The organism is Anatilimnocola floriformis (genome assembly GCF_024256385.1).
Classification (GTDB): Bacteria; Planctomycetota; Planctomycetia; order Pirellulales; family Pirellulaceae; genus Anatilimnocola; species Anatilimnocola floriformis.
Genome location: NZ_JAMLFW010000002.1, coordinates 228829 through 286499 on the forward strand (window position 1 = coordinate 228829; position 57671 = coordinate 286499).

General features: G+C 59.4%; 52 protein-coding genes (2 of these 52 only partly in view). 22 read left to right on the plus strand and 30 right to left on the minus strand.

Features of this window, described 5'->3' with window-relative positions; genetic code table 11:
• The 3 genes from M9Q49_RS25615 to M9Q49_RS25625 all read left to right on the plus strand — a co-directional run.
• Positions 1-1291, plus strand: the 3' portion of a protein-coding gene (locus tag M9Q49_RS25615; protein WP_254512138.1) for an aspartate kinase. Its footprint begins 488 nt before the window's first position; 1291 of the gene's 1779 nt are visible here — the last part of the coding sequence; its start codon lies off the left edge, out of view; it ends in the stop codon at positions 1289-1291.
• A 172-nt stretch (positions 1292-1463) separates the two neighbouring features.
• The gene (locus tag M9Q49_RS25620) at positions 1464-2342 is read left to right on the plus strand and encodes a DUF1559 family PulG-like putative transporter (protein ID WP_254512139.1); all 879 of its coding nucleotides are present in this window, start codon (positions 1464-1466) and stop codon (positions 2340-2342) included.
• Between the two features lie 14 nt (positions 2343-2356).
• Complete coding sequence (locus M9Q49_RS25625) at positions 2357-2761, plus strand: hypothetical protein (RefSeq protein WP_254512140.1); 405 nt, start codon at positions 2357-2359, stop codon at positions 2759-2761.
• An 84-nt stretch (positions 2762-2845) separates the two neighbouring features.
• Here M9Q49_RS25625 and rpsR read toward each other — a convergent pair whose 3' ends face one another.
• The 3 genes from rpsR to M9Q49_RS25640 all read right to left on the minus strand — a co-directional run bounded on the left by rpsR (position 2846) and on the right by M9Q49_RS25640 (position 10379).
• Positions 2846-3175 (minus strand): 30S ribosomal protein S18, encoded by a 330-nt coding sequence (rpsR, locus tag M9Q49_RS36305; protein ID WP_449224121.1) that lies wholly within the window; start codon positions 3173-3175, stop codon positions 2846-2848.
• Positions 3176-3519: 344 nt separating this feature from the next.
• Positions 3520-4215, minus strand: a complete 696-nt coding sequence (locus tag M9Q49_RS25635) for a transglutaminase-like domain-containing protein (RefSeq protein WP_254512141.1) — start codon at positions 4213-4215, stop codon at positions 3520-3522.
• Positions 4216-6158: 1943 nt separating this feature from the next.
• A complete protein-coding gene (locus M9Q49_RS25640; RefSeq protein WP_254512142.1) occupies positions 6159-10379 on the minus strand; it encodes a hypothetical protein in 4221 nt (1406 codons plus the stop codon).
• Between the two features lie 329 nt (positions 10380-10708).
• Here M9Q49_RS25640 and M9Q49_RS25645 point away from each other — a divergent pair, with 329 nt between their 5' ends.
• Positions 10709-11650: an LCCL domain-containing protein gene (locus M9Q49_RS25645; RefSeq protein WP_254512143.1), complete on the plus strand. Its 942-nt coding sequence runs from the start codon at positions 10709-10711 to the stop codon at positions 11648-11650.
• 73 nt (positions 11651-11723) lie between these two features.
• On the opposite strand, the gene M9Q49_RS25650 is transcribed toward M9Q49_RS25645, so the two are convergent.
• The gene (locus tag M9Q49_RS25650) at positions 11724-11909 is read right to left on the minus strand and encodes a hypothetical protein (protein WP_254512144.1); all 186 of its coding nucleotides are present in this window, start codon (positions 11907-11909) and stop codon (positions 11724-11726) included.
• 250 nt (positions 11910-12159) lie between these two features.
• Here M9Q49_RS25650 and csrA point away from each other — a divergent pair, with 250 nt between their 5' ends.
• Positions 12160-12357: a carbon storage regulator CsrA gene (gene csrA, locus M9Q49_RS25655; protein ID WP_254512145.1), complete on the plus strand. Its 198-nt coding sequence runs from the start codon at positions 12160-12162 to the stop codon at positions 12355-12357.
• A gap of 15 nt (positions 12358-12372) precedes the next feature.
• On the opposite strand, the gene hemE is transcribed toward csrA, so the two are convergent.
• Entirely contained in the window at positions 12373-14292 is a 1920-nt protein-coding gene (gene hemE, locus M9Q49_RS25660) for a uroporphyrinogen decarboxylase (RefSeq protein ID WP_254512146.1), read from the minus strand.
• Between the two features lie 304 nt (positions 14293-14596).
• Here hemE and M9Q49_RS25665 point away from each other — a divergent pair, with 304 nt between their 5' ends.
• From M9Q49_RS25665 to M9Q49_RS25675, 3 genes are all read left to right on the plus strand, one after another.
• Complete coding sequence (locus tag M9Q49_RS25665; protein WP_254512147.1) at positions 14597-15739, plus strand: Gfo/Idh/MocA family protein; 1143 nt, start codon at positions 14597-14599, stop codon at positions 15737-15739.
• Between the two features lie 68 nt (positions 15740-15807).
• Entirely contained in the window at positions 15808-17058 is a 1251-nt protein-coding gene (locus M9Q49_RS25670; RefSeq protein WP_254512148.1) for an RNA polymerase sigma factor, read from the plus strand.
• 83 nt (positions 17059-17141) lie between these two features.
• Complete coding sequence (locus M9Q49_RS25675; protein ID WP_254512149.1) at positions 17142-17498, plus strand: YciI family protein; 357 nt, start codon at positions 17142-17144, stop codon at positions 17496-17498.
• 9 nt (positions 17499-17507) lie between these two features.
• Here M9Q49_RS25675 and M9Q49_RS25680 read toward each other — a convergent pair whose 3' ends face one another.
• Positions 17508-18119, minus strand: coding sequence for a YqgE/AlgH family protein (locus M9Q49_RS25680; RefSeq protein ID WP_254512150.1), 612 nt, complete (start codon positions 18117-18119; stop codon positions 17508-17510).
• A 254-nt stretch (positions 18120-18373) separates the two neighbouring features.
• On the opposite strand from M9Q49_RS25680, the gene M9Q49_RS25685 reads away from it, so the two are divergent.
• A complete protein-coding gene (locus tag M9Q49_RS25685; protein WP_254512151.1) occupies positions 18374-19324 on the plus strand; it encodes a DUF1559 domain-containing protein in 951 nt (316 codons plus the stop codon).
• Between the two features lie 83 nt (positions 19325-19407).
• On the plus strand, positions 19408-19821 hold the full coding sequence (locus M9Q49_RS25690; protein WP_254512152.1) for a hypothetical protein: 414 nt from the start codon (positions 19408-19410) through the stop codon (positions 19819-19821).
• Between the two features lie 18 nt (positions 19822-19839).
• Here M9Q49_RS25690 and M9Q49_RS25695 read toward each other — a convergent pair whose 3' ends face one another.
• From M9Q49_RS25695 to M9Q49_RS25705, 3 genes are read right to left on the minus strand one after another with little or no spacing between them, the layout of a single operon-like run.
• The gene (locus M9Q49_RS25695; RefSeq protein WP_254512153.1) at positions 19840-20193 is read right to left on the minus strand and encodes a hypothetical protein; all 354 of its coding nucleotides are present in this window, start codon (positions 20191-20193) and stop codon (positions 19840-19842) included.
• Between the two features lie 20 nt (positions 20194-20213).
• Positions 20214-20726: a MogA/MoaB family molybdenum cofactor biosynthesis protein gene (locus tag M9Q49_RS25700; protein ID WP_254512154.1), complete on the minus strand. Its 513-nt coding sequence runs from the start codon at positions 20724-20726 to the stop codon at positions 20214-20216.
• Between the two features lie 39 nt (positions 20727-20765).
• A complete protein-coding gene (locus tag M9Q49_RS25705; protein WP_254512155.1) occupies positions 20766-22118 on the minus strand; it encodes a PQQ-binding-like beta-propeller repeat protein in 1353 nt (450 codons plus the stop codon).
• 938 nt (positions 22119-23056) lie between these two features.
• Here M9Q49_RS25705 and M9Q49_RS25710 point away from each other — a divergent pair.
• The 7 genes from M9Q49_RS25710 (at position 23057) to M9Q49_RS25740 (ending at position 37102) form a co-directional block, all read left to right on the plus strand.
• Positions 23057-24067 carry a substrate-binding domain-containing protein gene (locus tag M9Q49_RS25710; protein ID WP_254512156.1) on the plus strand — a complete coding sequence of 337 codons (1011 nt, stop codon included), beginning with the start codon at positions 23057-23059 and terminating at the stop codon, positions 24065-24067.
• The gene (locus tag M9Q49_RS25715) at positions 24068-25378 is read left to right on the plus strand and encodes an ABC transporter permease (RefSeq protein WP_254512157.1); all 1311 of its coding nucleotides are present in this window, start codon (positions 24068-24070) and stop codon (positions 25376-25378) included.
• 164 nt (positions 25379-25542) lie between these two features.
• Positions 25543-27480 (plus strand): signal peptidase I, encoded by a 1938-nt coding sequence (gene lepB, locus M9Q49_RS25720; protein ID WP_254512158.1) that lies wholly within the window; start codon positions 25543-25545, stop codon positions 27478-27480.
• A gap of 32 nt (positions 27481-27512) precedes the next feature.
• Positions 27513-28346: an LPS export ABC transporter ATP-binding protein gene (gene lptB, locus M9Q49_RS25725; protein ID WP_254512159.1), complete on the plus strand. Its 834-nt coding sequence runs from the start codon at positions 27513-27515 to the stop codon at positions 28344-28346.
• A 169-nt stretch (positions 28347-28515) separates the two neighbouring features.
• Positions 28516-33846, plus strand: coding sequence for a PVC-type heme-binding CxxCH protein (locus M9Q49_RS25730; protein WP_254512160.1), 5331 nt, complete (start codon positions 28516-28518; stop codon positions 33844-33846).
• Positions 33847-34003: 157 nt separating this feature from the next.
• Positions 34004-35668: a DUF1549 domain-containing protein gene (locus tag M9Q49_RS25735; protein ID WP_254512161.1), complete on the plus strand. Its 1665-nt coding sequence runs from the start codon at positions 34004-34006 to the stop codon at positions 35666-35668.
• Positions 35669-35812: 144 nt separating this feature from the next.
• A complete protein-coding gene (locus M9Q49_RS25740; RefSeq protein WP_254512162.1) occupies positions 35813-37102 on the plus strand; it encodes a DUF1501 domain-containing protein in 1290 nt (429 codons plus the stop codon).
• A 23-nt stretch (positions 37103-37125) separates the two neighbouring features.
• Here M9Q49_RS25740 and M9Q49_RS25745 read toward each other — a convergent pair whose 3' ends face one another.
• From M9Q49_RS25745 to M9Q49_RS25805, 13 genes are all read right to left on the minus strand, one after another.
• The gene (locus M9Q49_RS25745) at positions 37126-37632 is read right to left on the minus strand and encodes a hypothetical protein (RefSeq protein WP_254512163.1); all 507 of its coding nucleotides are present in this window, start codon (positions 37630-37632) and stop codon (positions 37126-37128) included.
• Between the two features lie 41 nt (positions 37633-37673).
• Positions 37674-38006, minus strand: coding sequence for a DUF5615 family PIN-like protein (locus M9Q49_RS25750; RefSeq protein ID WP_254513624.1), 333 nt, complete (start codon positions 38004-38006; stop codon positions 37674-37676).
• A gap of 9 nt (positions 38007-38015) precedes the next feature.
• Complete coding sequence (locus M9Q49_RS25755; protein ID WP_254512164.1) at positions 38016-38348, minus strand: DUF433 domain-containing protein; 333 nt, start codon at positions 38346-38348, stop codon at positions 38016-38018.
• 17 nt (positions 38349-38365) lie between these two features.
• The gene (locus M9Q49_RS25760; RefSeq protein WP_254512165.1) at positions 38366-38923 is read right to left on the minus strand and encodes a flavoprotein; all 558 of its coding nucleotides are present in this window, start codon (positions 38921-38923) and stop codon (positions 38366-38368) included.
• A gap of 7 nt (positions 38924-38930) precedes the next feature.
• Positions 38931-39191 (minus strand): DNA-directed RNA polymerase subunit omega, encoded by a 261-nt coding sequence (locus M9Q49_RS25765; RefSeq protein WP_254512166.1) that lies wholly within the window; start codon positions 39189-39191, stop codon positions 38931-38933.
• Complete coding sequence (gene gmk / locus M9Q49_RS25770; protein WP_261365359.1) at positions 39184-39807, minus strand: guanylate kinase; 624 nt, start codon at positions 39805-39807, stop codon at positions 39184-39186. Before gmk ends, M9Q49_RS25765 begins: the two co-directional genes overlap by 8 nt.
• A gap of 14 nt (positions 39808-39821) precedes the next feature.
• On the minus strand, positions 39822-40706 hold the full coding sequence (locus tag M9Q49_RS25775; protein ID WP_254512168.1) for a YicC/YloC family endoribonuclease: 885 nt from the start codon (positions 40704-40706) through the stop codon (positions 39822-39824).
• 125 nt (positions 40707-40831) lie between these two features.
• Positions 40832-41410 (minus strand): preprotein translocase subunit SecG, encoded by a 579-nt coding sequence (gene secG, locus M9Q49_RS25780; protein ID WP_254512169.1) that lies wholly within the window; start codon positions 41408-41410, stop codon positions 40832-40834.
• Between the two features lie 23 nt (positions 41411-41433).
• Positions 41434-42189, minus strand: coding sequence for a triose-phosphate isomerase (tpiA, locus tag M9Q49_RS25785; protein WP_254512170.1), 756 nt, complete (start codon positions 42187-42189; stop codon positions 41434-41436).
• Positions 42190-42201: 12 nt separating this feature from the next.
• Positions 42202-43236, minus strand: a complete 1035-nt coding sequence (gene aroF / locus M9Q49_RS25790) for a 3-deoxy-7-phosphoheptulonate synthase (RefSeq protein ID WP_254512171.1) — start codon at positions 43234-43236, stop codon at positions 42202-42204.
• Between the two features lie 158 nt (positions 43237-43394).
• The gene (gene rpsU / locus M9Q49_RS25795; RefSeq protein ID WP_254512172.1) at positions 43395-43592 is read right to left on the minus strand and encodes a 30S ribosomal protein S21; all 198 of its coding nucleotides are present in this window, start codon (positions 43590-43592) and stop codon (positions 43395-43397) included.
• 214 nt (positions 43593-43806) lie between these two features.
• Positions 43807-44406, minus strand: a complete 600-nt coding sequence (locus M9Q49_RS25800) for a DUF6580 family putative transport protein (protein ID WP_254512173.1) — start codon at positions 44404-44406, stop codon at positions 43807-43809.
• Positions 44407-44489: 83 nt separating this feature from the next.
• Positions 44490-44873: a DUF4430 domain-containing protein gene (locus M9Q49_RS25805; RefSeq protein WP_254512174.1), complete on the minus strand. Its 384-nt coding sequence runs from the start codon at positions 44871-44873 to the stop codon at positions 44490-44492.
• Between the two features lie 75 nt (positions 44874-44948).
• Here M9Q49_RS25805 and M9Q49_RS25810 point away from each other — a divergent pair, with 75 nt between their 5' ends.
• From M9Q49_RS25810 to M9Q49_RS25820, 3 genes are all read left to right on the plus strand, one after another.
• Complete coding sequence (locus M9Q49_RS25810) at positions 44949-47069, plus strand: 3-hydroxyacyl-CoA dehydrogenase NAD-binding domain-containing protein (protein WP_254512175.1); 2121 nt, start codon at positions 44949-44951, stop codon at positions 47067-47069.
• Between the two features lie 89 nt (positions 47070-47158).
• Positions 47159-48313, plus strand: coding sequence for a thiolase family protein (locus M9Q49_RS25815; protein WP_254512176.1), 1155 nt, complete (start codon positions 47159-47161; stop codon positions 48311-48313).
• Between the two features lie 62 nt (positions 48314-48375).
• Positions 48376-48891: a YhcH/YjgK/YiaL family protein gene (locus M9Q49_RS25820; protein ID WP_254512177.1), complete on the plus strand. Its 516-nt coding sequence runs from the start codon at positions 48376-48378 to the stop codon at positions 48889-48891.
• Positions 48892-48906: 15 nt separating this feature from the next.
• Here the strand turns inward: M9Q49_RS25820 and M9Q49_RS25825 are convergent, their stop codons facing one another.
• From M9Q49_RS25825 to hisF, 8 genes are all read right to left on the minus strand, one after another.
• Entirely contained in the window at positions 48907-49293 is a 387-nt protein-coding gene (locus M9Q49_RS25825; RefSeq protein ID WP_254512178.1) for a hypothetical protein, read from the minus strand.
• A 196-nt stretch (positions 49294-49489) separates the two neighbouring features.
• A complete protein-coding gene (locus M9Q49_RS25830) occupies positions 49490-49885 on the minus strand; it encodes a hypothetical protein (protein ID WP_254512179.1) in 396 nt (131 codons plus the stop codon).
• Positions 49886-49929: 44 nt separating this feature from the next.
• The gene (locus M9Q49_RS25835; RefSeq protein ID WP_254512180.1) at positions 49930-50922 is read right to left on the minus strand and encodes a DUF1559 domain-containing protein; all 993 of its coding nucleotides are present in this window, start codon (positions 50920-50922) and stop codon (positions 49930-49932) included.
• Positions 50923-51267: 345 nt separating this feature from the next.
• Positions 51268-51963: a hypothetical protein gene (locus M9Q49_RS25840; protein ID WP_254512181.1), complete on the minus strand. Its 696-nt coding sequence runs from the start codon at positions 51961-51963 to the stop codon at positions 51268-51270.
• 40 nt (positions 51964-52003) lie between these two features.
• The gene (locus M9Q49_RS25845; protein ID WP_254512182.1) at positions 52004-52636 is read right to left on the minus strand and encodes a hypothetical protein; all 633 of its coding nucleotides are present in this window, start codon (positions 52634-52636) and stop codon (positions 52004-52006) included.
• 91 nt (positions 52637-52727) lie between these two features.
• Positions 52728-54551 (minus strand): ATPase, T2SS/T4P/T4SS family, encoded by a 1824-nt coding sequence (locus M9Q49_RS25850; protein ID WP_254512183.1) that lies wholly within the window; start codon positions 54549-54551, stop codon positions 52728-52730.
• Positions 54551-55741, minus strand: a complete 1191-nt coding sequence (locus M9Q49_RS25855; protein WP_390844980.1) for a type IV pilus twitching motility protein PilT — start codon at positions 55739-55741, stop codon at positions 54551-54553. The genes M9Q49_RS25850 and M9Q49_RS25855 overlap by 1 nt, the downstream gene beginning before the upstream one ends.
• Before the next feature lie 64 nt (positions 55742-55805).
• The gene (gene hisF / locus M9Q49_RS25860) at positions 55806-56651 is read right to left on the minus strand and encodes an imidazole glycerol phosphate synthase subunit HisF (RefSeq protein WP_254512184.1); all 846 of its coding nucleotides are present in this window, start codon (positions 56649-56651) and stop codon (positions 55806-55808) included.
• A 362-nt stretch (positions 56652-57013) separates the two neighbouring features.
• Here hisF and M9Q49_RS25865 point away from each other — a divergent pair, with 362 nt between their 5' ends.
• Together M9Q49_RS25865 and M9Q49_RS25870 are read left to right on the plus strand one after the other, a co-directional pair.
• Entirely contained in the window at positions 57014-57466 is a 453-nt protein-coding gene (locus M9Q49_RS25865; RefSeq protein WP_254512185.1) for a hypothetical protein, read from the plus strand.
• Between the two features lie 56 nt (positions 57467-57522).
• A protein-coding gene (locus tag M9Q49_RS25870) for an SIS domain-containing protein (RefSeq protein WP_254512186.1) crosses the window boundary here: on the plus strand, positions 57523-57671 show its 5' portion. Its footprint extends 475 nt past the window's final position; only the first 149 of its 624 coding nucleotides appear in the window; its start codon is at positions 57523-57525; its stop codon lies beyond the right edge, outside the window.

Sequence of the window (57671 nt, forward strand, 5' to 3'; positions counted from 1 at the left end):
GCTTCGCGCCGATGCCTGCGAAATTTATACGGATGTCGACGGCATCTATACGACCGACCCGCGCGTCATTCCCGAAGCTCGTCGCGTGAGCCGCATCAGCTACGACGAAATGCTCGAGCTCGCCAGCCTCGGCGCCGGCGTGATGCACAGCCGCAGCATCGAGTTCGGCAAGAAGTTCGACACGCCGATTCACGTTCGCAGCAGCTTCACCGATATCCCTGGCACCATGATTGTCGCTGAGCCCGAACGGCCCGACATGCCGGTGAGCGGCGCTGCGATCACCAAGGATGAAGCTCTCATCACCGTGCAAGCTGTGCCGGACAAGCCGGGCACCAGCCTGGAGATTTTTGCCCGCATCGCGGCTCGCAATATCTCGGTCGACATGATCGTGCAGAACGTGGGCGAGAGCGGCAAAGCCGATCTGTCGTTCACCGTGCCGCGCAACGAACTCGACACCGCCCTCGAAGCCGTTCGTGATGCAGCCAAGCTCGTCGGCGCTGGCACGGTTTCGGCCAACGACAGCGTGGCCAAGGTTTCCGTCGTCGGCCTCGGCATGGCGCGGCAAACGGGCGTGGCCGAAAAGATGTTCCGCGCTCTCGCCGCGGCTGGCATCAACATCGGCATGATCACGACCAGCGAAATCAAGATCTCGGTCCTCGTGCCTCGCGATCAATCGCAAAAAGCCCTCAACGTTGTGCACACGGCGTTCGAGCTCGACAAGCCGCCAGCCAAGCCGATCGAAGCTTGGAAGCCCAAAGCCCACGGCACCGATGCAGCCGCCGTGGTGGCTCGCCTGCAAGGGCTCAACATGGAAGATCTGACGATCGACGATGTTTCGCTCGACGCCAGCCAGGCCCGCGTCACGATCAGCGGCGTGCCCGATTCGCCCGGCATCGCAGCCAAGGTCTTCGAGCAAGTGGCCGGGGCCGGCATCTTTGTCGACATGATCGTGCAGAGCTACCCGACCACCGAATCGCTCGCCACGCTCAGCTTCACCGTGCCGCAGGATCAGCTCGATCACAGCGTGACGGTGGCCAAGAAGATCGCCAGCGATCTCTCTTGCCGCGGCGTGACCAGCAGCCCGAAGATCGCCAAGCTGTCGGTCAGCGGCGTGGGTCTGCGAACGCACACCGGCGTGGCCATCCGCATGTTCCGCGCTCTGTCGGAAGCGGGGATCAACCTCGACCTGATCAATACCAGCGAAGTCCGCGTCAACGTCATCGTCGACGGCAACCAGGGCGAGAAGGGGATGAAGCAACTGCAAGCCGCCTTCGCCGACGTGCTGCGTTAATTCGCGGCACTGCGGGAATCAAGAAACTCAAGGGCTGAAGGCCCGCTCTCCAGAGCAAAGCCTTCAGCCCTTTTTTCGTTTCTCAATTCGATGGCAATGCGGATTTCAGCCGCCTATCTTATAAGCCTGTCGTTGCCGGCGATCTTCTCTCCAGATTGCGAAGGGCGGTTTCATGCGATGGTGCTTACGTCGAGGTTTTACTCTCGTCGAGTTACTCGTGGTGATTGCCATCATCGGCGTCCTCGTCGCGCTTTTGTTGCCAGCTGTGCAGGCGGCGCGTGAAGCAGCACGGCGGATGCGTTGTCAGAACAATCTCAAGCAGCTCGCGCTTGCGGCTCATAATTTTCACGATGTGCGGCTGCACTTTCCGGCGACATACATCTTGAAGACCGGAGGCGCGGGCAACTGGGGCGCGAACGTCCATTTGATGAATTACTACGAGCAGCGGCAGATGTACGACGCGCTCAACCCGGGCGATTTCACCGGCTTCATTCCGCCGGTCAACACGCTCACGCAAACGCCGTTTCCCATGTTGCTCTGCCCGACCGATCCAACGGGCAAGCTTAATACCAATGCCAACAAGTACGCCAAGAGCAACTATCCGCTCAGCTGCCAGATATTCGATTCCAACCGCAACGACGGCCTGTGGGTGCCTGTTAAGCTGAGCACGATCACCGACGGCACTTCCAACACATTCATCTGCGGCGAACGCGATATGAAGAACAACCTCGCCGCGTGTTACATCGGCCGGGTGGAAGGGATCACCGATGCGATGACGTATGGTCGCGGCGATCTGCCGCTCAATACCAAGTACGCCGGCGGCAGCGATGCCAACTGCACGCGGCACGCTTGGACCAGTTTGCATGCCGGCGGCGGTGGGAATTTTGCGATGTGCGACGGCGCGGTGAAGTTCATTTCGGAGAACATCGAGTCGCACAAAGGCTACACGGGGAGCTGTGCTCACGCGCTGACCGAGCCCGCCAATCCGGCCAACTTTCTGTATCAAAATCTCTACCGCATCGACGACGGCAACGTCGCTCAGCTTCCTTAGGATCTAGGACTCACATGCGATTTCTGCGTACGATCCTCTTGTTGAGTGTGTTCGCTGCCGGCGCTGGTTGCTCGAGCAACGTCCGTCAGGCAGTCACTGGCAACGTGACGCTCGCCGGCGAACCGGTGAACGGCGGCAGTATTCTCTTTCTGCCGCTGGCGGAAGGAGGCAGCAAAGGGGCCGAGGACATCGTCGAAGGCAAGTACGCGGTTCCCAGCCAGCGCGGCTTGTTGCCGGGGAAATATCGCGTGGAGATCCGCTGGTCGAAGCCGACCGGCAAGCAGGTTCCCTCGGGGGATCCGGGGATGATGATGGACGAGCGAACCGAAGTCGTCCCGGCGAAGTTCAACAGTGCCTCGACGCTGACGGCCGAGATCACCAGCGACGGCAAAAAGCAGGACTTCCTGCTGACGAAGTAGGCATAAAAAAGCCCTGCAGTGCGCAGGGCTTCCTCTGTTCAATGATCATGCCTTGCCCATCAATGGCAATGGCAGGCAGCAGGTCTACTCGCCGACGTAGGGCAGCAACGCCATGAAGCGGGCCCGCTTGATGGCCATAGCGACCGCATGCTGGCTGAGGGCGGTGCAGCCGGTCTTGCGGCGGCTGACGATCTTGCCGTGGCGGTTGACCATTTTCTTGAGGAGCTCGATGTCCTTGTAATCGACGAACATCGGGCGGGGGCGTTCGCCGTCGACCCAAATTGGATCGCGCTTCTTGATCTTCACGCGGGCCTTCGGACGCTTCTTATTACGCATCCCGGCCTTGCCGCCCGGACCGCCAAAGCGGCCGCCGCCACGTTCACCACCTCGATCACCGCCGCTGTACATCGACATAAATCAAACTCGCCAGCGAAGTTACGCTTCTGCCGGCACACTCTGTGGCGCACCCGGCAATGGATTCTGAAAAATTGGGAATCCGTGATTTTACGGGCTTTGGCCCGGCTTGCAAGGCATGTTTCGCGGTTTTTCAAACTCCCGGCAGGGCAAGGCCGGTAATCTGGGAGGGCGAGGCTCCCGCCGAGCCGTGACCTGCCGCAGCCGCCGCGTTGGCTCGGTTGCCTTTCTGCCGCCCGTGGCCCGCGACGAACTGCTCGGCTGGTTGTTGTCGCTGCCTCCCTGCCGCAAACTCCCACCGAAGTTCGCGGTCGTTTTACGACGTGCTCACAAACCAGCGGTCACTATGCCCCAGCCAATACTTGCTGCAATTCCGTCATCGCGGCATAGTCGAGCTGACGACCTTCGGCGGCAAAGAGCGCTTGCAGGTTGGTGATCAGCCGCGAGATCCAGATCGTGTGCGAAGCCGGTTCGAAATAGCGCTCGTCGTACGTCAGTTTGCGACCGACGACTTGCTCGATCCGGCGAAACGCCTCGGCCGGCGACAGGGCCTGGCCGCTATAGAAGGGATCGATGATCTGCCACCCTTCGTCGGTATGCACGCGGGTCAAAAAGTGCCCCGGCGTGTTCAGCCCTTCGATCTGCAGCCCGACTTGCTCGCCCACGGCTTTGTAGAGGAGCGAGAGGACGATCGGCAGACCAACGCGACTACGAAGTACGACGGGTAGGTAGCTGTTGAGGGCGAAGTGATAGTTGTCGATGTTGCCGACAAACTTCGCATCTTCAAACAGCACGTCGTGCAAGTGAGCGAGGCGGGCGGCAGGTTGCCCGCTTCGGCACTGCGCCAGCACGCGCAATGCTAAGTTTTGAATTTCTCCTTCGACGTGTTCGGGCAATACGTCGTCGAACGCATGCATCGAAACGGCGATCGCGGCCCGTACCAGGCCGGGGGTTGTGTGCAATTCGGGCAGCGCCTCGCTGAAACAGCGATACGCCTCAGGCGCGCAGTGTTGCGCTTCTACTCCTGTCTGGTGAGGCATCGGGTTCTCTCTCTGGCAATGGGAGGTTCGAACGTCGGCCGGTCGGCAGGGATGATCGCTTATGCTGCCCATGCACAGTTGAGAAGCTGCGCGCGGACAAGCGGCTGCTGATGCGAATACCGGAACTATTCACACCGGCAGGTCTTAATGGACCGAGGCGGTTAAAACCGCTAATGAAAATTTCGCACTGCCGAGAGAATTCTTGAAATACCAATCAACTCGCAGCCGTTACTTTTCCCATTGGCGTAAACGCGTCACGAGAGCTTGTACCTGCGGGCGGTTCTTTTCGAAGAACGCTAGTCCGGCGAGGATGGCGATGCCCATTCCAATACCGAACGCCCACCAGGGCCAAACCTGGTCGATCGCGCGCGACGCGTGCCAAACCATGCTGACCATCGCAAGCAAGGTAAAGACTGCGCCTAGGTAGAGAAACGCACGAACTTGTAAAAGTACTCCCGTCAGCGCGCCAAAAAGAGAAAGAAGTGTAAGGATGATTGGCGGCCACAAACTCGTCTCAGCGCGATGCAAGAAGATCTCGAACGTCGAGCTCACATAGATAACGACCAGCGATGCATAACGAATCGCCGATAAGACCTCGCTCTTCAATCGATGGCGATTGATTTGTGCTGCAATCAGCACTGAAACAGCGGGAGGAATCAACCAGAATTGGGGATTCTCCCAGGGACGCCATTCATTTTGATCGAGCAGCGCCCACAGCGCGCCGTTGCCAGCAACCGTTGCGGCGATCGCGGCTGCCCATGATTTGCGCGCGATCGCGAGCACCAGATACATCAGGCCCGCGAGGAATAATAACAGCGTGTAGTCGTAATCATGTTGACTGTGAACCACCCAAAGCCCCAGGATTGGCAGCACTGGCATAAAGGCGCCAGATTTTTGAAATGGTTCTGCCAGCACTGGCAACCGCAATCGCCATAAGAGCTCACCAAGTCCCACACCACTGAAGGCGATGACCATGATGATGTAAGGCCAGTAGGGTTTCAAAACGCCATCGAACCAACCGGGCTGACACAGATAGATATGTGCGAATAACAACCCCGCGACTCCTTGCGCGGCGTACACATACCAGGTGCGATTGATTTGATCGCTGCTTGCGCCCGGCGCGAGGGCCAGCGAAATCAAGCCGACGATAAAGACCACTAGCAATACCGCGACGGCGGCAACTTGCACGGGATCGACTCCCGCGCCGATGCCTGGCTGGAAGAGTGAGACTTCGAGCGCGAGCAGCGAAATCAACGTAGCGATGGCGAGGGCCGACGAAACGTAGCCCGCGCGCTGCGCCGCTCGTAACCAATCTGCTCCTCGGAAAACAAACCGCGGTAACACCAAGCCGTAGCCGAGCGTCGTCACGCCGAGCACCATGAGCAGGCGGAAGGCGCGGGTCATCCAATCGTGCAGTTCCCAACCGGGATTCAAATCGGACCAACCGAGATAAACGCAGCTCAAACCAGCGAGCAGTAGCGCCGTGAATTGGAAAGACTCCCGCCGATTCTTTTGCGCCAGGCACGCCACCGCATAGGCCAGCAGCGCCGGCGCGAACGCGATCGCCACGCGATGTTCACGCAGCGGCAAGTTCCAAAGGCCGAAGAGTTCGAGAACCACAACGCTCAGACCGAGGAACATCGTCCACGACGGCAACCAGCTTTCGATCCGAGTCAGGCCGCCGATCGTATCATCGACGCCCATCCGTTCGCCCCAGCGGGCCAGGTTCGCGCCGAAGCTCCACAAGTGGCCGGCGAGCGCGAGAATTCCCACGGTCGCCAGTGCATGCAAACAGAGCATCGGCAACGGCGACTCGTGCAGCGGTGTGAGTGCGAGCGCACAAGCGATCCAAGCCCACATAAAGAGGACGAAGAAGACGAACTTCGCGCGGCGATCCCAGATCGAAAGCACGATGACTCCGCCAAGCAACAACCACACGCCGATCAGGCAGAACAGGCCGAGATCGTATTCCGGCAGGCCCGAGCGATACCATTCGGAACCAGCAAACAGCAAATGCACCACGCTGGTGAAGGCGAGCAACAAACCAACGAGCACAATGGCCAAGTGGCCAGTGAGTGGCCCGCGCCAACCTGGTGAGAACGTTTGCGATAGTTTTCGCTGCGTCCGAATTTCCAGAAATTGCCACCAACCACCCAATACGGTTCCCGCGGATCGAATTCGTTGCCGCGAATGGCGAGTGCGATGGTGCTGGCGCAAAGGATCGCGCCAATGACGTGATGCGGCGCAAAGCCGCGGCGTTCCAGGCGTTTTTCACTTCTGCTCGATTGCGCCAGCCATGCACAGCTAACGGCAACCACTGCAGCGAGCAGCAGCCAACCGGTTTCGAGAACGTGATACGCAATCCAAACGTTCGGCGTGTTCCCCAACTCTGCCCGCAAGGCAACGAGCGGCACGGCCGCGACCAGTGTGAGCACAATCGCACTGCCGCCGCGCGGCCAAGTCTTCGGCAACAGCGAAACGCCTAGTGAGGCGAGCAGCGGCGCGATGAGCAAACCGAGGGCGATCAAGTTCGACCAAGAGCCCAGATACTGCGACTCCACGGCAAGTAGACTTGGATGGGATACAATCGTCACCGTCGACCAAATCGCAATCGCCAGCAGCAGCCAACTGCTGAGCGTCGTTTGCAGCAGGAAACACTTCTCTCGGCGCAACTGAATCGGCGGCGTGTTCGTCGTTTGCGGCAACATCCAACTAGCGATGACGAGCCAGAACAGCGAATAAATCGCGGCCGCGATTGCATTCCATTGCAGCCACTCTGCAACGGCTGATTCCTGCGGGCCCGTTGGCTTGCCGGTGATGTGCAGAATGAACGCGAGGTTGGCGGCGAGTTGAAACAGTGCGCTGCCGCCGAGAGCAAAGCTGGGCCGGCGCTGACCGATCGCGTGTCCAAGGAAAATCGCCACGCCGATGAGCAATGGCCCGGCGTAGGAAGTTGTCGGACCGAGTCGCGCGAAGAATGTGTCCTGCAAAGGCCCGCCGAGCGCCATGCCTTTGGCATTTTGCACGACAGCAATGATGGTGAGCGCGAGCATCGGCGCCACGCCGAGGAGCAGCGATTGATAGCGGAGCCATTCGCGCTCCTGCGTATCGATCGGGTTCCAGCGCAACCACGGTATCGATTTCAGCGCGCTAGCCAGTGGTTGTCGCGCTACGAACAAGACCATGAGTCCCCCGCCGTAGATCGCCAACCACCAACGTGTCGCCGAAGCCACGGCGATATCGGCTTGCCAGTTGAGCGCGAGCAAAAAGATTCCCGCCCAACCAGCGAACGACAGCCCGATCCATTTCCAACCACTCACGCGATCGGCGAGTGCAGCGACAAACGCACCGCAGACCACTACCAGTCCGAGCACCAACCGCGACAGATGCGCCGGGTCGAGCCAGGCAATGTGTGCGAGCGAAAACTCGTCGCGCCGCAGGTCTTTATTCAAGCTCAGTTCCTGAGCGATCCCTGGCAGCGATTCTGTCACGCACAGGATCGTCAACAACGCGACCGATAGTCCCAGTTGCAGGTGATCGGCTGGCGGATAAGCGGGATGGAGCAAGCGGTGCAGCGTGCTTTCCGCCGGCGCAAATCGACGAACGATGCTCCACACCAATCCGCAGCCGGCGAGCGCGAGAACTTGCGCGTGCAGATGATCGCCGCGCAAAAACCACAACAGATCGCGCTCAGCAGCGGCCGGCACCCAGAACGCCGCGATGGCAAACGCCACGGCAACGGCGAGCATGCCTTGCAGCGCGGCGAGCGCCTCGGGCCAGCGGCGCGCGAGACACACGATGGCCCACACACCGACAGCGAGTGAAGCGTAAAGAGCGTGCACCGCAAAGCGGCCCGGCAGCACCCAGAAAATAAACGGCGTAGCCGCAATAATCGCCAGCGCGGCGCCATAGGTGAGGGGCAATTCGAGTTGCCAGAACTTTTCGGTGCGCTCCCAAGCCGCAAATTCTTCGGCAGGCAGCCACCAGGCTTTGCGACTAAGGACAAGCGACATGATCGCCAGCACCGCGGCAGTGAGAATGGTCGCAACCAGCACCGGCCGTTCTGGCATCAAGTGCGTAACTCTCAAAATGCCCTGCGCCGTGTCGTTCATCCAGAAGAGTTGAATCAGCGCGATCCACAGCAGCGCCATCGCGGCCGAGAGGACATGTTCGTTGACGATGCGGAACGCAATCACAAACAGGGCGATCGCATAAGCGAGGAACAGCGGCCCCGCGATATCGCCATCACCGGTCCACGGTGATGCGAGCGGCGCGAAGCCCGACCAACCGGCGATGAGCAACCCCAGCGTGCCGAGTACACCAGCCGTCGCGATGTAAGCCGTGCCGATGCGGCGATCGCGCTGCGCGTACAGCCAGCCGCCGCAACCGCCGATTGCCGCAGCCAGCGCGGTGAGAAGCAAGCCCGTCTTCCCTTGCAACATGGCTTGCAACCATTGCAGGCTATTCGGCTCCAGATCGCTGACGAGCCGAAGCGCCCAGAAGAACGCCACAACGACACCGATCGAGAGCGAGCCGACGGCGGCTGCGTGGAGGGCGGGAATCTTGGTGCGAATCGCCACGGCGAGCAATAGGCCGCCGGTGAGGATCGAAACATTCAGCATCAATTCCGGCACCGGCCAGGCGACAACCCACAGCGCGATCAGCAGCGAGCCAGCGATCAGCGCGATGGTAGTTCCCACCGTACGAAACGTGGCCAACGAGCGCGTCAATGCGCGGCGATGCACGACAATGCCGAGGGCCAGAATGCTTGTCACAGCGAGGCAAAGGAGCGGCGACAACTGCTTGAACGCGGGCCAATGCGGTTGCACTTTGAAAACGAGGAGCGCAATCGGCGGCAGCAGTGCGAACAAGCTCACGCCGAGAATCAGGAACGTTTGTTCGATGCGTCTGCCCGACATGCGCCGCCAGGCCTGCGCTCGCCAAACCTGGCCGAGCGTGGCAATCAGAAATTTCGTGATCGGCAAAAAGGCGAGGCCGGTCAACATCGTGCGCGGTAGGCCCGGAACAGCGACGCGGTTGATGATGAGTTGGCCAATGCTGCAGCCGAGAATCGCCGCCGACAGTCGCAAGGCGCCTTCGCCCGCCAGTACGCGGCTGCCGCTGTACGTGACCCAGCCGAAGACGCCCAGGCCGACAAGCACCGCGGTGATATACATCGGGTCGTTGAGCGATCGCTGCGCATCTCCCTTGCCGGGCAGCACCACGCCGGCGGTAAAGACGAGCGGCACGAGGAGCAGCGCGATGATGAGAATCGCCCGACTCACCGCGCCGAGATTCCACCGCCGCAGCGTGTACAGCCCCGCGCCGTGCAAAGCTACGGTCAGGAGCATGAACATCAGCGCCGGGAAATAAGGAATGTATTCGAGCGTCGCTTGCAAACTGATGACGAGACCAATCGCACAGCAGACGATGAGCAATCCGCCGAAGACTTCGAACCAGCGGATGTTGCTGTCCTGCATGAAGGCTTGCAGAACATCGGCAAGCGTGCGCGAGGGGGTGATCGGTTGCGGCGGTGGAATCTGCAGTGGCGGTTGAGCTTGCACAGGCTGCGCGACAACTGCCATGACCGGCTGCATGGTGCTGTTTTCGACGATGACCGCATCGATCACATCGTTCGCCGAGGACACAGCCATCACTGGCGATTGCTCAACAACTGGCGGAGTTACTTCCTGCGGTTTCTCGATCTCGCGCAACTGTTCGGCAGCAGCTATCGGTTCGCTCTGCTTCGCATTCACAGCCGGAGCGACCGGCCGACTGACTTCCGGCCAAACTTCCAGCGGCAGACCGGCACCCAAGTGCGAGAGATCGGCTTCGATGATCTTCAACAGCGCAAAGCACTGGTCGTAGGGAATCTGTCCGTTGCGGTGCAAGCGGCTGAGTTGTCGCGCGGTGGCTTGTAGTTCCTGGCGAGAGCGCTGCGCGAGAGCCGTTGGGGGCACATCGCCACAGTGAGTGCAATGGCCGTTCTCCACGCTCAACCAACCGCACTTGAGACAACGCTCGTGCTTTTGCTGTGAGCGCGTGTAATTATCGCCGAGGATGGCCCGGAAAATTGCCTCGCCCACCAGCCACATGCCATGGCCGCAAGCAGCGAGGACGAGCAACACGAAGGCGAGAAGGCACAGGCCACCAGCGAGGTCCATGACAAACTCCGGTGGTCGTTGCGGATGAGGACGAGGCAGCTGGCCTTGGCTGACGCCGCGGCGAGCAAGTGTACCTGGAAATAGGGTGACTTGGCCGGATATTCGTCGCCAGCCGTACAAAATCGCGCTCGGCAGGGCGGTTTTACCCGCTTTTGACATGCAAGCGGAAACGAAGCTCGCTTTCGCTCGTCATGTTAAGAGGCCGAATGCGCGCGGTAAGCGGTGTGTAACGATCAGTCCGCTCGCGCTTGCTCCGGCCCGCGGCGGCGGACATGATAGTTGCCGTCCGCTCAACTGGCACTTCCTCGCTCTCGCCTGGAGACTCTCCCATGATCCGTCTCTCCGTTGCGTTGCTCCTGCTGCTGCCCCTCGTCGCCGCGGCGCAAAACTCGAATACTGAAAAGAAGCCGACGATCGATCCGCGCACGATCAGCGTCGTCCTCACCGACGGCAGTTCGATGAAGGTGCTGCTCGCCGAAGAGACCATCGAACTGCAAACGCCGCACGGCAAGCTGACGTTTCCGATCGCCGACATCGTGAAGATCGAGTTTGCTTATCGCGCGGCCGAAGAAGTCAGCCTGGCGATTGAAAAAATGATTGACGATCTCGGCAGCACCGACTTCAAGGTGCGCGAAGTCGCGATGGCGGGCCTGCTCGAGAAAAAAGAAAAATGCTACGCCGCTCTGGTGCGAGCGGTCCGCCAGCAGAGCGACCTGGAAATGCGGCAGCGGCTCGAACAACTGATCGAACGACTCAAGCAAGATATTCCCGAGGAGCGGCTCAACGTCCGCACGCAGGACTATATCTATACGGCCGATTCCAAGATCGCCGGCAAGCTGGCCGTGAAGCAGTTCAAAATCAGCTCGGCCCAGTTTGGAAAACTAGAACTCAAGCTGTCGGATATTCAGGACCTGAAGCTGGCGAGCGCCGCGCCGGAATTGCCCGACGACGATTTGAAAAATGTGCAACAAGATCCGGGCAACATGCAGGCCTACACCGGCCAGATCGGCAAGTCGTTTGCCTTTCGCGTGACCGGCAACGGCAGCTATTGCTATGGCACGGATGTCTACACCACCGACAGTCCGCTCGCCACGGCAGCCGTGCACATGGGCTTGCTCAAGCAGGGAGAAACCGGCGTGCTGATTTGCACCATGCTGGCATCGCCGCCGAGTTTTACGAGCAGCACGCGAAACGGAATTACCAGCAGCAACTGGAGCCAATACCCGGCGGCTTACACGCTCAGAAAACCGCGCACCTCACAGCCGCGGTAAGAGTCGTTTGAGAAAGGTCCGCTCCTGCGGACCTTCAGCGAAGCAAGGCAAAAACTGGATTGCGATCGCAATCTTAGCGGGCCTTGGCCGTGTGCATTTTACGGAGTTCTTCGAGCTCGACGCTCAGCCGGTGGCGGAGCGGGCTTTCAGCACGCAATTCATCGAGAAGATTTTCGGCCTTGTCGAAATTTTCCAGCGGAAAATCTTTTGTCTTGAAGAGATTGCGAAAGCTGCGTTGAACTTGATCTTCGGTAAGCAAGGGAGCCTCTCCCGCCTGTGACGCCAAGGATCGAACAATCGATTCGGCAGTCCGCAGGCACCTGAAATGAACATGGTGGGACAATTTCAATTTTAATGGCGGCAACGGGCGTTGCAAGATCAACGTGCCCTCGGCGCGGCACATTCGCGCAACTGTGTGGACCGCGGCAGATTGCATCTGGCCGTGAATTTGCTAGCATGCGCCGATTATTCCTGCCCGGAAGTCCCTGTTCAAGCAAAGGAGTGCGAACATGTTGGTACTCAGCCGCAAAGTTGGCGAGCGCCTGCTCATCGGCGATCAAATCGCCATCACTGTCGTCCGCATCCAAGGTGGCGGTGTGCGCATCGGCATCGAAGCGCCATCTCATCTTGCCGTCGTGCGCGAAGAGCTAAAAGAAAAGCTCGAACAACAGCGGGCTGGTGAAATGCAACAGCCCGATCATCCGTAGCCCACACACTGCTGGTTAGCGTCGGCTCAACTCGTGCACCATCTCGACAATCGCGACGGCGTTGTCGACCGGCGTTTGTTGCACCACGCCATGGCCCAGGTTGAAAATATGACCAGGCCGATTGGCTGCTTGAGCTAACACTTCTTTCACGCGGCGGCGAATTTCGGGTTGTTCGCTGAGGAGCACGAGGGGATCGAGATTTCCCTGCACCGCGCGATCGTAGCCGACGGTTTTCCAAGCGTCGTCGAGCCGCACCCGCCAATCGATGCCGATCACATCGCCACCCGCTTCGGCCACCAGCGGCAACAGCGCCGGATTGCCCGCGGCGAAATTGATCACCGGAATGCCGGGGCGAATGTTGTCGATGATCTGCTTGGTGTACGGCAGCACATAGCGACGAAAGTCATCTGGTCCGAGGCAACCGACCCAGGAATCGAAGAGTTGCACGGCCTGCGCGCCGGAGGCAATCTGCGCGTTGAGATAACGGGTCACCGTGCGAGCCAGTCGCGTCATCAGCGTTTGCCAGGCCCCTTCGTCGCGATACATCAGGGCTTTGGTGTGATGATAGGTTCGGCTGCCGCCACCCTCGATGCAATAACTGGCCAGCGTAAAAGGCGCGCCGGCAAAACCAATCAGCGGCAGATCGGCCGGCAAATCAGCCCGCGTTTGACGAACCGTTTCGAAGACAAACTCCAGCTCGCTCAAATCCTCGAGCTCTTCCACTCGATCGACATCGGCCGGCGCGCGAACCGGGTTGTAAATGACAGGCCCTTCGCCCTTGGCAAACTCCAGCTCAAAGCCCATCGGCTCGAGAATCGGCAGCAGGTCGGAGAAAATGATGGCTGCATCGACGCCCAGTTTATTGACCGCAGTGCACATCACTTCGCTGCAGAGCTGCGGATTTTTGCAGAGCTCCAAAAACGAAGTCTGACCGCGGACCGCGCGATATTCTTCCATGTAGCGGCCTGCTTGCCGCATCAACCAAACCGGCGTGACGTCGGTCGGTTCGCGCCGACAGGCCTTCATGAATGGGCCGTTGTACCAGGCGGCGTTTTTGTCGAGCGGCGCTGCGCTCGCATGCGGAAAGGAGATCGCCGGCGAACGTTTGCGGCTCAAAATTTCCTGCGCTTGCTCGGCAGCAGCAAGCACCATCGAACCCATCTTGGGATGCTCCGGTTCGATATCGACCGGCAAGTCGTGCTCGCGCAGCATGTCGCTCGTGGTTGGTCCGATTGAGACGACCACGGTCTTTCTCAAAGCAGAACGCAATTGCGGCAGCAGTTGCAACTGCTCGGCGACGCGGAGCAAGTTCACCACTTGATGAGCTGACGTAAACATCAGCAGGTCGCGCTCGCCGGCGACGAGGGCTTGGATGTTCTCTTGCAGCGGCCGTATATCGGTCGGCAGTTCCCAGTGATAGACGCGCACCGGCACCACGCGCGCGCCGCGAGCTTCGAGGCCAGCGATCAAGCTGTGATTGGTGACACCATATTCCTGCAGCCCGACGCTCTGCTGCGCGACCGGAATTCCGCCGTCGATGGTCGAGAGCAAATCGCGCCAAGTATTCGGCTCGGGCACGCGATGCGTCGGCTTGAGTCCCACCTCGCTCATCGCGACCACCGGCTTCGGGCCGCGGCAAATAGTGACGATGTCGGCCAGACTATTTAGATAGCGCTGCCGATCGACATGCTTCTCGACCGCCGAGAGCAAATGCCGAAAGCCGACGCCGGTGAGAAAGATCATCACATCGATGCCGCCAGTCACCAGTTGCTGAGCAAAATCGATGGCAGCACGGTTCTCCGAGATCGGCACTTCGCGCAGGCTCGCGCTCACAAAGGCTTGGCCGCCGAATTTTTCAATCAGGCGCGCGATTTCCTCCTGCTTGCGACTTTCCAGGGAGGCGACGCGGAGATTGGCGAGAGATGGGTTGGTCATGCGGTCAATGCTACGGTGATGAAGGGGTGATGGGGAGGTGGGGTGAGGAGGAGATGAGGAGATGAGGAGATAGGGTGAGCGGGTGATGGGGTGTAGGGAGTCGTGCCGTCGCTTGGAACGGGTTCGGCGAAATTTTATTTACAACTGCGGCAGTGATCGGGATACTGATCCGCGCCTACCGTCGTCGATCGCTCCCGCGATCGATGAATCGCCTTGGCTGCTGAGCTAGCGCTGATCGCTGCTCAACGTCCTTTCATCGATCGCGGGAGCGATCGACGACTATTCCCACCTCAGGACCCTCTCCATGACTACTCGCCGTGAATGGTTGACGACTACTGCTGGAATCGCTGGCGCTGGCTTGCTCACTGCCGCGAATGCCCAAGCTCAGGAAGAGAAAAAGGAACAAGCGGCGGCGGGCAAAGTTTTTCGCATCGGCGTGATTAGCGCGAGCATCGAAGGGAAACCGCAGCGGACGAATGGGCACACGTGGCACTTCTGCCATCCGTTTCATCCGCAGGTGAATCAAGACGTCATCAAGAAGACGCTCGATCCGGGCTCGGTGCGCGTCTTCGAGCAGTTCTTTCGCAATCCGGCGAACAATTTTGACTTGATGCCGTTTCCCAATACGCGACTCACGCAGGTCTACGACGCCGATCGGCCGTGCGCGGAGCTGTATGCTTCGGCGTTTCCGGGCGTGGCCGTCGCCGACTCGTTGGAGAAGATGGTGCAAGAAGTCGACGCCGTGTGGCTCGGCGATGCGTCTGGCACCGGCAGCGATCACTACGATCTCATCGCGCCGGCACTTGAGAAGGGTCTGCCCTGTTTCGTCGACAAGCCGATCGGCAAAACCGTGGCTGGCACGCGAAAGATTTTGGAACTCGCCAAGAAGCACAACGCCAAGCTGATGTCGTCGAGCCTCTTTCGCCATCAATGGGGAACGGCAGAGGCGCTGCGGCTGAAGAACAACAAGGAGTTCGGCGAGATGCAGTTTGTGCAGGCCTGCCAGGCCGGCGGTTGGACGTTGCCGTCGTGGTTTATCTACGGCCAGCATCCGGTGTGGATGGTCGAAACGCTGTGCGGTCCCGGCGTCGAAAGCGTGAGCATGTATGCCCGCGAAAATGCTTGTCACGCGCTGCTGACCTATCCCGATCGCAATCCCGCCGAAGTCTGGTACGGCCGGCCCGATATCGTTGGGTTGTACTGCGAGACGAGTGTTCATTTTCAAAAGAAGAAGCACACCTGGACGCCAGCCATCGATGGCAACTATTGGCTGGGGCATTCGTACCAGATGATGCAAATGGCAAACGCCTTCCGCCGCATGCTCGAAACGGGCATCGAACCCGTGCCACACGCTGAGATCCTGGAAGTGACGGCCATCATCCACGCGGCGGCGAAGTCGCTGAATGAGAAGAGCCGGTTAGTGACGTTGGCGGAAGTGATGGAGTGAGGTGAATAGCTGGCGTAGATCACTGCCAGGCAGTGGACAACTGTTCCAACGCTAGGCAAAATGGGGCCATGAATTCTATCGAAACAATCCGCCAGGCCGTCGACGATGTTTATCGCGTGGAGTCGCGACGTGTGTTTGCCACGCTGGTGCGACTGTTGGGCGACTTTGATCTCGCCGAGGACGTGTTACACGAAGCCTTTGCGGCGGCGCTGCAGCAGTGGCAACAGACTGGCGTGCCGGAGAATCCGCGGGCCTGGTTGGTATCGACCGGCAAGTTTAAAGCCGTCGATGTGATTCGCCGGCGGTCGAAGTTCGACTCGATGAAGGAAGAGGTCGCTCGGCCCGATCACGACGCCGAACCGCAGCCGGGGAATGAGCAGGATATCGAGGATGATCGGCTGCGGCTGATCTTTACTTGTTGCCATCCGGCGCTCGCGGGCAATGTGCAGGTGGCGCTCACGCTGCGCGAAGTGTGCGGGCTGACGACGGAAGAAATCGCCCGGGCGTTTTTGACGAATCCGGCGACGATGGCGCAGCGAATCGTGCGCGGCAAGGCGAAGATTCGCGATGCAAAAATCCCTTACGAAGTTCCCGGCGCCGCCGACCTGCCCGACCGGATCGATAGCGTGTTGCAGGTGACTTATCTGGTTTTCAACGAGGGATATGCGGCATCGTCGGGCGAAACGGTGACGCGGCACGACTTATCGGAAGAGGCGATTCGGCTCGGCTGGGTGCTTGTCGAGTTGATGCCCGTGCCGGAAGTGATGGGTTTGCTCGCGCTCATGCTGCTGCAGGAATCCCGTCGATCGGCCCGCGCGACGGCGGATGGCGAAATCATTTTGCTGGAACAGCAGGACCGACAGTTGTGGAATCGTGACCAGATCCGCCAGGGCAAAGAATTGCTGACGCGTTCGCTCGGCACGCGGCGGTTTGGACCGTACACCGTGCAAGCGGCGATTGCGGCCGCTCATGCCGATGCGCCGACTGCGGCCGAGACCGACTGGGGGCAGATCGTGGCGCTGTATGACGTGCTCCAGCAGCTCACGCCGTCGCCGATCGTGGCCCTCAACCGAGCGGTGGCGGTGACGATGCGCGACGGCCCCGCCGCGGGACTGGCGCTGGTTGATGAAATTCTGGCCGAACCGGAGCTAGCCGAATATCATTTGGCTCATGCTGCTCGGGCCGATATCTACCGCCGGTTGGGGAAGACAGCCGAGGCGATAAATTCGTATCAACGGGCCCTCGAACTCGCCCGGCAGGAACCCGAACGGCGGTTTTTAGAAAAAAGACTGCGGGAGCTGGCTCACGCCGCGGGTTAGCAAAAGAGTTGTCGATTATCTCGCCACTCGTTCGACTATCCTGCAGGCAACCTATTTCGAAGCCGCATTTTTAAGGACAAACCATGAACTACATGCTGCTGATTTACACCGACGAGGCCAGCTGGACCGACGGCGAGCGTGAGGACTGCTATCAAGAGTCGATCGCCCTGACGCATCAGCTGAAGAAGGAAGGGAAATACCGCGCTGCGTCGCCGCTCCACTCGGTGACAACGGCGACCAGCGTGCGAGTGCGCGACGGCAAGCGACAGGTAACCGATGGCCCGTTTGCGGAAACGCGCGAGCAACTCGGCGGTTATTTCATTGTGGATGCAGCCGACCTGGACGAGGCGTTGAAGATCGCTGAACGAATTCCGGGGGCGCGCAAAGGAACTGTCGAGGTTCGGCCGGTGCTGGAATTGGTCGGTCTGCCGCAGGCGTAACGTGCTCGGTCAATTCAGCGAGGCATCGGGCGGAATGTGCTTGGTTTCCGCAGCCGGCGACAGAATCTGCTCGGCGATCCCTTGGACGACTTGTTCCCACAGGTCGTCGTCCTTGTAGAAGATGAGGTCTTTGTTGGCTTCGGTCAGGAGCCAACCGCCGGCTTGCAGTTCGCCTTCGAGTTGACCGGCGCCCCAGCCGGCATAACCCGAAAAAACTCGGAAGGGCTTTTTGGCCTGCGTAATTACTTTGCGGATGTAGTCCTTGTGAGCGGCAAAATAAACGCCGTTCTGCACCTGGGCTTCGGCGTATTTCTTCAAGCCGTGGACCACGACCAGCGGCCCCTCGACGGGCCCGCCGACATAGATCGGCTGCTCGCCGTGCTGCAGTTCATCCAGCGGATTTTCCGGCGGCGGAACTTCTTCGTCGTCCGAATCGCTCTCGGTGGCTTCGTCTTGAATGGCGGTCCACACTTCTTGCAGTGTGCTGTTGAGTGGCCGATTCAGGATCAAGCCAAACGCTCCCTCGGAGTCGTGCTTGACCAGCAGGACGACGGAGCGAAAGAAGTTGCCGTCGCCCAAGTGCGGCGAGGCGACGAGCAGTTTGCCTTGCAGCGATTTCATACGTTTCAGTCTAACTGACCAGTTGGCTCGCCGGGATACGCCTTTGCCGCCGAATCGACCGGCGGGCGAAACGCATTGTGTCAGAATCTGGCGCAAACGCACCGGTTTTATCCCTGATATAAGGGATCCAGCAAAAAACAATGCAAAAAAACTGTTGAAATTTCGATTATTCACTTGGTATAGTTGCTGAGGCCGTCGTCCTGCCCCCAGTGGCGTCCGCTCTCATCACCTTCATCTTGTCAGGGGCTCTCATCATGCGACGTTCCGTTGTCTCGCGCTCGACCCGAACTGGGTTTACGTTGGTCGAGCTGTTGGTGGTGATCGCCATCATCGGCGTGCTCGTCGCCTTGCTTTTGCCGGCCGTGCAGGCCGCGCGCGAAGCAGCCCGCCGGACCAGTTGCATCAACAAGCTGCGGCAGTGGGGGCTGGCCGTGCACACGATGCACGACAGCGTGGGCTACATTCCGCAGGGAACTCAGAACAATCCGCGCCGAGTGTGGGTCGTGATGCTCTGGCCCTATGTCGAGCAAGGGAACATGTACGTTCAGTTCGACCAAACACAAGCCTTTCATGTGCCGCCGAACACCATCGCCAACACCACCACCGGTATTTATGCCAAGACGGCTCCGCTGTATTACTGCCCCAGCGACCGCATGAACGCCCTGTGGAAAGGCGACTCGGCCTACCGAGCGCGCGGCAGCTATGTCATCAATTGGGGCAATCAAGCAGTTCCCTATAACTCGGCCGATACTTCGCAGGATCTAGGCAAGGGAGTCGCTCCCTTCGGCCTCGAAGACGGTAGCGACTACAGCAAGCCCCGGAAAGTGAAGCTCGGCAACTTCACCGATGGCACGTCGAACACGCTGTTGATGTCGGAAGTCATCATGGCCAAGAACGATTCCGACTTCGATATTCGCGGCGACTTTTTGAACGATGACAGGCCCTGCACGCAGTTCATGACAATCAATACACCGAACAGCGGCACCGATGTTTCGCCCTTCTGCAACGCGACGACGTATCCGCAAAACCCGCCCTGCACCACGACAGGTTCCGGCAATTCTTATAAGGGTGCCCGCAGTCGCCATCCCGGCGGTGTAAATGCCTTGATCGGCGATGGAGCCACGCGGTTTGTGACAAACAACATCGCAATTGCCAACTGGCGGGCCATGGGGACGATGGATGGCGGCGAAGTGATCAGCGAATAATTTCAGCCGCGTACTTACAGCAGAACTGCTGTGTTGGCCCAAAAAAACACTGCGTACTCGCAGCCATAGTCTCCGGAGTCATCATGATTTGCTTGCGTTACTGCGGCTGCGCCGCGTTGTTGGTAGCTGTGTTGGCGGGTTGCTCGAACAGTGAAGCCGTTGGATTCGTTGAGGGGAACGTCACGCTCAACATGCAACCGCTCGAGCAAGGCTTGATTCGCTTCGTTCCGACCGATGGCAAAACACAACCTGCCGACGGCCCGATCGCGGCCGGCAAATACAGCGTGAAGGTCCCCGTCGGCGAAGTGCGAGTCGAGATTACTTCGCCGAAAGTGGTTGGCCAGATGCAGATGTATCCCGACAGTCCACCGGTCGACCGCGTCGCGGAGGCGATTCCAGCGCGATACAACACCAAGACCACTGAAAAAATGACGATCACCAAAGCAAAGTCGGCGAAGGACAAGCTCGAAAAGAATTTCGAGCTCACATCGCCGTGAGTTGCCCGAGTGAGCAGATCATTCCTGCTCGGGCCCATGCACAGAGACGTAACGAATGCCGCAGTGATTGCACTTCGTCTCGCCGGTTTCGGCCGCGGCGGGATCATTCAAAAATCGTTCGCCGCAGCGGCAACAGCTGCCGGAAGTGAGCGGACTCTGCGGCGCGTAGTCGGGCGGCAACTCGCCGAGGATCTGCAAGATCTGCTGCGCGCCGAGTAAGCGGCGATGCTTGAGGCGGACGTAATCGACCAGCGGAAACGAAGCCGCGGCTAGTTCGTCGTTCGCGGCCCACCACTCCGACCACGGCGGCACGCTCAGCGGCTCGGCAATGGCCTGGCGAAAGTAAATCAGGCAAGCTTCCCGGTCGACCACAATCAACTCCCCAACTCTTTTTAACGGCCTGCTTCGCGCGCCAAATGTGGCAGCTGCGGCACGATGATCTTTTCCATGGCCAATTTTACGCCATTCGGCGAGCCGGGCATGGTGAGGACGATCTTTCCTCGCATCACGCCCCCCGTAGCGCGACTTAGGATCGCCGCCGGTCCGATTTCCGCGTAGGACAGTTGGCGAAACAGTTCGCCATAGCCGGGCAACGGCTTATCGAGCAACGCGGTCACCGTTTCATACGTTTGATCGCGACTGCTAATGCCCGTGCCGCCGGTCAGCAGGATCGCCCGCAGATCGAGTTCCTGCGCCAGGTTCAAGAGCAGTTCCCGCATCGTTTGCGGTTCATCCTTGATGATGTGCCGCGAATGGAGCAGATGCCCCGCAGCCAGCAAGTGATCGATCACCGTTTGCCCGCCGGTGTCATCGGCCAGCGTGCGCGTATCGCTGACGGTGATGACAGCGACCGAAATGGCGACCGGGGCGGACTGTTCGTGCTGCTGATGGATCGGAGTGGACATACCTGTTTTTTAACAGTTGTCAGCCAGCACGCGAAGGTGCTACTTCGCAGCCCCGTTTTTCAAACAAACCAACTGACTCTGCGTTCTGATCAACAGCGCATTCCCATACATGGCCGGGCTGGCTTGCACCTGGCCGAAGAGTTGGTTGGTGGCCAGCGATTCGAACTTTCGGCCGGGCCGCAGCACGTGCGTGACTCCTTCCATGCTGACGAAGTAGAGCTTGTCGTCGGCGAGGAGCGGGCTGGAGGCAAAATTGCCGCCGAGGCGGTGCCGCCAGATTTCATCTCCCGTCTTGGCATCGAGACAAGTGGCCACGCCTTTCGACGACACGAAATAGATCTCACCGCCAGCAACCAGCGGTGACGAGAGCTCGGGGATTTGCGATTGCGTGCTCCACTCGAGATGCGAATCGGTCACGTCTCCCTCGCCATCAACTTTAATGGCCCACAGTTCGGGTTTCATGTAACCCGTGCAGACATAAACCAAGCCGTCCTGATAAACGGGCCGCGGCACGATCGCATGCGTCCCTTCGCCCATGTTGGCTCGCCACAGCTCTTTGCCGGTGGCAGGGTCGTACGAGCAAACCCACTGCGCGCCGGGGCTGATGAGTTGCTCGCGACCGGCGAATGTAATGAGCAACGGCGTGCTAAACGCCCGCTTCAATTTGTTGTCGGCCACGGTGATCTTCGGCCGCGGCGTGCGCCACACTTCCTGACCAGTGCGCTTATCGAGCGCAATTACATACTGCAGGTCAGTGCCGTCGCAGGCGATGATCACGAGGTTTTTATAGAGAACCGGTGAGCCACCAGGGCCGGTAATTTCATCGACCTTCAGCACCTTCGTCCACAACACGTTGCCGCTCTTCAGATCGAGCGCTGCCGTGCCAAGCGAACCGAAGTGGCAATACAATCGCTCGCCGTCGCAAGCAGGGGTCGGCGAAGCATATGAGTTCTGCGCGTGGATCGGCGGCGGATCTTCGGTCGACAGCAGTTCGATATTGCGCAACAGCTTGCCACTCTCGGCGTCGATCTCGAGCGCATAGAACGACACCGAAGCGTGCGTTTGAAAATCAGGCGTCAGAATCGGATTGGCCGCGAGCTTGGCTGCTCGCCGGGCATCGCTCAGCGCGAGTTGCTCAGCCGTCGTGAGCCAAATGCGATCGCCGACGACGATCGGCGACGACCAGCCTTTGCCGGGAATATCGGTCTGCCAGGCCGGCGCGTCAAAGCCGCCGCCCCAGTTCAGCGGCAAGTTCTTGGCCGTCGCTGGACCACAGCCGTTGCCGCAAGGCCCACGAAACTGCAGCCAATCGTCGGCTACAGCAACCAAGCAGCAAAATATCAACGAAGCCGCTGCGCAGCAGAGCATCAGCAATCGTCGAAAGACAGCCATGAGAAATTCCTATCCACCAGTATACCGCTGGCTGCAGAAACGGCACGAACTTCGTTTCGCCCGAATAATCGATACAACCCTGCCGGCGAGCCCGCCGAATTGCCGAAAGTCGCGGGGCTCTTTCGGCGGCGCGCGGTTGGTTTGCCTCAACCCGTCGAGCACGGAGTGATCGACGACAATGTCGTCGTTTTCTCCGAAAACGATGGGTTGAGGCTGAACTGAAGTGCGCCGAGGAACGAGCCCCGCGAAGTTCCGGGTTAGGCGGATCGAGGTTAGGTTCGCTCTCGCCTCGAACGTAGATTCTCCGCTGCCAGTTCCACTCGCCGAAGTGCCGAAAGTCGCGGAGCTCTTTCGGCGGCGCGCGGCTGGTTTGCCTCAACCCATCGAGCACGGAGTGATCGACGACATTGTCGTCGTTTTCTCCGAAAACGACGGGTTGAGGCTGAACTGAAGTGCGCCGAGGAACGAGCTCCGCGAAGTTCCGGGTTAGGCGCATTGAGGTTAGTTCGCTCTCGCTCCAACGAAGATTCTCCGCTGCCAGCTTCACTCGCCGAAGTGCCGAAAGTCGCGGGGCTCTTTCGGCGGCGCGCGGCTGGTTTGCCTCAACCCCTCGAGCACGGAGTGATCGACGACAATGTCGTCGTTTTCTCCGAAAACGATGGGTGGAGATTGAGCTGCTGTGGGCGAAGGAACGAGCCCCGCGAGGTTCCGGGTTAGGCGGATCGAGGTTATGTTCGCTCTCGCTTCAAACGTAGATTCTCCGCTGCCAGCTCCACTCGCCGAAGCGCCGAAAGTCGCGGTGCTCTTTCGGCGGCGCGCGGCTGGTTTGCCTCAGCCCGCCGTTTTCGGAGCGAAAGGCGACATTGAAGTGCGCCGCGCGCGTCTCTACCATAACGGCACGTCTCGCTCTCCTCGTGATGTCTCGCGGAGCCCTCTCCATGTCCGTGTGTTTGATTCGTCGTTCTCTGTTTCTTTTGACGCTGCTTTTCGTCGTTGGTTGCCGGCAACGGGCTGCACCGAGCAGCGCGCCTCCGGTGCAAACTGGCGGAGCATCGACGACGGCCAAGCGGCCGATCGGCATTTCGGTCCTCACGCTCAACAATCCCTTCTTCAAGATCATCGCCGACAGCATCACAGAAGAAGTGAAGAAGGAAGGTTACGAGACGATCCTCGTCGCCGGCGAACTCGACGTCGCCAAGCAGCAGAGTCAAATCGAAGACTTTATCGCCAAAGGTTGCTCGGCGATCGTTCTTTGTCCGTGCGACTCCAAAGCGATTGGGCCTGCGATTCAAAAAGCGAACACGGCCGATATTCCTGTCTTCACGGTCGATATCGCCTGCCTCGCGCCGAAGGTGAAAGTCGTGTCGCACATCGCCACCGATAACTACGGCGGCGGCAAGCAAGCGGGCGATGCCATGATCGAAGCTCTTGGCGGCCAGGGTGGCAAAGTCGTCGTTCTCGATTTCAAACAGGCCGAGTCCTGCTTGCTGCGGGTGAAGGGTTTCAAGGAAGTAATCGAGGCGCACAATCAGAAGAATGCCGACAAGCCGATCAACATCGTTGCTGAGCTGCCCGGCGATGGCTTGCTCGAAAAAGGCTTTAAGGCGGCGGAAGACGCGTTGCAAGCGCACGATGATCTGGCCGGTATTTTTGCGATCAACGATCCATCGGCCCTCGGTGCTTACTCAGCGATGGAAAAAGCCGAGAAGACCGCGCAGGTGAAGCTGATTGGTTTTGACGGCCAGGATATCGGCAAGGAAGCGATCCGCGATGGCAAGATCTACGCCGATCCGATTCAGTATCCCGATCGGATGGGCAAGCTGACGGCGCAGTCGATTATCAAACATTTTGACGGCGAGCGTTTGCCCGCCGAACAGTTGATACCTACCGAGCTCTACAGGAAGGCCGATGGCGAAAAGGATCCATCGCTGAAGAAAGCAGCCCAGTAAATGCGGCCGTTTCTGCGTTGGCTGTGGCGCGACCAGGCGATGTTGCTGGCGCTCGCGGCGCTCGTCATCACGCTGAGCATTCTCACCTGGGACCGCCAGAGCGTGAGTGGCAGCAGCGCGGGACAACGCCTCGGCAAACAGGCCGTCGCACGTGTGAAACGAGGCGGCGCTGTGGCGATCGTCACGCGCAGCACCGCTGCCGATACGGCTTTCCTCGAAGCTGCGGCGCGAGAAATCACCAAGGCCGAGATCATCATTGCTGCGCAATCGCAAGGCGAACCGGCCGACGCGCTCGATGCCTTGCGGGCCGCCAAGCAGCCGATTGAATTGGTGATCGCGACCGAAATCGCCGGCACTTGGCCTGCCGTGCAAAAGTGGTCGGAGCGGAACAAGCCAGCGCCTGTGCCGATTCTCACGCCGCAGCCGTATTACTTTCCCAACTTTCTGAAATCGGCGAATCTGCTGAACATCAGCAACCAGATTGCCGTGATCGCGATCATCGCCATTGGCATGACGATGGTAATTGTCACTGGCGGCGTCGATCTGTCGGTTGGCAGTCAAATCGCACTCTCCGCCGTGATTTGCACGTTGTTGCTGCGGCGGTTCGGCGCCGAGGGGGCTTCGCTGGTCATGGTGCTTGCTGCGTCGCTGACGGCGATTTCGGCTTGTGCACTGCTGGGGCTCATCTCGGGTTCATTCGTTACGCTGCTGCGAGTTCCTTCGTTCATCGTGACGTTGGCGGTCATGCTGCTCGCCGATGGCCTGGCTTACAACTTGTCGGCCGGCGCGACGATCAACGAATTGCCGACGTCGTTTATGTGGCTCGGCAAGGGAACGACGCTCGGTCGCATTCCGAACTCCGCGGTGCTGATGGCGGGCCTGTATTTGCTGGCTTACTTCGTGATGACGCGCACGGTCTTCGGCCGACATCTCTATGCGGTTGGCGGCAATCAAAAAGCGGCCTGGCTGTGCGGTGTGCCGGTGAGAGGCGTGACGATCGGGGCCTTTGTCATTTGCGGCGCGCTCGCGGGTCTCGGTGGCGTGCTGATGGCGTCGCAGCTCGGCGCGGGGAGTCCCAACTATGGCAGCAAGCACGAACTGCTCGTCATCGCGGCGGTGGTTGTTGGCGGCACTTCGCTCGCTGGCGGTCGCGGCACGATGTGGGGGACATTCGTCGGCGCGCTGATTCTCGCCGTGATCGCCAACGGCATGAACCTGCTCGGCCTGGAAAGCAAACGGCAGCAGATTGTCCTCGGCTTGGTCATTCTGGCCGCAGTCGTGCTCGATACGAGCAAACGACCGAAGGAATGACGTTGTCTTTATCCATCGCAGGCCGTTCGAAAGTGGGGGCTAGCACTCGCCCGCAGGTTCAAGTTCCCGCCGTTTGCCATTTGCGATATATTTGGGGCCGATATTGGGGGATGGCAGGCGAATAGCTGGCATCCCGCCCCGGTTGTGAATAGATAGGTTGCGCCATGGCCAAAAGTCCGCACGAAAACGAAACCAAGCTGAAGGCCAAGGATGCCGGCAGGAAGACAGACAACAATAAAGAGAGCGACGCGCCGCACGACGGCGGTTGGCGAGAGACGATCGAATCGCTGGCGATGGCGGTGATTCTGGCCCTTCTCTTCAAGGGTTATGTCGCCGAGGCGTTTGTCATTCCCACGGGCTCGATGGCCCCGACGCTGCAGGGCCGGCATCGCGATATTGACTGCCCGCAATGCGGCTTTCGTTATCAAACGACGGCCAGCGATGAAGTGGAACAGAGTTCGGGCTTTCTGAACAACAACCACGTGGTGTCGGGAACGTGCCCGGTTTGCCGGTTCACGCATCCGTATAACCCTGACAAGGACAGCAACGAAAGTTCGTTCAGCGGCGACCGGATCATCGTCAGCAAGTTTGCCTACGAAATCGCCGATCCGCGGCGCTGGGATGTCATCGTCTTTAAGTATCCGGGCGGGGCGACGCAAAATTATATCAAGCGCTTGGTTGGTCTGCCGGGCGAAACGTTGCAGATCGCCGGTGGCAATATTTATACGCGCGGTGCGGGTCAAAGCGACTTTCACATCGCCCGCAAGCCGCCGCACAAGCTCACCGCGATGTTGCAAATCGTTGACGACTCGGATCACATTCCGCCGGTGCTGACAAAGCTCGGTTGGCCGACGCGGTGGCGCGAGATCACGGCCGATAACTCTCCGCAGGCTGCCTGGAAGACTGCCGACGGCGGCGCGTCGTTCAGCTGTGCGGAGGTTCCCACCGGCACGGCTTGGCTGCGGTATCGGCACTTTGCGCCGAGCTATGACGACTGGGCTGCAATCACCGTCGATGGCAAGTTGCCCGCCGATGCCCACGCCTGGGACGGCCAGCTGATCACCGATTTTTATGCCTACAACACCTCGACGTATTTGCTGGCACGAGCTGCCGCGAGCATGCCGCCCCGCGGTACCTACGAATTTCGCTTTACCGAAAACGTTGATCTGAGCGACTTGCCCGATCGGATGCGCAGCCGCGACGATGCTCGCGAACTGTATTACGATCCCGATATGCCCGGCCCCGGCCTGCCGAGCGCCGAGCGATCCGCAGGCGCTCACTGGGTCGATGATCTGGCCGTCGAATGCGTCGCCGAATTACAAGATTCTCAAGGCTCGCTGGCGATCGATCTGGTTCGCGCTGGCACTCACTATCGCTGCACGATCGATGTCGCCACAGGCAAAGCAACCCTCACGCGCACCAACGCGGCCGGCAATGCTCTCCCTTTCTGCGATGAGCTAGGTGAAGACCACGCCAGCGCCGCCAATCCCACCGCGCAAACGTCCGTGAAGGGCGCCGGCTCTTATCGGCTGCGGCTGACCAATTGTGATCATCAAGTACTGCTGTTCGTTAACGGCTATGCCGTGACCTTCGACATGCCGACCTGCTATCAGTCGGATCGGATTGTGCAGCCCGCGTGGACGAAGCAGGATGGCCTCGACCTCGAGCCGGCTGGCATTGGTGTGAGCGGTTTGCGGGCCAAGGTTTCGCACATGAGGATCTTTCGCGACAAGTATTACATCGCCATCGATTCGCATAACACCAGCAACTCGACCGATTACACGCACAACTATCAAGATGGTTATGCACAGCGCGAACAGCCGTTGCTGCAGGAAGTCTTCGCCTCGCCCGACACGTGGATCAGCAGCGGACTGTTTGACGCCATGAACCGCCGCCAGGTCGAGTTCACGCTCAACGGCGACGAGTTCTTTCCGATGGGCGACAACAGCCCCAGCAGCTCGGACGGGCGATATTGGTACAAGAACGATTACCTGACGCGCGACTTGCTGATCGGCAAAGCGCTATTCATCTATTGGCCTCACAGCTGGAACCGGCCCGTGCCGTTTCAACCGAATCTGCAAAGGATGCGACCGATTCACTAAATGTGAAACGGAGCGTTACGGAGAACGCAATCATGCCAATTTTGGAAGCGCATGGACTGGTGAAGACCTACGGCCGCCGCCGCGTGGTCGATGGCGTGAGCTTCGACGTTGAAGCCGCCGAAATCGTCGGGCTGCTGGGCAGCAACGGCGCAGGAAAATCGACGAGCTTCAAAATTGCCTGCGGCCTGGTCGAAGCCGATGCGGGCAAAATTAATCTCAACGGCGTCGATGTCACGAAGTGGCCCATGTACCGCCGGGCCAAAGAAGGTGGCATGGGTTACCTGGCTCAGGAAGCAAGTGTCTTTCGCAAGCTGACCGTCGAGCAAAACCTGCTGGCCGTCATGGAACTCCTGGGCATGGATCGCCGCACGCGCTATGCACGGACCGACGAATTGCTCGATCAATTCAAAATCACCCACATCCGCAAGAGCAACGCCAGTCGCCTCTCGGGCGGTGAACGCCGACGCTTGGAATTTGCGCGCTGCTTGATCACCGAGCCTGAGATCATTCTGCTCGACGAACCGTTCGTCGGCATCGATCCGGTGACGGTGCAGAGCATTCAAACCGTCATTCGCGATTTGAAAAAACGCGGCATTGCGATTTTGATCACCGATCACCACGTGCGCGAAACGTTGCAGATCACCGACCGCAGCTACGTGATGACTCAAGGACGCGTGCTCTGCGATGGTCCGCCCGACGTGGTGCTCTCGAATCCCGAAGCCCGCCGCGCCTACTTTGGCGAAGATACCGACTTCGGCAGCCCTGGCCCGCCGCGGCCACATTTGGGCGAAGGTTCTCGCCGCAGAGTCGTTCGCACCGATATTCACAGCGAAGACACGCTCGACGCCGGTGACGTCGTCGATTAAGCGGGCGGGATTTATCGCTTCGAAAGCAGCCGTCCGAATTGACTTCAGCGGCGCGCGTCTCACAATGGGCCAATGTGCCGCAGCCATGCCCTTGGTGGCGAGTCGCCACGCACGGGCGACTGCGCGCACAACCTGGTACTTGTAATCTCTCCTCGCCGAGTGACCGGTCATGCGCATTCGAACCGCTTCGTTCATCTTCATCTTGGTTGCCGTTTTGGGTGGAGCAGCAAACCTTTGCGCTCAACCCAAATCGAACCCCTTCAACGAACCGCTCAACGGCCCCGGTGAACTGCCGAAGGGGGCTGATGGTCAGCCGCTGAATACCAACTTCGAAGATGGCACGCTGAAGGATTGGACGGCCACGGGCGATGCCTGGGAAGGCCAGCCGATCAAAGGCGAGATCGACCAGAAACGAATCTACGGCGAAGGGAAAAAGGCCGATCACACCGGTCAGTATTGGCTTGGCGGTTTCGAAAAACTCTTTGACAAGCCGAAGGGAACGCTCACATCGAAGCCGTTCACGGTGACGCAACCGTGGGCCAGCTTTTTGCTCGGCGGTGGCAAGCACAAAGAGACGCGCGTCGAGCTCGTTCTCGTTTCTGATCCAGCCGACAAGGACGCGAAAGAAAAGATCATCAGCACCTCGCACGGCCCCGACAGCGAATCAATGCGGCCGGTGATCATCGATCTCAAAGCCTACGTCGGCAAGACGATTTTCATTCGCATCGTCGACGATCATACCGGCGGCTGGGGACACGTGAACTTCGACGATTTCCGTCTGTACAAAGAGAAGCCGAAATTCCGCGAAGCTGCGCCGGCTGCCAATCCTCCCGTCGTGAATGCACCGGCGCTCGAGCAGCTCTATCCATTCGCTGGTCTCACTGCCGAAGAAGCCGCGAAGCAGATGAAGTTGCCGCCGGGTTTCAAAGTGCAAGTCGGCGCTGCCGAGCCCGACGTCAATCAACCGATTGCGATGGCCATTGATGACCGCGGCCGGGTGTGGATTGCGGAAGCTTATGAATACCCGGTTCGCGCGCCCGAAGGAAAAGGCCGCGACCGCATTCTCATTTTCGAAGACACCGATCAAAACGGCTCACTCGATAAACGCACGGTCTTTGCCGAGAAGTTGAATCTCGTCAGCGGCATCGAAGTCGGCTTCGGCGGCGTGTGGGTTGGGGCCGCTCCTTACTTGATGTTCATTCCCGACAAGAACGGCGACGACGTGCCGGATGGCAAGCCGCAGATTCTGCTCGATGGTTTCGGCCAGGAAGACACGCACGAAACGCTCAACAGTTTCATCTGGGGCCCCGACGGCTGGCTGTATGGCTGCCACGGCGTGTTCACGCATTCCAACGTCGGCAAGCCCGGCACGCCGAAGGACAAACGCACGCCGCTCAATGCTGGTGTGTGGCGCTATCATCCCACTCGTCACGAGTTCGAAGTCTTCGCCCACGGCACGAGCAATCCGTGGGGGCTCGACTTCGACGAGAAGGGGCAAGCCTTTATCACGGCCTGCGTCATTCCGCATCTGTATCACATGATTCCCGGCGCTCGCTACGAACGGCAGGGGGGCCAGCATTTCAATCCGTACACCTACAACGACATCAAGACGATCGCCGAGCATCGGCACTACGTCGGCAATCAATGGAACAACGACAACCGCCGGCAGAGCGACGAACTCGGCGGCGGCCATGCTCACGCCGGCGCGATGATCTACCTCGGCGGCGCCTGGCCGAAGGAGTATCACGGCAAGTTGTTCATGAACAACATCCACGGCAACCGGATGAACATCGACACGCTCACGCCAAAGGGGAGCGGTTACACCGGCACCTTCCATCCCGACTTCCTCCTCACTCGCGATCAATGGTCGCAAATGCTCTACATGACCTACGGCCCCGACGGCCAAGTGTGGGTTATCGACTGGTACGACCGCAATCAGTGCCATCACAAAGATGTGAACGGTCATGATCGGACGAACGGGCGGATTTACCGGATTGTTTACAACGATGCGAAGCCGGTGAAGGTGGATTTGCAGAAGTGCTCGGATAATGAGTTAGTGGAGCATTTGAAGAATCCTAACCAGTGGTACCAACGGCATGCGCAGCGGATTTTGCAGGAGCGGGCAGCAAGCGGGACTGATTTAACCGCCGCAAAGAAAAACATTTCCAGGCTCACTTTGGAAGCGAAGTCGATTGAGCACCAGCTTCGCCTGTTATGGACAAACGCAGTTCTCCTGCCTGATTCATTTCAAGGCTTGCCGCCAATTCCAGCTGACCCACGAGAAAAAAGAGATGAGTTGCTCGCCTCGCAGCCAGAACTCCAAGCCTGGCGTGTTCGATTTGCCATGCAACAGTCGATCCCCATTTCAAAACTAGAAGTCGGCCTATTCGAAATTTTCGTAAGCCAGCACCGCGAGTCACAGACTTTTCGACTCGCAATCGCTGCCCAACTGCAGAAAGTGGACGCCGAACTTCGTTGGGAAATTCTCCACGCCCTGCTCTCGCACCCCGAAGACGCCAAAGATCACAATCTGCCGCTGATGTATTGGTACGCGCTCGAACCGCTGACCGATGCGGATCCAAAGCGAGCGCTGGCGCTCGCGCTGTCGGTTGGCAAAGACTTTCCGCAGATCAAGGACTTCACCATCCGCAAGATCGGCAGCGGCAAGCCGGAGGAATCGTTGGCGCTGCTGGTCGCTGGTCTCGCCGAAGCGAAAGAGGAAACGACCGCGCTGACGTTTCTGCGGGCAATTCGCAGTTCGCTGCAAGGGCGGAAGAATGCAAAGCTTCCCGAGCAATGGGCCGCGGCGAAGAAAGCTCTCGGCATGAAGTTGGAGGGAGACAACCCGCACGTTGGCTGGAACTTGCTCGCCGTCGAAGCCGTTGCCGGTGATGCCGAGGCCGCGAAGCTGCTCAGCCAGCGACTCCTCACATCGAATGCACCGCTGCCGCTCAAGCGGGAAGCCCTTGCCGCTCTCCTGCAAGCCGCACAGCCGGACCTTGGTGAAACGCTCGTCGCCCTGCTGGGTTCGAATGAACTCCGCGCCGATGCGATCCGGGCTTTGGCGTCGCTCGACGATCCCAAAACACCCGGGCGATTGCTCGCCGTGTACGACAAGCTTTCGCCCGAAGAACGCCGCGATATTCTGGCCACGCTCTGCAGCCGGCCGTCATTCGCCAAGGAACTGCTCGCCGCGGTTGAAGCGAAGCGGATCCCCGCGAATCATCTCACGGCCGATCTGGTCGTCAATTTGAAGAACCTCAAGGACACAGACCTGCAGGCGCAACTCGAAAAAGTTTGGGGCACCACGCGCGAATCGGCTGCCGATAAGTTGCAACTCATCACGCAGTACAAGAGCCTGCTCACATCGCCGCCGACGATCGCGCCCGACGCGCAACTCGGTCGCGCGGTTTTTGCGCGGACCTGTCAGCAATGTCACACGCTGTTTGGCACCGGTGGCAAGGTCGGGCCGGATCTGACAGGCTCGAATCGGGCGAATCTCGATTACTTGCTGAGCAACGTCGTCGATCCGAGCGCGGTGATGGCGAAGGAATATCAGCCGACGGTGTTGCTCCTCGGCAATGGTCGCGTCGTGACCGGCATCTTGAAGGAAGAGACCGATGCGACCGTGACGGTGCAACTGCCGACGGAGTTGCTCACGATCGCCAAGAGCGAAATTGACGAGCGGAAACTCGGCGACAAATCGATGATGCCCGATGATCTCCTCCGGCCGCTCACGCAGCAGGAAGTTCGTTCGTTGCAACTCTATCTCAGCGGCGGCGGTCAGGTGGCGCAGCTCGCCACGGCGGAGACTGTCGGCTCGATCTTCAACGGCAAGGATCTCACCGGTTGGATGAGCGGCGACATGAGCCTGTGGAGCGTCGAGGACGGCGAAATCGTCGGCCGCACAGCGGGACTGAAGCGGAACTATTGGCTCGCGAGCCAGTACGCGCTCGGCGATTTCCGTTTCAGTGTCGACGTGAAACTCGTCAAGAACGAAGGGAACAGCGGCATTCAATTTCGCAGCACTCCGATCGCCAACGACGAAGTGAAAGGCTACCAGGCCGACGTGGGCGCAGGTTGGTGGGGCAAGCTCTACGAAGAGCACGGCCGCGAGCTCTTGTGGAAAGAGAGCGGCGAGAAGTATGTGAAGCTCGGCGAGTGGAACAAGTACGAGATTCTCGCGGTCGGTAGTCGCGTGCAAACGTGGATCAACGGCCAGAAGTGCGTCGATCTCGATGATCCGCAAGGAGCGCGACAAGGCGTGATCGCGCTGCAGTTGCATTCCGGCGGCGCGACGGAAGTGCGCTACAAGAATCTGCAAGTCAGCATTCCCACCAGCAGCAAGCCGAGTGTCGGCTATCCGGCCTCGAAGCCGAACGCCGATGGCAAACCGGCGGGGAAGATTTCGTTCAAGAAGACCACGCTCGATCAACGCTTTCGCAGCGAAGGGGTCGCGATGGGCGACTTCAATAACGACGGCAAGCTCGACATTGCAGCGGGGAGCGTGTGGTACGAAGCGCCTGCTACTCCCGGCAAAGAATGGAAGATGCACTCGATCACGGCCCAGCCGAACGAGTTCAACATCAAGACTTACGGCGACACCTTCTGCAACTGGGCCGAAGATTTTAACGGCGACGGCAGAACCGATTTGCTCGTCGTCGATTTTCCCGGCAAGCCCACTTGGTGGTTCGAGAATCCGGGCAACGACGAAAAGCCGTGGGAGAAACGGCGTGCCGTGCCGGTGACGAACAACGAGAGTCCGCAGTACACCGATGTCGACGGCGATGGTCAGCGCGAGTTGATCTTCGGCGAAGCTTCAGGCCGGCTCGCCCTCGCGCGGCCGAGCAAACAGGCCAATCTCGATTGGAAGATTCAGCTCATCGCTGCCGAGCCGAATCCGAACATCCAGAAGTTCTATCACGGCCTCGGCATTGGCGATGTGAACCGCGACGGAAAGCTCGATCTGTTCACGCCTAGCGGTTGGTTTGCCCAGCCGGCCGATGCAGCCGCAGCGGCGAAGGAACCGTGGGAACTAAAACCGGCGAAGCTCGGTCCCGCACAGGCTCAGATGTATGCCTACGATTTCGACGGCGACGGCGATAGCGACATCATCGGCAGCAGTGCTCACGCGGTCGGCCTGTGGTGGTACGAGAACAAGGATGGCGAGTTCACGCAGCACGAGATCGACAAGACGATCGCGCAGACGCACGCGCTGATCCTGGCCGATATCAACGGCGACGGCTTGCCCGACCTGGTGACGGGCAAGCGGTTCTACGCCCACAACGGCAACGACAAGGGCGAAGACGAACCGCCGGTGATCGCCTGGTACGAACTATCGCGCGAGGGTGGCAAGCCGAAGTGGACTCGTCACGAGTTCGACGACAACAGCGGCGTGGGGACGCAGTTTGAGGTTCACGACATGAACGGTGACGGCTTGCTAGACGTAATCGTGGCCAATAAGCGCGGCGTGTTCTATTTTGAACAAACGCGGGAGTGATTTCGGGGCCTCGTCGTGACTTATGCCGCGGATTGTGACATCAGAACCGCTACAATCCGTTCGCAGGCGATATATTCACCCGCGGCGAGCGGAACTGCAGTTGTCCGCCAGGGTTTAGACTTCTGGAAACAGCTGAAAACCGTTCGGGAGGATGCTTATGCGTTCCCATCGCCCGCGCTCCTATCGCCCCTGGCTCGCCTTCGCCCTGCTTGCTGCTATCGCCCCCACGGCGATCGGCGCGGAAACGCCAGCCGGATCGTCGGCAGTACCAGCCACGGTCGCCGCCAAGGTCGATGAGGTATTGGCCACCGAGACGGGCTCTTCCGACAAGCTCCAGCCAACCGCGGCGGCGAGCGACGAAATCTTCCTCCGCCGCGTGACGCTCGACTTGCATGGTCGGTTGCCCTCGGCGAGCGAAGTGACGGCGTTCGCGCTCGATCCCGCCGCCGATAAGCGGGCCGCCGTCGTTCGCAAGCTCCTCGCCGATTCGCGCTTTGGCGAAAACTGGTCGCGTTACTGGCGGGACGTCATCATGTACCGCGCGAGCGAGCAGCGGGCCCAACTCGTCGCCGGCGTGCTGACGAGTTATCTCAAGGACTCGCTGAACAAGAACAAACCTTGGAGCCAGGTTGCCACCGAATTCATCACTGCCGAGGGTGACGGCTTGGAGAAGGGCGAAACCGCTCTGATCATCGCTCAGGAAGGGAAGCCGGAGGAAACCGTCGCGGAGATCTCGCGGATCTTCCTCGGTGTGCAGATTCAATGTGCTCAGTGCCACGACCATCCCACCGATCGCTGGAAGCGAGAGCAGTTTCACGAGTTGGCCGCGTTCTTTCCGCGGGTGGCTTCGCGAATCATTCTCACGCCTGACAATCGTTCGATCAGTGTCGTCACCACCGAGTTTGGCAACGAGCCGATCGAGCGCAACGGCAACCGAGTGCGTGGCTCGGCCGAGCATCGCATGCCCGATCTGAAAGAACCAACCGCCCGCGGCACGCTAATGCAGCCGGTGCTGTTTGCGACTGGCGACAAGCTGCGCGGCAATGTGAAGGACTCCGAGCGCCGCGCCACGCTCGCGCAGTGGATCACCAAGCCGGAGAATCCCTACTTTGCCAAGGCACTCGTCAATCGACTCTGGTCCGAACTCGTCGGCGAAGGCTTTTATGAACCAGTCGACGACATGGGGCCCGATCGGACCTGCGATGCGCCGCAAACACTCGAATGCCTGGCGACTGCTTTCGCCAGCACGAACTACGACGTGAAGTGGTTGTATGAAACGATCATGAGCACGCAGGCCTATCAGCGGACGAGCCGCTCGCGCCGCAACCCCGATCAGCCGGCCTTCACGGCCAACGTACAACAGCGGTTGCGGGCCGATCAAATCTTCGACAATCTGCTGACCGCGCTTGATACGCGCGAGCAAGTTGGCTTTGGCGGCCGAGGTCCGGGTGGTCCCGGCGCACGGTTCGGCCGCGGCCCGCGTCAATCGTTCTCGGCAGTCTTTGGCTATGACCCGAGCGAACGACGCGACGAAATCGGCGGCACCATTCCGCAGGCGCTGACGATGATGAACTCCTCGTTCATCAACGGCGCGGTCGACGGCCGCTCGTCACGTAGCGGCTTGGGACGATTGCTGAACGAATTCAAGGACGACCGCGCACTTATCAGCGAACTGTACTTGCGCACGCTGGGTCGCGAGCCGAGTAAGAAGGAAACTGCGACGTGTCTGGCACACATTGCCGACACGCGCAGCCGAACGGATGCGTTTGAGGATATTCACTGGTCATTGATTAATTCGACCGAGTTTTTGTATCGGCGGTAATTAAGCCCTGCTCCCGCTCCTCGTGTACCTACGGCAAGAGGGCCAGGGTGAGGGGCTGTGCTGCAGAACGAGTCCATTCCGCTGCGGCCCCTCACCCTCTCCCCGGAGTACCGAGGAGAGGGGACCAAAACATGGGAAATCAAAATGACACTTCACCACCAAATGACCCTCGATTACCGCCAAGGCCAATTGCAACGGCGAGACTTTCTCAAAGCCATCGCCGGCACTGCTGCCGTCGCCGGCGGTTTGAGTTGGGCCGATCAATTGACGGCCAAGGCTCCCGAACTGCGGAAGCAAGGCAAGGCTTGCATCCTGCTTTGGATGCAAGGTGGGCCGAGTCAGTTCGAAACGTTCTCGCCCAAGCCGAATCACGCCAATGGCGGTGAGACGAAGGCGATTAGCACGGCTGTTCCCGGCATCGAGATCGCCGCCGCGCTACCCGAAACGGCGAAGGTGATGAATGATCTCTGCCTGATTCGTTCTATGAACAGCCGCGAGGGGGCGCATCCCCGCGCGACGTATTTGATGCACACCGGTTACTTGCCGACCGCGAGTGTGAAGTACCCCACGCTCGGTTCGATCGTGGCTCATGAGGTGAATCATCAGGCCGGCGAACTCCCCAGCTTCGTGCGCATCGGCGGTGGTCGCTTTGGCGATAGCGCGGGTTTGCTGGGCGTCGACTTCGATCCCTTCATGATGGCCTCGGCCAACCGCGCACCAGATAACACAGCACTGCCGACTAGCAGCAGTCGTTTTCAGCGCCGCCTGAATCTGCTCGGCAAGCTCGAAGCCGATTACGCCGCGAATGGTGGCGAACAGGAAGTGGCCGATCACAAGAAGGTGTATGAGCGGGCCAGCAAAATGATTCTCAGTCCGCAGATGAAGGCCTTCGACATCGACAAGGAGTCATCATCGGTCCGCAAGCTCTACGGCGATTCCGAATTCGGCAAGGGCTGCCTATTGGCTCGCCGGTTGGTGCAGGCCGGCGTGACGTTTATCGAGGTGAGCCTTGGCAACTGGGATACGCACTTCGATAATTTTGAGAAGACGACTTCACTCTGCGGCCAACTCGACAAGCCGTTTGCCGCTCTGATTCAAGACTTGAAGCAGCAAGGAATGCTCGACGATACGCTCGTACTTTGGATGGGCGAGTTCGGCCGCACGCCGCGGGTCAACCCGCGCACGGGCCGCGATCACTTTCCGCGAGCCTTCAACATGGCGCTCGCAGGCGGCGGCGTGAAGGGTGGCCAGGTAATCGGCAAGACCGACAAGGGTGGCGAATCGGTGACCGATCGCCCCGTGAACGTCAGCGACATGCTTCGTACGGTTTGTTACGGCTTGGGCATTGATGCGGACAAGGAAAACATGAGCATCATCGGCCGGCCGATCCGCATCGTCGATGGCGGCGCGCCGGTGAAGGAAGTTTTTGGGTAGTCAATCCAACAGTGCACTCGTTGTCACAAACCTGACCACCAGAAGTTTTGCGTGTACGCGCGTTGACCCATGCCCGGCGCCCAAATGAAATAAGCGCGATCGCCCCTGCCGTACCCATCGATTTCGCAGGCATAGTCGAGCGAGGTCACGAACGGACATGGGGCCGAAGCCCAGCCGATGTACACCCACGGTGGATCTGGAATGGTTCTCGCCGCTGCAGCGAAGTGGTCACCGCCGCGCGGGTCTGCGGCGAGATATGCGACTCCTGGTTTGTCGAGTCGGCCGCGCACAAAGTTCGTAGTTGCCCTGCCACCCCAGGTCGCTGTCAGCACCCACAACGTGAAATAGGCTGCGAACAACGCATAGGCCCACGGCCGCCGATTCCACCGCGAGAGCAACATGCAGCCGACCACCAGCAGCGCCAGCGGAACAAAGAAGACGAACCCGAGAACGCCGTATTGAGTCCAAAGCCAAAACAACACGGCGAAGAGAGTGATGACTGCGTTTAAGGCGACAAGACCGAACCGCATCACGTTAGCGCCGGTAAAGGTAGTGGTTATGCCATACTTGCTTATCGAGGCCGATTTACTCGCAGCAACTTGCCTGCGAGTTGTTCGTTCTGTTTGAGTTCGGCATCAATCCGCGCGGCCTGACCGCAAAAATCCGTGTCCAGCGTGCACACCACAATCCCTGCGTGATTGGGATGTTCTTTGTGCAATTGAATGAAGTGCTTTCGGTTGAGGGTCAGTACGGCTCGTCCCAAGCCAAGTGCAAAGGACAGAACTTCATCATCAGGAATTGCTTGCTCTGCCTTGCCGGCTTCCAAAACCGTCAGGACATCGTGCCCCAAACCGCGCAGTTCATCAACGACTGGCTTTGGGAAATTTTCGTTGGAATAGAGCATTGCCACGTATCAGGCATCCTCATTTTCACGGATTGCCTGCTCGATCTCATCACGGCGCGATCGTATATAGGTCCAAGCGTGAACAAGATCCTCAGCCCGCAGCGTGGGATACATTTGCAGAATCTGAGCTTCGCTTGCACCCAAGCGACGAGCCTGCTCCAGCACCCAGACAGGTATTCTGGTACGTACGATGCAGGCTTCTCCGCCGCAAACCCCCGTGCGACTTTCGATACCTGGCAAGACATCTCCTAAATCGCCGATGACGGATTGAACCAATTGCGCCTTTTCTGCGCGGGTCAATCCAGCGATTAGTAGTGCTGCTTGTTCTAGTGCGGGCGACATAAAAACTCCCGCATTTATTATGCATCACGCGGTGGCAGCATGTCCAAACGCTTTTGCACTGCCGCGGCGATGGCTTCCCAGGCTGCCATACGACCGGCCCCTTGTTGGCGGCAGCTGAGCCAGCCCGATTCGGGATCGATAAATTCCACGCTGTCGTCCCGCAGGCGCTGCACGTTGCGTTGCACGGCGACGTGGTTCCACATCGCCGTGTTCATCGCCGGGGCCATCAGCACGGGGCCGGTGAAGGCTAGATAGAGCGTCGAGAGCAAATCATCGGCAAGGCCGTGGGCTGCCTTGGCCATGAAGTCGGCAGAGGCGGGCACGATGACCAGGAGTTCGCCACGCTCGGCGAGCGTGATGTGCGCGCCGAGGGGAAAGGCCGGATCGAAGAGTTCGCGAGCAACGGGCCGGCCCGAGAGCGCGGCCAAGGCTGGTGGGCCGATGAATTGCTCGGCGGCGCGCGTGGTGACCGCCGTTACGCCGACGCCCGCTTGCACCAGGCGACTGACGAGCATGGCGGACTTATACGCCGCCACGCCACCGGTCACGCCGACGATAATCTCGCGCTGCTTCATTCGAGAACTACAAATCCCCGAGGTCGAGTTCCATCGTCTCGCCGGTTCCTTGGAACTCGGTGGTCTTCAGGTTGTTCGACGCATCCAGGAAGATCTTGTCCTGCAGGATCTCTTCCAGCACGACTTGCATCTTGTCTTGCGTGTTCATATCCACCAGGGCGTGCCCACCCTTGTTCAGCTGCACCATCCGCTTTTGGATGAGCGTGCTGAGCTTAAAGCGGCCGCCGACCTTGTTCACAATTCCTTCTTCGCGCAAGTCATCAAGCATTCGTACTAGCTCCCAACTGCAATTGCTGCAAAATATCACAAATGCGACGGACCGACTGGTCGACGTCGTCGTTCAGGATCTGATAGCGGTAACGGTTCTGATAAGCGAGTTCGTGGCGGGCCACTTCCAACCGACGGCGGATGGCATCTTCGCTGTCGGTGTTGCGGGTTCGCAGCCGGCGCTCGAGTTCATCGATGTCGCCGCAGTGAATGAAAAAGGTAATCGTCTCAGGATAACGCTCGACGACCGACTGCATGCCGTCGACGTCTATCTCCAAGATTACCCACTTCCCGTCCGCAAGGCCAGCGGCAACTTGACTTTGCAGCGTGCCGTACCAGTCGCCGCGGCCGTACACTTCCTTGCTTTCGAGAAACTCGCCGGCCCGGCGGCGGCGGTCGAACTCGTCGCGAGGAAGGAAAATGTAGTCCTGCTCGTGAACCTCGCCTGCCCGCGGAGCCCGCGTGGTCGCCGAAACACTGAGCGTCAGCGGCAAGCCGCAACCCTTCAGCAGTTCGCGCACCACCGTCGACTTCCCGGCCCCCGAAGGACCGGAAATTACGATCATCCGGCCGGTGCTGACGGCGGGAGAGGTCGCTGTTGGTGGTTTGAGGTTCATAACGACAGACACAATTACTCGATATTCTGGATCATCTCGCGCACCCGTTCGATGGCGGTTTTGATCTCGATGACGTGATGGGCAATCTCGGCGTCGTTGGCTTTGCTGCCGATAGTGTTGGCTTCGCGAAACATTTCCTGCGTCAGGAAGTCGAGCTTCCGGCCGCCGGCTTCTTCGACCTGCATCGCCGTTTCGAATTGTTCGAGATGGCTCTTGAGGCGGACGATCTCTTCGCTGATGTCGCTCCGCTCGGTGAACACGCCGATCTCGCGAACCACGTCGGAAGGTTCGATCCGCGTGCCGACCTCGGCGAGCAGCTTGTTGAGCTTGTCGGTGATTCGCGTGCGGAAGGCGTCGATCACCAGCGGTGCGCGAACTTCGATGGCTTGCAGCTCTTTGGCGATCAGCGCGCAGTTGGCTCGCATGTCGGCGGCCATCGTCTGGCCTTCTTCCAACCGCATCGCGGCAAACTGCTTGACGGCTTCGTTGACCGCAGCCGAAATAATCGGCCATTGCGCTTCGACGGCAGACCAATCGGCGACCGGTTCGCACACCACGCCCGGCAACTGCAGCAGCGAATCGGCCCGCACGCCGTCGACGGCAATGCCGAGGGCCGCGAGATTGGAAAGTTGCTTCAGATAACCAGCGATGACGGCTTGATTCAAGCGATAGTCGTCAGGAGAAGCCTGGCGATCGACCCGCAAGTTGACTTGCACGGTGCCGCGGCGAACGCTTTGACGAACGAGAGCTTCGACTTGCGATTCAAGCGCGCCGTAGCCTTCGCTGGCGCGAAAGCTGAGTTTGAAGAAGCGGTTGTTGACGCTGCGCACCTCGACCGCGACGGACAATCCGTCGACGTTTCGATGTGCTTCGCCATGCCCCGTCATGCTCGATAACAAGGCCGCTCTCCGCAGAAGATGGAATTGCCAGAAACAAATACTGCGTACTCGCAGCAAAAAATCAGGGCCCGGCAACTTCAAGCCGAGCCCGTAACGACCAACTGGCAATCCATCGCCCGTGTGGCTTACTTGTCGCTCTTCTCCGGCGTGGCCGGTGGAGCAGGGGGAGTTGCTGGTGCTGCGGGAGCATCCGGCGTCGCCGGAGCGGCCGGCGTTTCGGCAGCTGGCGGCGGAGTGCTCGGCGTGTCGCTCTTCGGGGTATCGCCCTTCGGGGTATCGCCCTTCGGGGTATCGCCCTTCGGCGCTTCACCCTTCGGCGGAGCCGTGTTTTCGGGAGTAATGCCGCCGGGAGCCGGGCCAGTTGGATCGGCAGGAACAGCACCGCCCTTAGCGGGAACCGTAGCTGGAACGGCAACACCGCCGCCACCCAAGCGCGACCGGTGCAATACCTTAAGCGCGCCCATGGCGAGCAGAATCCAGATCATCGCCGTGACGATGGTGATCTTGGTGAACATGTCGCCGGCCTTGGCGCCGAACGCGCTTTGACCACCCATACCACCCAACGCACCGGTCAAACCGCCACCGCGTCCGCGTTGCACGAGCACGAGCAGAATGAGGAAGACGCTCAGGAGGAAAATCGGAATCATGAACGCCCAGTGGAGTGCACCGAGCGCCAAGGGAGCGATTTGCAATAGTTGAAGCATGTTGATTCTCTCCGTAGCTCTGGCTACTTGGCCCCGTTTATGATCGCCAAAAAGCCGTCGGCTTTGAGCGATGCGCCACCGACGAGCGCTCCATCGATATTCGGCTGCGAGAGCAAAGTCTTGGCGTTTTCCGCGTTCACGCTGCCGCCGTATTGAATCCGCACCTTGTCGGCGACGGCTGCAGTATATCGCGACGTTAGCAGCGAGCGAAGGTCAGCATGCACCTCCTCAGCTTGCTCCGGCGTGGCGACCACACCCGTGCCAATGGCCCAAATCGGCTCGTAAGCGATAACGAGCTTCAGGATTTGCTCGCCAGCCAGGCCGGCCAAGGAACCTTGGACCTGTTCGCGAACGACATCGCTCGTCTTGTTGGCTTGGCGTTCGGCCAGCGATTCGCCCACGCACACGATGGGCGTGAGGCCGGCAGCGAGAGCAGCGATCGTCTTCTTGTTGACGTCGGCATTGGTTTCGTGAAACAACTGGCGGCGTTCACTGTGACCGAGAATCACGTACTTGCAGCCGACGTCGAGAAGCATGGCGGGGGCGATTTCGCCCGTGAACGCGCCCTTGGCTTCGTGGTGACAGTTCTGGGCACCCAGGCCGATGCTGGAACCCTTAATGGCAGCGCCGACGGCGCTCAGGTACAGGGCCGGCGGGCAAACAGCAACTTCCACATCGGTCGACGAACCGATCGCCTTCGCCAGCGCGGCGGCGAGTTCGACGCCTTGCGCTGCGTTGGTGTTCATCTTCCAGTTGCCAGCGATAAACTTCTTTCTCATGCGGCGGTCTCGTTAATTTTCTTGGGGCCGGGTCGAGATCGTTTTGCCAAACAACTCGGCCAATTTACGAATTTGAACAGCAAGCTCTGCATACTGCCGCGGGAGGAGAGCCTGCGGACCATCGGACTTGGCTTTTTCGGGGCAGTCGTGCACTTCGATATGCACGCCATCGGCGCCGACGGCGACACCCGCCAGAGCACACGGCGGAATCAGATCAGGCCGGCCGGTTGCATGACTCGGATCGACAATGATCGGCAAGTGCGACAAACCCTTGACGACGGCGACCGCGGCCACGTCGTATAGATTGCGGGTGACCTTATCAAAGCCCTTCACACCGCGCTCGCACAGCACAACCTGGTTGTTGCCTTGCGAGAGGATGTATTCGGCGCTCATCAGCAAGTCTTCGATCGTCGCGCTCATGCCGCGCTTCAGCAACACCGGCTTGCGGGTCTTGCCCACTTCGGTGAGGAGCACGAAGTTCTGCATGTTCCGCGCGCCGATCTGGATCATGTCGGCGTATTGATCGACGACCTCGACGCAGCGTGGATCCATCACTTCGGTGACCACGGGCATGCCGTGCGCGTCACCAGCCGCGCGGAGAATCTTCAAGCCTTCTTCGCCCGAGCCTTGGTAGGCGTAAGGGCTGGTGCGCGGCTTGTAAGCACCACCACGATAGATATTTGCGCCGGCCTTCTTCACCGCGGCGGCGATGTTCATCATCCGCTCGGGTTCTTCAACGGCGCAGGGCCCGGCGATCATGGCGAGATTACCGCCACCGATCTTCACGCCCGCGACATCGACGATGCTGGCCTGCGGATGAGCTTCGCGGCTGGCGAGCTTATACGGCGGCAGCACGGGCATGACGTCCATCACGCCTGGAATGGCGCGGAGCGGTTCCGAGCCGAGCTTTTGCTCGTCGCCGATCACGCCGATGATGGTGCGATACGTGCCGCGGCTGAGGTGGGCTCGCATGCCGAGGGCTTCGACCCGCTCGATCACATGCTGAATCTGATCTTCGGTGACGTCGGATTTGAGAATGATGATCACTGTATCACCTTGGGGAACCAGTCACCTTGAGAAACAACTCCACCTGATAACAGGTAGACAACCACGATATCTCGCCCAGGGACAATACTGGCGAGCAGCGTGAAAACAACGTTCCCCCGCCAGTTGAACGCGAGCGGGGGAATATCCTGAGAGACAGGCTAGGTGCCTGGCATGAGCTTGCTGCGGCGGGCGCGGCGTTCGGCGCGAAGACGCGACCGACGGCGGATTTCGCTCGGCTTTTCGTAATATTCGCGGCGGCGCATTTCCTTCTTAATGCCACTGCGTTCGACCAACTTACGGAAGCGGCGGACGGCTTCCTGAATGCTCTCACGGTCGCGAACAACAAGCTTAACCATCGTGCCTCCCAAACGAACTCATCATGGCCGATTTCTCCGTTGGACTTTGAATCAAGAAATGCGGGTAGGGAAAAAGTGAAGCCCGTAAGTCTACCGGATTATCGGCCTGAGTGTCCAGGCATGATCGCAGCTAGCTCGAGAAGATTTTCAGGCTGCAGCGACATTTATCGCAACTCATTCAGCCCAAACGGTTTAATCCTGCGAAAACGCCCGCTTAGACCGAGATAGCTTTGCCTTCGGCGGCGGTTTCATGGAGCCAACCTGCGCTCACGGCCAGGGCATAGCTGCCGAAGAGGCCGACCGCAAAGAAGAGATCGCCGCAGAGCGTATTGCGGAAGAACGGCAGCCCCCGCTGATACGACGTCACCAAGCCATCGACCGTATGAGGATACAAATCGCTCCACGGGAACCAGGCAAAGTTCGTCACCAGAAAGAACAGGACCGACGAAACCAGACTGCAGCCGATGAGGGCACCGACGCTCAGAGCCAAGCTGCCAGTCGACGAAGTCCGTTCGATCTTCAGCACTCGTCGCAGCACCAGGCTCCAGGCGATGGGCAGCGTGAGCATGAAATAAACGACCAGCATCATTTGCCATTCGTGACCGCCGAGCACGGCGTCGCTGGCCAGCATCGAAACCCACGGCGCGAGGAGTGCAAGAATTGTCCGCTGAAAGAAATAGCCAGCAAACAGCGAAATGGCCGCGATCGGCGCAAAGTTCGGCATCTCCGGCCCGAGAACGATCCGCACACCCGCGCCGAGCGTGATGAGGGCAGCCAGGACCAACAGTTCGACAGCGAGCGACCGCTTATTCATTTCAACTGACCTTTTAAATCTTCGAGCGATGCGAAGTGGCTGAATTCGCCAGAATTCAGCTACTTCCGGCAGGCGAGGTAATTTTAGCGATTTTTTCCAAACTTCCACAAGAGCTTATCACCAGCCTGCACGTCAAAGATCGCACAGCTCCGGTCGCCCAGCGTTCCATTTACTTGAAAGGTCCAGTTGCTGCCGACCCCTTCGTTGGCCTTGTCATCGATGGCCGATACAAACAACGCCGCGCCGCTGCCGCGATGCTTCAGCTTGATTCCCCGCGGATGCTTTTCGGCTGCCTGCAGCACATCGAACACCGTCTGCTTTTCTTTCCAATCAATCGCAGAAAACGTCTTCTGCACGCCATCGCCGTAATCAATGGTCAGCTGAACGGTTTTATCAGCCGGCTCTTGCGCAACTGCGAAACCGCAGCCTAGCGCCAACAACAGCGCCAGTAAAACTCGTCGTCCCATCGTCTGAACTCCCCATCTCCCCATCACTCGCACTCCCCAGTAGATTGCCAGCAGCACCCTAACCAAAGGCCCAACGTGTCCGCCGCTATCTCTCTGACCTTCCCCCAGCCGCAGGTCGCGCTGCTGAGCTTCGATCTGCCCGGCAAGAGCGCGAACGTGCTGTCGCACGCGGTGACCGACGAACTGGCCGCCCATCTGCAAACGCTCCGCGGCCGGGCCGATTTGCAAGGAGTCATTCTAACTTCGGCCAAGCCGGGAACGTTCATCGCCGGCGCGGATATTCGAGAATTTGTCGGCTTGATGGATTCGCCAGGCCAAATCGCCGAACTCTGTCGTCGTGGCCAAGGCATTCTCAGTCAATTGTCGGAGCTCCCCGCCGTCACGATCGCTGCCATCGATGGCGTGTGCCTCGGTGGTGGACTCGAGTTGGCCCTAGCCTGCGATCGGCGCATCGTGGCCGATCAGCCGAAGACCCAACTCGGCTTGCCCGAAGTGAAACTCGGTTTGATTCCCGGCTGGGGCGGTTGTGCGCGACTGCCGCGACTCGTGGGTTTGCCGACCGCGGTCGAAATGATCACGTCGGGCAATTCTCTGCCGGCTGCCACTGCCGTAACGGCTGGCCTTGCCGATGAGAGCGCAGCGAGCGATCAGTTGCTGCCTGCTGCACTGAAAATGGCCCAGCGCGAACAGGCTTCGAAAAGCTACTTGGCAGATCGCGTCCGCCGCAGCGGTGCTGCACTCTTCAGCGCGACCGAACTAGATTTCCTCCGCTTCACCACGGCGGCGAAGCTCGTGCCCGAAGCGAAACATCAACCGGCAGCGCTCACCGCGATTAACCTGCTAGTCGACACCGCGAGCACGGACCTGGCCGTCGCACTCGCGCGAGAGACCGTTGCCTTCGGCGAGCTTTTCGGCTCGCCCGCCAATCGCGCGCTCGTACACGTTTTCTTTCTGCAGGACTACAACAAGCACGACAAGCATGTCGCAGCGAAACCGCGCACGATCGAAAGCGTGAGCGTGCTTGGCGCGGGTATCATGGGCATCGGCATCGCGGCTTCGGCGCTGAAGGCCGGTCTGCAAGTTCGCCTCGGTGATGCGAACGCTGCCGTTCTCGCGAAGGCAGCAGAAGATGTCGTGCTCGAAGCAGCGTACAACCCCGCAATCAAGGCCGCCGATCCCGCGCGAGTGCCACAACTGGCCGCGCGATTGAGCGCAGTCACTACCGATGCGGAACTCGCGGCCAGCGATGCGGTCATCGAAGCCATCATCGAAAACCTCGACATCAAACTGACCGTGCTGCGACGCCTCAAAGCACTTCTCGGCCCCGATGCATTTCTCGCCTCGAATACTTCTTCGATTCCGATCACGAAGATTGCCGCTGGACTTGCGCAACCGGAGCGGATCTGCGGGATGCACTTCTTCAATCCCGTGAAGCGGATGAAGCTCGTCGAAGTCGTGCGCGGCGAACAGACGAGCGACGAAACAATCGCCACTGCCATCGCGCTCGGCCGCAAAATGGGGAAGATGCCGGTCGTCGTGAAAGATGGCCCGGGCTTCCTCGTGAATCGTTTACTCTCGCCTTATCTCAATGAAGCCATCGAACTGCTGCACGACGGCCACACGCCGCGCGAAGTCGATGACGCTGCGATCGAGTACGGCATGCCGCTTGGGCCGCTCGCGCTCTACGATCTCGTCGGCCTCGACACGGCGTTCTACGCCGGCCGCACCATGTTCGAAGCCTGGCCCGATCGCGTGCGGGCATCGCCGCTACTGCCGCAACTCATCAAGCGCGGCCGACTCGGGCGCAAAAACGGCATGGGCTTTTATGCCTACGCCCAGCCAACGAGCGAACCCGCCGATGATCCCGCCGCTGCCGAAATCCTGGCCAAATACGTCCGCACGGAAGAGCGACTCGATTCACAACAAATTCAGGATCGCCTGCTGCTGCCGATGCTCCTCGAAGCCTGTCGCGTGCTCGAAGAAGGCCGCGTGCACGATGCCCGCGACATCGACCTCGGCGTGATTTTCGGGCTCGGTTTTCCTGCCTTCCGCGGTGGCATCCTTCACTGGGCGCAGCAAGTGGGCGGCGGCGAAATTCTTCGCAAACTAGAACCCTGGCGCAAGCGTGGTGGCCGCTACGAACCGCCACAACTGCTGCTCGACTGGGCCGCCGGCAAACGAACGCTAACCGCGTAACTGTGTTCTTTCTCCCTCGCCTCGGTACTCCGGGGAGAGGGTTGGGGTGAGGGGCCGAAGCGCAATCAGACCTAGGTTTCACAACAATCATGTTGAACGGAACTCGAGCAGCCGTCATCGCCGCCGGAGCCCGCACTCCCTTTGCCCGCGCGCACGCTGAAAAAGGTTGGCTGCGCAACATCCGCGCCGATGAACTCGCAGCACATTGCATTCGCACGCTCCTCACGCAGCAAAACCTCGATCCAGAAATCATCGACGACGTGATCGTCGGCTGCGCATTGCAGACCGGTGAAATGTCCCTCAACGCCGCGCGACAGATCGCGCTGCTGGCCGGTTTGCCGGTCACGTGCCCCGCGGTCACGGTCAATCGACTTTGCGGCAGCAGCTTGCAGGCGCTTCATCAAGCCGTGCATGCCATCGAAGCCGGGCATGCCGATGTGCAACTCGTCGTCGGCGTCGAGAAGATGACTGGCCAAACGCCGCCGCCGAGCGATTTGCTGCATCCGCAACTTGCGCAAGTCACTTCTCCAGCCGCGATGTCGATGGGACTGACGGCGGAGTTTCTCGCGCAGCGGTACAACATCTCACGCGCCGATCAAGATGCTTTCGCGGCGCGCAGTCATCAACTGGCAGCAGCCACGAACGATCCTTTCGTGATCCCCATTTCAGGACACAACGAACACGGCGAGCGGATTCTCATCGATCGCGATCAAACCGTGCGCGCGGATACCAACATCGCGGCGCTGTCGCGACTCCCCGCTGCGTTCGTCAAAGGCGGTACGGTTACCGCAGGCAATAGCAGCCCTCGCAATGATGGGGCTGCTGCATTACTCGTGATGTCTCGTGAAACGGCAAGCGAGCTAGGATTGCCCGAGCTGGCGATCGTTCGCGGCACCGCGGTGGCGGGCATTACACCCAGTGAGATGGGCCTCGGTCCGGTTCCCGCGATCAAAAAATTGCTGCAGCGTGCCAAGCTCTCGCTCAGCAACATCGACGCGATCGAACTCAACGAAGCCTTCGCCGCCCAAGCGCTCGCTTGCATTCGCCAGGCGGAACTCGATCCCGAAAAAGTGAATCGCCGCGGCGGCGCGATTGCCATCGGCCATCCTCTCGGCGCCAGCGGCGTGCGACTTATCTTGTCGTTGCTTCAATCACTGCAAACAACCGACACTACTTTCGGTCTCGCCGCGATGTGCATTGGCATGGGGCAAGGGATCGCGACGCTGCTCGAGCGGACTGAATAGGAAGCAGACAGCGGAATTGCGTTACAATCGCGGGCAACCATCATCACTCAGCGACAAATCCTATGATTCTCGACCACCTCTCCCGCGCAGAACTTTACTTCGGCCTTGGTCCTCGTTTTCAAAAGGCGTTTGAGTTCTTGCGCTCGACCGATCTCTTGAAGCTCACGCTCGGCAAACACGAGATCGAGGGAGACAAGGTTTTTGCCCTGGTGCAGGACTATACGCCGAAGTCGCGGATGCTAGGAAAGTTCGAAGCCCATGAACGCTACTGGGATGTACAGTTCGTGGCCCGCGGTGCGGAGAGAATGGGCTGGGCAGCGCGGCCGAGGATGACCGTGAGCGAGGCTTATGATCCGGCGCGAGAAGTTATGTTCTTCGCGAGTTCGCCGTACAGCGGAATCGGCGATATGTTTTTGGTAGCCGAGGGTTTCTTTACTGTTTTCGGACCGCAAGACGCGCACATGCCGGGCGTATCGATTGCCGAGAACCCGGAATGCGATTCACCGTTCTCATCCTACCTTGGCGGACCTGCAAATCTCAGCGTCCGCAAGGTAGTGGTAAAAGTCGATCCCGCCTGAGCGGCGCACGATCAACTAGGGAGTGATGGCTCGCCAAGTATTCAGCACTGGCTGACCAGGGTAATAAACTTGGCGAGTGCCATAGATGCTACGGCCATTGCGGGCGACAACCACCGGAGCCGCATAGACTGGAGCGGCGACGACCGGCGCGGGAGCGTAGTAGCTCGAATAGGCCGGGCTGTAATAGCTGGCCTGAGCCACGGGAGCCGCGTAGACCGGGCCCGGAGCATAGTAGGCTGCTCGCCGCGGTGCTACGACAACCGGCGCTGCATAGTAAGCCGGGGCAACCACCGGAGCCGCTGGTGCGTAATAGCTGGAATAAGGTGCATAAACATATTGAGCGCTGGCGGTCGAGGCCAAGCCAGCGAGCAATACTACGGCTGACAAAACAAACGTCTTCATGAGCAGGACTCCTCTCAAGAACTGGGTTCCACGTACTCCCATTCTACGCACGCAACTCGTGCGCCGCGAGGGTCAGGCTTTTGCCCGAAATCGCCGCTGAAACCTCGGGCCTGTAGCCCACTTCAGCGATGCCAGCAGACCCCATTGTCGCTGGACAGTTGGTACTTCTTGGCGATTTGGCTTTTCGCCGATTCGGCTACTTTGTCAGCTCAATTTCGAGCGAGTTCTTGCCCGCAGTAATATCAACCGTTTCGTTCTTCGGACGAAGCCCCGCGAACGGCGAGAGAGGGGCGCCCTGACCAGGCTGCAACTCAACGCCGGCCGGTACTTCCAAAACCGGCGCTGAGTAGATCACTCGATTCTGACCTGCAGTAACGCCGCCGGCTGCGCTACCGGGGGTCATGCTGAACGAACCGTTGCTGTGCAGGTCGGCAGCAGCAGGCTTACCTTCACCGGCTTGCGGCAGGAGCGTGATCGATCCGCCGGTCACTGGCTGACCTTGGAACGTAACCTTACCGGAAACGGAATTGGACTTGGAACCGCAGCCGGTGAGGATCAACAGCGCGAGCAGCACGAATGATGAACGGAGCATGGTAAACCCGATAAGTTAAATGAAGTCAGCCGAATCAGCGTCAATTACGGCAGCAGATCCGATTCGCCGCCGTAGCGAGTGCCGGCCGCGCGCCACACCGTGGTGCTGACGCTTTCGTTGATGAACCGCACCGATGCATCGCCCAAGCTGAGCATGGCGCCGCCCGGATGCTTGCTGCCGAAGCACATGTTCGATTCGTTGCCGGTCTTGCGGTTGATAAAATACGCTGTGTCGATAAACCGCAGCATGCCTGCCGAGCCGGCTGAGCCGAGATTGCAGTCGCCATTGTTATTGCCGCCCGGCCAGATCGGAAAGCGTTTATCAGCTGGCGTGGTTTTATTGATGTTCAGCGACTCGCTAATTTCACCAGCCATGATCGTGTTGCTCGTGCCGTCAGTTATGTCGGCCAGGCGCACGACCCACGTATCGGTGTTCTGATTCGAAAGTAGAAACACGCCCTGCTGATACTCGCCCTTAGAATCAGCGGCGGCGCAAGTACTGATTGTGCCCACGGTCGGCCCCATGTTGCCGCAGTAGTTCGTCTTGAAGTAGCCATCGTTGTCTCTTTCCGGCAGCGTATCGGAAGGACAGGTGTAAAAGCCGAGCTTCACCTTCAGGAGGTCGCCGGTTGCGCCGGTGATTTCCGACTTCGGAACCGTATCGATGTTCAACGTCGGCACGCCGTTCGGGCCGCCGCCCATTCCCGGTGGCACCCACATGCCATCTGCGATCATTCGGTTGTACAGATTTCCTTGTTCGACGAACGGTAGGAGCCAAGTCCGCCAGCAGTAACTCTTGTGGTCGTCGTCATGGGTGCCAACTGGCAGTTTGTTGTAGGTGTCGTGAAAGTTGTGGGCGGCCAAGCCGATCTGCTTCATGTTGTTCGAGCATTGCGTGCGGCGAGCAGCTTCGCGCGCGGCCTGCACGGCGGGCAAAAGCAACGCCACCAACACACCGATGATCGCAATTACCACTAGCAATTCCACGAGGGTGAAGCCTTGCCGCAAGCTCTTCCGCACAGCGCATGAACGTTTCATCGCAATTCCTTGATGTTTCGCGATTTGCGCGCAACGGCATCCCAAACGCCGGGCGGCGATTTTTCGCGATAGCCGTCTGTTCCGCAGCGGCTGATGAGAAGTGGAGAGGTCCGAACCAGCAGAGCTATCGAAATGCTCTTAACTAGCTCTTCATTTCGATACTAAGAATGCGAACAAAAAAAATCCACTGGAGTGCGAGCGAATTGCACTTCGGCTTCCCGCAAAGCTACGCATGCGGACAAATTGTCCGATTACATTCGCGTAATCCGCAAAATTGGCACGCTATGGCCTGCGGCAAGAGCGCAGAGATCACAGCATCGAAACCCGGGGGTTTACTGCGCCGGTTTACGGCGCGGGCGAACTCACGCTGATCGAAGAAATTTGCCAATCGCTTCCCGGAGCATCGGGATGGCTGTCGCGCTTGGCCGTGATCCAAACCGAGCCGCTGGGGGTGGGAATCTGCCCAGAAGTCGCCTCGTAACGCAAAGTTACATAGTCCGAGGTGCCATCGATGGTGTGGTTCAGCACTTCGGCCATCTGCAGCTCGATCTTACCTTGCTGCCCAGCGAGGTATTTTACTGGCTCAAGGCTGCGAAAGGTCTGCAGGTCGCGGCCCGCTTCGGCTTGAGCTTCGTAGAACGCATCGAGATTGGCTTCGTCGGTCTGCCGCCGCGCGGCGGCCGTTTGAATCTGGTGAGCCGCGGGGATCTTCCCGGCCAGAATGAGCTTCAGATAATCGTCTGCCAGTTGTTTGGCTTCGGCCGTGATTTGAAGCTCGCGGCTCATGCGCTGCGAAACGGCCCAGGCAAAGAAGAGCGCGGCAGAGCACACGCCGATAACGGCAGCCGTCTGGCCCACGTACCGTGGGTCGAGTTGGCGCAGCTGCCGAAAGGCGACGATGCCCAGCGGGATGGTGGCGAGCGGCACCCACCACAGCAACGGGCCGACGAGCGCCAGGGGCGCTGCCAGACCAACAATGAGCGTGGCCACCGCCCAGAAGCTGATGGCGCGATACTGCGTCAGTTCGGGTTCGCTCTGCATGATCCGTGCTGTTGATGGAGGGCTGTTCACGAGACAAATGCTAGGGAGTCATGCCTTCGAGCTTGGCATACTCTTTTCGTCGCCAGGCATATTTGAGCAAAAATTCTCCCTGCGGATCAAATGTCTCGACGTTCAGCTGCGCATCGTTGGGATGCGTGGGCAACGACGAGAACTTGCCGCGGGACAAATAGCCGCGCGAGTTCTGCTGCATGAACCCGAGCCACATCCGGTCGGGAGCGAAACCGAGAAACGTGGGCTCCATCGGATTAGTCCAAGCACCCAGCGGCGTGGCACTATTGAGCGGCGCCATGTGGAGCGAGAACGCCACGAAGCAAACCATCAGCCAGCCGCACCACAGAGCGAGGATGGAACGTCCCGCCATTTCGACGGGCAGAATGAACTTCACATGCGTCTTCGACAGGGCATCGGTGATGCCTCGGAACGCGCCGAAGAAAGCCAGGAACAATACCCACAGCGAAACCGCATCCAGAAAATACGTTCCCGAGGGGAAGTACGAATCGGCCAGTGCGGCCACCGGCTCGAAAAAGTTGGTAGCCATCAGCATGGCCAGAATCAAGCTGATGAGCGTGAGGGCATTGCTCCACAAGCCGTGCATCCACAACACGCCGGCAGTCAGCGCGAAGACGGTGAATAGGACTAATAACATGTACATGATTGGTTCAGCTTTGTAGCCACGCTCGCCAGAGCGTGGGATGAATCGAGCGTACCTGACCCACGCTCTGGCGAGCGTGGCTACAAATTCACTATTTCAAAACGCGTTGCACTTCAGGAATCGATGTAATGCCCAGCGCCACCAGCAAGATGGCTTCTTCTTGCAGCGAACGATTGCCTGCCTGACGAGCGACTTGCTTGATGACTTCCAGCTTCGGTTGCTGAACGAGCGCTTGCTTGACGCGATCGTCGAGCACCAGCATTTCGAAAATCGCCGTCCGGCCGAAGTAGCCAATGCCGCGGCACTTGGGGCAGGTGGGCGGAATTTCGTGCTTCTTCATCGTCGCCAGTTGTTCCGGCGTCGGCGGCTGATATTCGCGGTAGATCTTCTCGACGCGGCCCGGCGGAATGCCCAACTTTTGCGCCATGGCGGGTTCCAGCGGAATGGCTTGCTTGCAGCTGTCGCACAACTTGCGAATCAACCGCGTGAACAGCACCGCCTTCATCTGCTTGGCAAAGCCTGGCATCTCGGGCTTGAGCGCGAGCAATCGCAGCAGGGCATCGGGCGCATCTTTGCCGCGCAGGCTGACAATTCCCAGCCGGTTTTGATCTTCGGCTTGGATCACCAGAATATCGAGCACCGTGCCGCTCTTCACGTGCGGCACGCAGATCACTTCGGGTTGCTTGAGGAGGATTTTGGGCATCACTCCTTCGACCGTCTCACCGGCGGCCAGCACCGTTGGATTGACATTTTCGATATCGGGCTCTTTAGTCGCCGGATCGTCAATCGAGACAAAGTCGCGCAACAGCCGGTCGGTGGCTTTCAATGCGGCGACCCAGTAATTGGTCAAACCATCGCCGGGCATCGACGCAAAGGCCACGATGCCCGTGTTCCCCATGCCCAAGATTTCCTTGAGCTGATCGCGCTGCTTGTCGCGCATGCCGAGGTCTTCGAGCGAGCGAACCACCTTGGTGATGAGCAGGAACGTGACGATCGCTCGTTCGCCGGTCGGCGTGCCTTGCGTCGTGAGTTGCGTGTCGTACTTGCTGCCGCCGTATTCGACCTTGAGTTTGCCGTCCTGCTTGTTGCGGCGATCGGCGGGGTTGAGTCCCGCGACCTTCTTCAGCACGAAGAGCATGAGATCGCCCCAGGCGCGATTCATCGGCTCCTTGTCGTGAATCTTCGGCGAACCGTTGTGCCATACGCCGTCGACGTAGTACTTCACCGCCACGGCTTCGGCGGTGAAATCGAGCATCAGCTTTTCAGCTCGATTTTCGAGCGCGTCGGCGATCAGCTTTTTCGTCGGCACGTAACCGGTCGTTTGCCGCGCTTCGATCATGTTGGCCTGGTTCGCATTGGCATCTTTGCCAACCGCTTGCAGGTCGACCGCAGGGCCGAGTTCCCAGGGCTGCTTTTCCTCGACCGGCCCTTTATTGCCACGGCCGATGTTCTGCAGCGTCCGCTTCAAGTGATCGGGCGTGAGCACCTTGCGCTCGTTGGTCACCTTCTGATTGCGCAGCACAATGTAAGTAATCAGCGGCGCGAGATAAGCCGTTAAAATCAGGAAATATCCGACCAGAAAGATCGGGATGAGCATCGAGACGATGAACACACCCAAAAATGTGAACACCGCGATCGGGTTCCAAACTTCGGCGGGCATGCCGATGCTCTTGCCGAGCTCGTGCGTATCGCGACCCATCCAGTCGGTCGTAAAGGCCCACATAAAAAACGTGATCAGCAGGAACACGACCTTCCAAATGGCCAGGTTGAAACCAGGACCACGGTTGAGTTCGTGCGGACCTGGCAGGCCGGTCACATATTCGGGCGGTTGCGCGTGCGCGAGGCCGACGCCAATCAACACGATCAGCGCAGCTCCGGCACAGGGCAGAGCGCGGGACATCAAGGTGCGAATCATTAAATAATCCCAGGCTGCGACACGTTAATGCCTTTGAGGGCCATCTTCAAAGCGTCCGGGTTGGGAGCCACTTCAAAGGCCGTCGGCCGGTCGATCAAGTTGTCGTCAATCAGTTGCTTCAAACTCATGGTGAAATCTTGCATGCCGTCGGCCGCACCAATGCGGATGGCATCGGCCAGCTTGTTGTCTTGCGACTCGAGCACGATCTTCTTGATGATCGCGTTGAAGAGCATGATCTCGCAGGTCGGCACGCGCGGCACGCCGGGCTTGATGCTTTTCAGCAACTTCTGCGCGACGATCCCCTTCATATTGAAGGCGATGGCCGAACGAATCGCTTTGTGCATCGCTTCGGGGAACAAGTCGAGAATACGACCGATGGTCGACGGAGCCGAGCTGGCGTGGATCGTTCCAAACACCAAGTGGCCCGTTTCGGCGGCGTGAATGGCCGTCATGAACGTTTCTTCATCACGCATTTCGCCCACGAGCATGATGTCGGGATCTTCGCGGACCGCGTGCTTCATGCCGATCTTGAAGTCCTTCACATCGAAGCCCACTTCGCGCTGATTGATCAGCGCCTTGTCTTCGGAAAAGATGAATTCGATCGGGTCCTCGAGCGTCAGAATGTGCACGCGCTCGCGGCGGTTGATGAAGTCCAACATCGATGCGATCGTCGTCGACTTACCAGAACCGGTCACGCCGGCGAGCAGCACCATCCCTTGATCGTAAAAGCACAATTGCTCGATCGACGGCGGCAGAAAGAGACCTTCGAAGTTCGGAATCTTGTTGCTAATACGACGCGCGACCATACCCATGCAGCCGTTCTGCTGCAGCAAGTTCACGCGGAACCGCCACCGCACGCCGTCGACATCGCAGCTGTGCGAAAAGTCGGCGCCGCCTTCATCGTCATAGATGCGACGATTGCGGTCGTTCATCATCGGCACGAGGAGCTTGGCCATTTCGATCCGCTCGATATTCGGATGATTCAGCGGCCGCAGTTCGTTGCGAACACGGATCATCGGCGGCCGACCGACCTTCATGTGCAAGTCGGAGCCCTCGAACTTGACCAGCGCGCGAAAGAACTTGTCGACTTCGAGATCATGCGTCTCGACCGACATTTTTTTGATCAGGTCATCGATCGACGGTGCGGCAGCCGGTGGACCGGAAGGTGCGGGCGTTGGTGAATGGCTCATTTCGAATATCCTCTCTGTTCTGTTCGTTCCGAAGCCTGGCGTTCGCCAAGTCCGTCGTAGCCTGCTACAACCTCACCGGCACTCCGCGCCCGGCCATGATTTCTTTTGTCTGACGAATCGTGTACTCACCGAAGTGGAAGATGCTCGCCGCGAGCGCCGCATCGGCCCGGCCGATGGTGATGGCATCGGCGAGGTGCTCGGGCTTACCCGCGCCGCCGCTGGCCACGACGGGAATCGACACCGCATCGCTCACGGCCCGCGTAATTTCCAAATCGTAGCCGTCCTTAGTGCCGTCGCAATCCATGCTGGTCAGAACGATCTCGCCGGCGCCAAGCGCTTCAACTTCTTTGGCCCACGCGACCGCTTCGAGCCCCGTGGGAGTGCGGCCGCCGTTGATGTGGACTTCCCAGATGCAATCGGAAGCAGGGAGGCGAGAGGCGGGAGACGCGAGGTGAGGGCCTGCATTTCCCCCGTCTCTCGACTCTCGTCTCTCGACTCCTGGCCGCGGCACGCGCTTCGGGTCGATGTTGACCACAATGCACTGATTGCCAAACCGCTTGGCCGCGGCCCGGACAAACTCCGGGTCCTTGCAAGCTGCCGAGTTGATCGAGACCTTATCACTGCCGGCGTTGAGCAGGGCGCGAATGTCTTCCAGCGTGCGAATGCCGCCGCCAACGGTTAGCGGCATGAAGACTTGTTCTGCCGTCCGGCGAACGACATCGAGCATGATGCCGCGCTCTTCATGGCTGGCCGTGATATCGAGGAAGACGAGCTCATCGGCGCCTTCTTGTTCGTAACGGCGGGCCACTTCGACGGGATCGCCGGCGTCGCGCAGCTGCAGGAAGTTCGTTCCCTTTACGACCCGGCCAAGCTTGACATCAAGACAGGGAATGACACGTTTAGCGAGCATGCACGATCGGCTGACTGTAGATTAGCTGGCGAAAAGTGAGCCGCGAGCACTGCCGACAAAGACCCAGGCAGAATCTGGCTCAAAAACCTACTCTAAACACTGACATGGCAAGGGTCAACGCAATGACTCGCGCTGGGCTCCGCGGGTTCGCCGTTTTCCTCGCTGCACACCGGCGGTCACACGCTAACGTAATCTTCAGCTTGGCTCCGCTCTGCCCGACGAACGCTGTGGAGTGCCTGGACAACGACAAGCACTTTTAGCCGCCCGCCGCCTGCTCCCATGGCCTGCGGTCGGCCGCTATCATGACTTCCAGCTTCGCGCTCGGGTTCTTTAACTCCAGGATCCTGGAAGGAAATAACAACATGTCGTTCGACCCCAACAGCCCCAATCCCTACGCTGCTTCGTCGACGCAGCCCACCACTCCGAAAAAATCGAACACGCTGCTGTATGTGCTCCTGGGCGTGGGCGGCGTTTTACTTCTGAGCTGTGCAGGCTGCATCGGACTCGGCGTGTATGGCTTTGGCCAGATCGGCAATGTTCTCACCCCAAAGATCCAGCCGCAATTGCAAGCCGACCCGGTCGTGCAAGAGCACATCGGGAACATGACCCAATGTGAGTGGACGATCACGGGCCTGGTTCAGGAAGTGGAAAAGAACAAGGCCCGCCACGCCGGTCGTGATTCGGCGTTCAAAGTGAAGGGGGACAAAGGCGAAGGCTTGGTCGTCGGCAAGTTGGAGCCAAACGGAGAAAATCCACGGCTCATAAATGCCGAGCTGGTTTTACCCAACGGCGAGTTCCACAAGCTATCTCAGTGAGTTTTTAGGGCCGACTTTTATCACGTTCTTTGCTAACCATCTTTGCTTAACCTCCCATGCTCGGCGCCACGCTCGACCTTCCCGCGTATCTCGAACGTCTCCAAACCGAAACCGCCCGCCTCGATCAGGCCGCTCTGCGCAAGATGAGCGACCTGATCTATCAGGCCTGGGAAAACGATCGCTTTGTCTACATCTTCGGCAACGG

Bases quoted from the DNA above. Each gene is read 5' to 3' on its own strand.
- M9Q49_RS25765 (WP_254512166.1), bottom strand. From the start codon at position 39,191: ATGCTTGATGACTTGCGCGAAGAAGGAATTGTGAACAAGGTCGGCGGC.
- M9Q49_RS25670 (WP_254512148.1), top strand. From the start codon at position 15,808: ATGAATTCTATCGAAACAATCCGCCAGGCCGTCGACGATGTTTATCGC.
- M9Q49_RS25835 (WP_254512180.1), bottom strand. From the start codon at position 50,922: ATGAAACGTTCATGCGCTGTGCGGAAGAGCTTGCGGCAAGGCTTCACC.
- M9Q49_RS25815 (WP_254512176.1), top strand. From the start codon at position 47,159: ATGTTGAACGGAACTCGAGCAGCCGTCATCGCCGCCGGAGCCCGCACT.
- gmk (WP_261365359.1), bottom strand. From the start codon at position 39,807: ATGAACCTCAAACCACCAACAGCGACCTCTCCCGCCGTCAGCACCGGC.
- M9Q49_RS25805 (WP_254512174.1), bottom strand. From the start codon at position 44,873: ATGGGACGACGAGTTTTACTGGCGCTGTTGTTGGCGCTAGGCTGCGGT.
- M9Q49_RS25845 (WP_254512182.1), bottom strand. From the start codon at position 52,636: ATGTACATGTTATTAGTCCTATTCACCGTCTTCGCGCTGACTGCCGGC.
- M9Q49_RS25625 (WP_254512140.1), top strand. From the start codon at position 2,357: ATGCGATTTCTGCGTACGATCCTCTTGTTGAGTGTGTTCGCTGCCGGC.
- M9Q49_RS25830 (WP_254512179.1), bottom strand. From the start codon at position 49,885: ATGCTCCGTTCATCATTCGTGCTGCTCGCGCTGTTGATCCTCACCGGC.
- csrA (WP_254512145.1), top strand. From the start codon at position 12,160: ATGTTGGTACTCAGCCGCAAAGTTGGCGAGCGCCTGCTCATCGGCGAT.
- M9Q49_RS25740 (WP_254512162.1), top strand. From the start codon at position 35,813: ATGACACTTCACCACCAAATGACCCTCGATTACCGCCAAGGCCAATTG.
- M9Q49_RS25850 (WP_254512183.1), bottom strand. From the start codon at position 54,551: ATGATTCGCACCTTGATGTCCCGCGCTCTGCCCTGTGCCGGAGCTGCG.
- hisF (WP_254512184.1), bottom strand. From the start codon at position 56,651: ATGCTCGCTAAACGTGTCATTCCCTGTCTTGATGTCAAGCTTGGCCGG.
- M9Q49_RS25730 (WP_254512160.1), top strand. From the start codon at position 28,516: ATGCGCATTCGAACCGCTTCGTTCATCTTCATCTTGGTTGCCGTTTTG.
- M9Q49_RS25755 (WP_254512164.1), bottom strand. From the start codon at position 38,348: ATGTCGCCCGCACTAGAACAAGCAGCACTACTAATCGCTGGATTGACC.
- M9Q49_RS25635 (WP_254512141.1), bottom strand. From the start codon at position 4,215: ATGCCTCACCAGACAGGAGTAGAAGCGCAACACTGCGCGCCTGAGGCG.
- lptB (WP_254512159.1), top strand. From the start codon at position 27,513: ATGCCAATTTTGGAAGCGCATGGACTGGTGAAGACCTACGGCCGCCGC.
- M9Q49_RS25645 (WP_254512143.1), top strand. From the start codon at position 10,709: ATGATCCGTCTCTCCGTTGCGTTGCTCCTGCTGCTGCCCCTCGTCGCC.
- M9Q49_RS25735 (WP_254512161.1), top strand. From the start codon at position 34,004: ATGCGTTCCCATCGCCCGCGCTCCTATCGCCCCTGGCTCGCCTTCGCC.
- M9Q49_RS25675 (WP_254512149.1), top strand. From the start codon at position 17,142: ATGAACTACATGCTGCTGATTTACACCGACGAGGCCAGCTGGACCGAC.
- M9Q49_RS25855 (WP_390844980.1), bottom strand. From the start codon at position 55,741: ATGAGCCATTCACCAACGCCCGCACCTTCCGGTCCACCGGCTGCCGCA.
- hemE (WP_254512146.1), bottom strand. From the start codon at position 14,292: ATGACCAACCCATCTCTCGCCAATCTCCGCGTCGCCTCCCTGGAAAGT.
- M9Q49_RS25685 (WP_254512151.1), top strand. From the start codon at position 18,374: ATGCGACGTTCCGTTGTCTCGCGCTCGACCCGAACTGGGTTTACGTTG.
- M9Q49_RS25620 (WP_254512139.1), top strand. From the start codon at position 1,464: ATGCGATGGTGCTTACGTCGAGGTTTTACTCTCGTCGAGTTACTCGTG.
- M9Q49_RS25820 (WP_254512177.1), top strand. From the start codon at position 48,376: ATGATTCTCGACCACCTCTCCCGCGCAGAACTTTACTTCGGCCTTGGT.
- M9Q49_RS25640 (WP_254512142.1), bottom strand. From the start codon at position 10,379: ATGGACCTCGCTGGTGGCCTGTGCCTTCTCGCCTTCGTGTTGCTCGTC.
- tpiA (WP_254512170.1), bottom strand. From the start codon at position 42,189: ATGAGAAAGAAGTTTATCGCTGGCAACTGGAAGATGAACACCAACGCA.
- M9Q49_RS25665 (WP_254512147.1), top strand. From the start codon at position 14,597: ATGACTACTCGCCGTGAATGGTTGACGACTACTGCTGGAATCGCTGGC.
- M9Q49_RS25690 (WP_254512152.1), top strand. From the start codon at position 19,408: ATGATTTGCTTGCGTTACTGCGGCTGCGCCGCGTTGTTGGTAGCTGTG.
- M9Q49_RS25825 (WP_254512178.1), bottom strand. From the start codon at position 49,293: ATGAAGACGTTTGTTTTGTCAGCCGTAGTATTGCTCGCTGGCTTGGCC.
- M9Q49_RS25710 (WP_254512156.1), top strand. From the start codon at position 23,057: ATGTCCGTGTGTTTGATTCGTCGTTCTCTGTTTCTTTTGACGCTGCTT.
- M9Q49_RS25705 (WP_254512155.1), bottom strand. From the start codon at position 22,118: ATGGCTGTCTTTCGACGATTGCTGATGCTCTGCTGCGCAGCGGCTTCG.
- M9Q49_RS25715 (WP_254512157.1), top strand. From the start codon at position 24,068: ATGCGGCCGTTTCTGCGTTGGCTGTGGCGCGACCAGGCGATGTTGCTG.
- rpsR (WP_449224121.1), bottom strand. From the start codon at position 3,175: ATGTCGATGTACAGCGGCGGTGATCGAGGTGGTGAACGTGGCGGCGGC.
- rpsU (WP_254512172.1), bottom strand. From the start codon at position 43,592: ATGGTTAAGCTTGTTGTTCGCGACCGTGAGAGCATTCAGGAAGCCGTC.
- secG (WP_254512169.1), bottom strand. From the start codon at position 41,410: ATGCTTCAACTATTGCAAATCGCTCCCTTGGCGCTCGGTGCACTCCAC.
- M9Q49_RS25800 (WP_254512173.1), bottom strand. From the start codon at position 44,406: ATGAATAAGCGGTCGCTCGCTGTCGAACTGTTGGTCCTGGCTGCCCTC.
- M9Q49_RS25750 (WP_254513624.1), bottom strand. From the start codon at position 38,006: ATGCTCTATTCCAACGAAAATTTCCCAAAGCCAGTCGTTGATGAACTG.
- M9Q49_RS25680 (WP_254512150.1), bottom strand. From the start codon at position 18,119: ATGAAATCGCTGCAAGGCAAACTGCTCGTCGCCTCGCCGCACTTGGGC.
- M9Q49_RS25865 (WP_254512185.1), top strand. From the start codon at position 57,014: ATGTCGTTCGACCCCAACAGCCCCAATCCCTACGCTGCTTCGTCGACG.
- M9Q49_RS25760 (WP_254512165.1), bottom strand. From the start codon at position 38,923: ATGAAGCAGCGCGAGATTATCGTCGGCGTGACCGGTGGCGTGGCGGCG.
- lepB (WP_254512158.1), top strand. From the start codon at position 25,543: ATGGCCAAAAGTCCGCACGAAAACGAAACCAAGCTGAAGGCCAAGGAT.
- M9Q49_RS25745 (WP_254512163.1), bottom strand. From the start codon at position 37,632: ATGCGGTTCGGTCTTGTCGCCTTAAACGCAGTCATCACTCTCTTCGCC.
- M9Q49_RS25840 (WP_254512181.1), bottom strand. From the start codon at position 51,963: ATGCAGAGCGAACCCGAACTGACGCAGTATCGCGCCATCAGCTTCTGG.
- M9Q49_RS25700 (WP_254512154.1), bottom strand. From the start codon at position 20,726: ATGTCCACTCCGATCCATCAGCAGCACGAACAGTCCGCCCCGGTCGCC.